Source organism: Candidatus Saccharimonadia bacterium, assembly GCA_035544015.1.
Taxonomy (GTDB): Bacteria; Patescibacteriota; Saccharimonadia; order UBA4664; family UBA4664; genus UBA5169.
The window spans coordinates 1-53,635 of the sequence record DATKIP010000076.1 but is presented as its reverse complement, the minus strand read 5'-3'; the positions used below and the strand labels follow the sequence as shown (position 1 = coordinate 53,635).

Sequence of the window (53,635 nt, the reverse complement as noted above, 5' to 3'; positions counted from 1 at the left end):
AAATCCTCACACCAAGCAAGAAACCGGCCGCCTCAACGCCAAGAAAATGTACGACCTCATCACCCGCCTGGCTTACCAGTACGGCGACCCGGGGATGATCATGATCGACCGCATCAACAATTCGCGTGCCAACCCGACGCCGCAGCTGGGGATGATTGAGGCCACCAATCCGTGTGGCGAGCAGCCCCTGCTCCCCTACGACGCCTGCACCCTGGGCCAAATCAACCTGGCAAAATTCGTGAACGAGGCCGGCGATGATTTTGACTGGGAGCGCCTGCGGGCCGTGGTGCACAATGGCACGCGCTTCCTCGATGACGTGCTCGACATGAATGAGTACCCGATCGAGGCGGTGCGCATCACCACGCGCGCCATCCGCCGGATTGGCCTGGGCATCATGGGTTACGCCGACGCGCTGCTCCAGATGAACATTGGCTACAACACGCCCGAAGGCAACGCAGCCGCCGAGCGCGTGATGAAATTTGTGCAGGCTGAATCTGACAATGCTTCAATCGACCTGGCGCGGGTGCGCGGCGTATTCCCGGCCTTTAAGGGCTCCATCTACGACAAGGCTGGCGAGATTCGCCCCCGCAACGGCGCCCGCACCACCATCGCGCCCACGGGCACCACAGCCATGCTGGCCGACTGCTCGAGCGGGTGTGAGCCGTTGTTTGCGCTCACCTACTCCAAGAACACCATTGAGGGCAAGCGCATGTTCCAGAGCAGCCCGTATTTTGTGCGCGCACTGGAAGAGCGCGGGTTGTATTCGGAGGAGTTGCTCGAGAAGATTCAGGCCAACGGCGGATCGATCCAGAATATGGACGAGCTGCCGGAAGACCTGCGGCGCACCTTCGTGGTGGCCGGCGACATTACGCCGGAGTGGCACCTGAAGGCTCAAGCGGCCTTCCAGAAATACACCGACAACGCCATTTCCAAGACGATTAACTTCAACAACGAAGCCACGGTGCAAGACGTGCGCGATGCTTACTGGATGGCGTACGAGTCGGGCTGCAAGGGCATCACGATTTACCGCGACGGGAGCCGCCAAAAGCAAATCTTGGAGGTGAAGAAGGATGGTTCGTACTACGACCAGCTGGCCGGCAAGAAGCTGGCGGCCGGCGAAGCGGCACTGGTGGGCGTGCCGGTAGAAATGAAACCGCGGCCAGGAGTATTGGCGGGGCACACCTACAAAGTGGCCACGCCGATCGGTACGGCTTTCATCTCGATCAACGAGGACGATGAAGGCAACATTTTCGAGGTATTCGTGAACTTGGGCCGGGCGGGATCAGACATCATGGCCGACGCCGAGGCGATGGGCCGCCTCATTTCGCTGGCCTTCAGAATCCCCAGCGTGTACTCGAGTGATCGCATTGCGCAAAATGTGGTGGAGCAGCTCAACGGTATCGGCGGCTCGGGGGCGGCCGGATTTGGCCCGCAGCGGGTGCGCTCGCTGGCTGACGCGGTGGCCAAGGTGCTGCGCGAGCACGAGTCAACGAAGGCCGGCGAGCAGGCCGCGGTGGTCGCAGGAGCGGGAGTAGCCGACAGCACGGCGGCTAGCAGCGCCAACGTAGCCGACGCGCCGATGGGACCGGCTGCGGTAGCGGCGCCGGCCAGCACGGCCGTGGCGGCGAGCGTCAACCTGGGCGCCAAGGCCCAGACCGATCTGTGCCCGGAGTGCGGCAATGCGAGCCTGCGGTTCATTGAGGGCTGCCAGAAGTGTGAGATTTGCGGGTTTAGTAAGTGCTAAGATCCTTCCGCTGAGTTTTTAGCTGCGGGGAAACTCCCCTCGGGCGAACGAACGCTATCCGTCTCTTCGCGAGATCCGATATCAGAACCGACACTCGCCTGTCGGAGAGTTTTCCCTCCGCTCTACGCGCTAGCTGCTCTTTCACTCTCTAAAAAGCTAAACGCGACCTAGTGATCTAGATCGCGCTGAGCCTGACTGTCCGGTGCAACCAGGCTCCGTCTTTGGGGCCGGCTAGCGGCGGTCGGCTACTTCGAGCTTGAGGACGCCGTTGGCATCCTTGCGAATAATGTAGGAGTGCGGCTGGCCACCTTGGCAGATGTCCCCACGTTGGGCGTCGGACCAGTGCTTCGCCCCAGGGCCAACGTCAGGAACCAGGTGGAATCTGCACGTGCCTTGATCCGGCGTGCTCCACCAGCCATCGATCGAGCCCTCTTGGACGATTGAGGTACGGCTGCCCACGATCGCTAAGGCTCCTACTCCTGCTAGACACGCCAGCAGGGCCGCTACCGCTAACCTCTCATTGCGCTTGATGCGGTTCATTTGCCGGCTGGTGACATAACGAGGGGCACTGTTTGAAGGCACATCAACCCGCTTTCGCTCGATGGTTGGGCGAGGTGGTTACAAACGAGGTTTTTATATCATATTTTAGATTAATAATCAATTAAGGAGCGTGATGGAAAACCAAGAACTGCGCGAAGCGGATCACGGCTTGGTGATTGTGTACACCGGCGACGGCAAGGGCAAGACGACGGCCGCGATGGGGCTGGCGCTGCGGGCGGCGGGGTATGGCAAGCGGGTGCTCGTGATCCAGTTTGTGAAGACGTGGTTTACGGGCGAAAAGGGTGGGTTTGACGCGCTGCCGAATGTGGAGTTTTTGCAGGCGGGCAAGGGGTTTTATCAGATTCTGGGCGATAATCTGCCGCCGGATGAGCATGTGGAGGCGGCCCAGGAGGCGCTGGCTCTGGCGAGCGTCAAAGTGGCCTCCGGCGAGTACGACGTGGTGGTGCTCGATGAAATCATCGGCTCGGTGGTCGGCGGGCTGCTTGAGCTCGCGCCGGTGCTGGAGCTGGTAGATAGCAAACCGCGCGATCTGGATCTGGTGCTCACCGGCCACCGCGGCAAAGAGCTGCCGGAATTGCTCGAGCGGGCGGACCTCATTACGGAAATGGTTAAGATTAAACACCCCTATGATTCGGGAATCATTGCTAAAAAGTCGATAGATTACTAAAATGGGGAAACTTGTAAAGGGGTGGCTATGAAGAGATTTTCGGCAACTTGGTTGGTGGCGGCGGGGCTTATTGCGACGGCAGTGGTGTGGCGGCTGGTGAATTGGCAGTATTCGATCGCGCCGAATTTGGAGATTGTGACGGCTTCGGCGCTGGTGGCAGCGGCGTTTTTGGGGCGCCGAACGGCGGTCGTGGTGCCGCTGGCGATCATGGCGGTCAGCGATATTTTGATTGGTAATTCGAATATTTTGCTGTTTACGTGGTCGGCGTTTGCGCTGATCGGGCTGGCCGGGCTCGTACTGCGACGGTTCACGGGCCGACCGGCGCGGCTGCTGGCGGCGTCGGTCGGCATGGCGGTCGGTGGATCGGTGTTTTTCTTCGTTTGGACCAACTTTGGAGTGTGGCTGCTGGGTGACGGGACGCTTTACGCTAAGACGTGGGCGGGGCTCACGGAGTGCTACGTGGCCGGTTTGCCATTTTACCGCACCATGCTCGTGGGCAACCTCGTGCTGGTACCAGCATACATGGGGACGGCTCTGATGATCGCGCGACTACGAGCGGCTCAACTCGAAACGGGGTGGAGCGCAAAACGTTCGTAGTGGAGACGAGCGGGCGCTAGGCCGGCGGCGATGAGGCCTTTGGCGAGACCGGCCATCATGGGCGGCGGGCCGCACAGGTAGACCTCGCGGTCGCGGAAATCGGGCACCAGCCGCTCGATGCGGGCGGTGTCGATGCGGCCGGTTTCGCCGGCGTAGGTGGGAGCTTCGGAGTATACGTGGTGAATTCGAAGCTTTATACGGGTGGCTAGCTGAGCGAGCTCATCTGCAAATATGGTGTCGGCCGGAGTTTTGTTGCCGTAGATGAGCACGCTCTCCTGCTCCGGCGTCTGCGCCTCGAGCAGGGTACGCAGCGGCGTGATGCCGACACCTCCAGCGAGATAGAGCCGGCGGGGGCGGGCAGTGGGCGCGGGGGTAAATTGGCCGTACGGACCGGCAATTACGACCGGTGCGCCGGATTTGAGCAATTTTGGCAGCCGAGAGGTGTAATCACCGACGGCTTTGACGGTGAGACGCAGGCGGCCGTCATGCGGCAGACCGGAGAGCGAAAAAGGATGTTCTTCTAGCCATAATTTGGCTTGGGGTAGCCAAATTATGACAAACTGCCCCGGCCGAGCCCGAAATCGTTCGAGGCCACGGCCGTGGATGTAAATTGAAACTGTATCGGCGGTTTCAGGCACGATTTCATCGATGGCAAAGCGAAAACGCCAGTAGTTGTAGGCGGGCAGGAACAACCGGCCGGTGAACACGTTGAGCGCCACGAAGCCGTAGAGCGCGTACCAGTAGACGATGTAGGCCGGCTGGCTGAGGAAGCTGCCGCCCACTTTGGTTTGGTGGAAAAACGCCAGAACGATGGCCAGATACACCATGAGATGCACCCAATACCAGCGCTCGTAGGGCAGCCGGCGCCGGACGATGTAGATGGAACTGCCAACTATGGTGAGGAATAGTAGCTCGGCGATAAAGGCGTAGATAACGTCGTTGAATTTGGTAAGGAAGGTGGTGAATTGGGGAATGAGGCCGCTGCCGGTGAGCGCTGCGTAGCCGAGCGTGACGAGCGTGGTGTGGGTGAGGATGAGGCTGATGGTGGCATAGCCGTTGAGGCGATGGAGCTTGGCGATGCGTTCGAGGCCAAAGGCTCGCTCGATCCACGGCGAGCGGCCCATGAGCATGAATTGCAGCAGCGCGCAGGCGGCCGCGAGCAGGCCGGCGAGCTGTGCCAGGGAAAGCAGCGTGCTGCCGGCGCCGGCGCGAAACAGCTCGAGCGAGGTGGTGAGCCAAATGGTGAGGACCACGGCAAAATGAGCGGCCAGCAGGCTATAGGCGATCCAGCGCCAAACAATCTTCATGATTCTACTGTATCAGACGGGCCACCGACTGGCAGGCACCGCTTCCCAGTGGTGCATGAGATGCTCGAGAATATAGAGCGCATTGGTGCGGGTTTGGTCGAAAATGTCGGTGGTCGGCAGCGCGCGCACGTCGGCGGCGGTGAAGCGGTGGATGGCCTGGGATTCGCGCGGGTCGATGGGATGCGCCGGCTCCCCGGCGGCCAACATGGCGTGGCTGAGGTCGGAGTGGTAGTGAAGGTGATCGGGGTTTTCGGCGTGATGGGTGTTGAAATAAAACGGCAGGGGGTGGTTGGCAGTGCCGGAAAAACGCTCACGAAACGAGCCCGGCGGCTGCAGCACCGTCAATTGCGCGATGTCGTAGCCGGATTCTTCCTGGAGTTCGCGCACGAGCGCTTGCCAGGGGTTTTCGTCTAATTCAACGTGGCCACCAAATTGGAATAATTTGGGCCGTTTGCGGTGGACGTGCAACACCACCGTAGGTTCGGGGCCGTCGGTGCGGATGATGAAGGCCGAGGTGGTGAGGTCGTGATGTCCGGGCTGGGTGTGGATGTGCGGCATTGCCTCATGATACACCGGTCGCCGAGATTCGGCAGAACCTCGTAGCGGGAGTACTATGGGAACATGAAAGCGGCTGTTGAATTTGACCATGTGACGGTGAAATTGGAACACGATGTGGTATTGCGCGACGTTTCGGTGGCGATACCGGAAGCGAAGGTCACTGGTCTGCTGGGGCCATCGGGGGCGGGCAAGACCACGCTGATGCGCGTGCTCGTGGGCTTGCAGCGGCCGGGCAGCGGGGCGTCGCGAGTGCTCGGCCTATCGGCGGGGGCGGCCCAGCTGCGGCCGCTCGTGGGCTACGTGACGCAAGCGCCGGCGGTGTATCCGGATCTGACCGTGCACGAAAACCTGCGCTACTTTGGCGCCATGGTGGGCGCAGGTGGGGCGCGAGTGCGCGAGGTGACGACCCGGGTGCGGCTGGAGGCACAGTCTACTCAACTGGTGGGGCGATTGAGTGGCGGGCAGCGCGCGCGGGTGTCGCTGGCGGTGGCATTGCTGGGCTCTCCCAAGGTGTTGGTGCTCGACGAGCCCACTGTGGGACTCGACCCCGTGCTGCGCCAGGAGCTGTGGGAGCAATTTCATGAGCTGGCGCGCGCCGGCGTGACGCTGTTGGTATCGAGCCATGTCATGGACGAAGCCAGGCGATGCGATAACCTCGTACTCCTGCGTGAAGGTGCTGTGCTGGCTACGGGTACGCCGGCCCAGTTGATGGGCCAAACCGACACGCACGACATGGAAGCGGCGTTTTTGCGGCTCGTGGGAGCGGCGTCGTGAGCCCCCGCCGCACGTTTGCCACTGCTGCGCGGGTGCTGCGGCAGTTGCGCCATGATCACCGCACCATTGCCCTGATGCTGCTCGTGCCCACGATGCTGATGCTCGTGATGCGGTATGTGTTTAATGACGCTACCACCACGTTCTCGCATCTGGCGCCGATGGTGCTGGGAGTGTTCCCGTTTACCGTGATGTTTGTGGTGACATCGGTGGCCACCTTGCGCGAACGCACGGCCGGCACGCTGGAGCGGCTGCTGACGCTGCCGATTGCCAAGCTGGATTTGCTGCTGGGTTATGCGCTGGCGTTCGCGGGACTTACCATTGTGCAAGGCGTGCTCGTGAGCTCGGTAACGCTGGGATGGCTGGACGTAACGGTGCAGGGCGGGGCCGGCCGGCTGTTGCTCGTGGCGGTGCTGGCGGGGGTATTGGGTATGTCGCTGGGACTGTTTTTGAGCGCGTTTGCACGAAGTGAATTCCAGGCGGTGCAATTTTTGCCCGCGTTTGTGCTGCCACAGCTGCTCACCTGTGGCCTGTTTGTGGCGCGTGATGCCATGGGTGAGCCGCTCCAGTGGTTTGCCAACGTGATGCCGCTGACGTATTTGGTGGACGCCATGAAGCAGATTACGAATTATAGCGGTTGGACCGACGACCTGGTGCGCGACCTGGTAGTGATTGCGGCGTTTATCGTGGGGGCGTTGCTGCTGGGAGCGGCCACGTTGCGTCGCAGCCGCTAAGGCTTCTTGCGCGGGACTTTGGCGCCTTTTTGGCGCGCTTTGCTGAGGCCCACGGCGACAGCCTGCTTGTCGCTGGAAAATTTGCCTTCATGTTTGTGCTCGTGCATCGTTTTCTCGATCTCTCTTGAGGCTGCAGGGCTATATTTGGCCATGAGTTTATCTCCTTTATTGGCTAGAGCTATTATGCCAAATCGAGGACGAGTGGCCTTGGGCAGAATTACAAAAAGGCGAGGGTGGCGAGCAGGCCGGCGGCGAGGCAATAGATGCCAAATGGCCGCAGACTGCCCGAGTGGAAGTAGCGCGTGAGGAATTTAACCGTCGCGTAGGCCGAGAGTGCGGCGCAGAGGCCACCCACGAGTGCCGGGCCGAGCAGGGCATGGTTTTCGGGCCGCGCCAGGGCGGGCAATTTGAGGACGCCCGCCGCCAAAATGATGGGCGTGGCGAGCAAAAAAGCGAAGCGGGCGGCGTCTTCGTGCGACAAGCCCGCGAGCAAACCGCCGCCCATGGTGGCGCCGGAGCGCGACAGACCCGGGATGAGCGCCAACGCCTGCGAAGCCCCCACCGCGAGCGCCTGTCCCCCGCCGACGCGGGCGATGCGCTCGTCGGCGGGGCGGCGGCTGTCGCTGGAGTGGGCGCGGCGGCGGAGGTATTCGGCGCCGAGCAACAGGAGGCCATTGAGCATCAGAAACAGCGCCGCTGATCGAGCGCTCACGAAAGTGTCGCGGATTTGGCGCTCAAACAGCAAGCCGAGCAGGCCAGCCGGCAGCGTGCCCACGATGAGCAGCCAGCCCAGCTTGGCCTCGGCGTCGTCGGCGCGGATTGCGCGCTGGCGCACCGACCGCAGCAGGCCCCGCACCACGCCCAGCCAGGTCCGCCAGTAGAATCCGATGAGCACGAGCGCGGTGGCCACATGGGTGGCTACCAGAAATACGATAAAGGCGTTGTCACTCGGGCGAATGTTCCAGCCGAGCAGCTGCGGCAGCACTACACTGTGGCCGAGGCTCGAGACGGGGAAGAGTTCGGAGGCACCTTGGAGCAGGCCGAGGACGATGGCTTGAAAGATGGTGATCATTGCTTCTAGGTTACAGGATTTGGGCCGGCGTGAGTATCGACGGGTGTTGCAGTTTTTGTTGTATATGCAGTTTTTTTGCATAAACGCGAGGGACCACGTACATTGGGCGCTTGGGGGTCGGCGTAATGCCGGGCCTCAAGCTTAACCCCCTACATCGACACCTCTGGAGGTGATGGCCGTGCTCGTGGCCGTGGTCGGTTTTATGCTCCTGGGAACCGGTGAGATCCTGGTTTCGGGCGTACAGTCCCACGGCAGTCTCGTGGCAGCCGACGGCATACACAATCTCATGGACGCACTCGTGCTGTGCGTGGCCTACCTTATAGAGGAGGCCCTGGCTACTTCGAGGCATCCGTTCGTGCGCGGTGGAGGTCAAAAAATTACCCGCCTTCTGCTGGGTGTATCCGCACCCGCAGCGTATGCCGGCGGGCTGGTCACGCAGAGTGATCTCACCATCGGGATGATTGAGCCGGGAGGCCGGGAGACCAGTCTGCTCTTTCTCCTGGGTTTTGGGAGCCTGGTGGTCAACGTTGCGTGTTATCGCCTCACCCACTGCCATGGCCATGTCGGACTTTCGGCACATTTGCTGGCCGATACAGTGGGAGCTGTCGCCATCATGGTGGCGGCGCTCGCCGTGCCCTACTTTGCTCGGGCGGCGGGATATATCGGCGTGGCCGCGCTCTGCGTGATGGTGCAGGTGACCCTGAGAGAGCTCGGTCCGACCGGCCGGGCACTCTGGAGCGAAGTAGCTACCTCGATTGGGGGCCACGAGTCGGGAGGTTAGGGACGGGGCCTCGGTAACGAGGCCCCGCTTCCGCAGCCGTGATGGCCCGAATTTAATCGATGTTTGCCCTATGATAGAGCCACAAACATACACCTATGGCGGTGAAAGCCAGCAGCCCCAGAAATGGAATGGTGATGAAGCCGAAATAGTTGATGTACTTGGTAGTACACGGCACTGTCGCAATACAACGAGCGAGAGTCTCGGGCACAATCCCCCATTGGAGCAACGAATGGTAGAGCTCGAGCAGCCAGCCGGCACCCACGAGCGGGACGGCATAGGCGACCCAATGCCGCTCACGCCGCAGGATGCCCACGCCAATGATGACAACCAGCGGGTACATGAGGATGCGCGCGTACCAGCACAAATTGCAGGGCACAAACCCGCGAATATCGGAAAAATATAAACTCATAGCCACCGAAAGCGCCACAATGGTCCAGGCCAGATAGTGGGCGTTGCGGGCGAGGCGGTTCATGAGGGTACCGTAACGGTTTTTGCTGATAGCGAGCTGTGATGCGGTGATTAGGCGCGCGGCTCCTTAATGATGACGTAATTTTGGTGCAGGTATTCGAGATCTTGGGTCAGCTTATCGAGCATGACACGCGAGGAGAGTTGCTCATGGGGCAGCTTTTGGGCAATGGCCTCGAGGGTGGTGGCGAGAGTGACAAAGTAGTACCCGGAGCGCACTTGGGCGTCGATCTCCAACTGACTGGTGTCGATGTCGCCGTCTTGGAGTAATTCGGCTTGATAGCCGGCGTGGAAGATGAGGCCGCCGGCGAGTGGTAATTGATAGACTGCTGTACTCATTGTGAGAGTTGGTCCTCCGTGATTCTTATGTATTGGGCGCCGGCGATGATGAGGTGGTCGAGCACATCGATGCCGAGCAGCCGGCCGGCCTCCTGTAGCTGGCGGGTGACTTGGCGATCGGCGGCGGTGGGCTCGAGGCTGCCGGACGGGTGATTGTGCGCGATGATGATCGCGACTGCGCCATGCTCGATGGCCGGCTGGAAGACTTCGCGGGGGTGGACGATGTTGGCCGTGAGACTGCCGACAGAGATGACCTCGTCATGAACGACCTGGTAGCGGCTGTTGAGGTAGAGGCCGCGGAGGCGCTCTTTTTTGCTGTCGCCGATGTCGTGGAGATACTCGTAGGCTTGCCGGGCATTGCGGACGTAGATCTGGCGGCCGGCCTGATGCGCAAAGAACCGGCGGCCAAGCTCGAATCCGGCGATGATCTGGCAGGCCTTGTGCAGCGGGATGCCGAGGGCGCTGGCCATTTTTTCGGGGTTGGTTTCGGTGGCGATGGATTTTTCGCCGTACTCGCGGGTGATGCGGCGGGCCATGGCGAGGACCTCTTCCTTTTTGGTGCCGACGCCCCAAAGCACCGCGACGAGCTCGGCCACATTGAGGGTTTCGGGGCCCATGCGTTGGAGTTTTTCGCGGGGTTTTTGCTCGCTGGGGAGGTCTTTGACTTTGAGGATGTAGTGGTCGACACGCTCGCCAATGACGACGTCGTGGTCGTGGAGGGCATACGCAGTGGGCGGTTTGAGGGTGGGGGTGGATATGGGCATGATGGGTTGATTATATCTCGAACCGATGAAGATTAACCAGCTTAATTAAGGGCGGTTAATCTTCATCGACGGGTCCGCCCTAGGCCCGGCGGGCGCGCAGCCGGGTGGTCCAGGTGAGGGCAGCGATGAAGCCAAGGGTTATGCCCAGCATCACGGCGGCCGTCACGGCAATACCCGCGTAGCCTTGATTTTGCGCCTGGGGATCAAGAAACGGGTACGGGTACCAGCCAACAACGGGACCGCGCACCAAGCTATACACCAAATACGCGGCGGGGAAAATCAGCCATACCAATCCCTGCTTAAAGCTCAGCCGCAGGCGCGGCAAATCGAGGAACCAGTCGGCCAACACCACCACCGGCATCAGATAATGCAGCACGAAGTTGATCCAGGGGATAGGCGTCTGCAGCGATTCCTCGAGACCTGAAAGGAGCGTGACGTACACAATGCCGGTGATCGTCATGTACAGCACGGCGGCTCCGCGCAGCTGCACCCAAGCCGTGGTTGGTTTGGGTAATTTTACCGCTAGTAGGCCGGCGATGAGGAAGATGAGAATAGCGAGGAGATTGCTTTCGATGGTGAAAAAACTAAAAAAGTTGGCGGGGATAAAATCAATTCCTTGCCCCTGCATTCCATACCGATATTGCACGCCGATAGCGTAGAGGCACAGCAGGGCAAATGCGACCCGGTAAATCATAATGAGATAACGCTTGTTCACGATAGGCTGGCGCTCCTTTGTAATGCTTATGGTCATAATACACTGTCGAGATTGAGGATTGACAGCAATGGGTTTGTTCCATAAACTTAACTCGTAGGTTAACTTTATGTACGACTCAAATATCCCCATCCAGCTTGACCAGATTTTTGGCGCGCTGGCGCACCAAAAGCGCCGCGACATGCTGCACGATCTGTCGTTTCGTCCGGCGACCATCGCGGGACTAGCGCGCGAGCATGATCTGTCACTGCCGGCCATTCATAAGCACATTCGTGCGCTTGAGGCCGCCGGACTGATCATTCGCAAAAAAGCCGGCCGCACCAATTTCATCGCGCTCAATAAGCAAACGTTGCGCACCACCCAGGATTGGATGATGCAATACCGGACGGAGTGGGGCAACGACGAGGAAACGTTGGAAAACTACATTGCCGGCCTACAGCAACCATAATTTTTATCGCCCCCGCGTGGGGCAGAGAGGAGTACATAGATGAAGAATTATGTATTCGTGTATTACAATGAGCCGATTTCGGGCGACATGCCCATGAAAGAGGTGGCGAAGGTTTGGAAAGCTTGGTTTGGTGAGCTCGGTGCGAGCCTCGTAGACGCCGGCAATCCGTTTGCGGATGGTGGTCAGGCCGTAGAGAAGAGCGGTGTGAGCACGATCGAAAACCATCCGGCCACCGGCTACACCATCGTAAAGGCTGCCAGCATGGACGACGCCGTGGCGCTGGCTCAAGGCTGCCCGGTGCTGGATGTGCCCGGCGGTGCGGTGCGGGTATACGAAACGCTGCCGATGTAATCCGGCTGGAGTTCGGATACGTTAAAAAGCAATCCTGTCTGGGATTGCTTTTTAACATTGACGCTCCACAGTTGATCCCGTAATCTATCTAAGATAATTAACTTATTTCGTAATAATAAAAATCAAGGAATCTGGTTCGTTATGTCCCCCGAAGCTACTCCCCTCTCGGCCCGCGAGCATTCGCAAAATCTATCCGTGAAGCATCGCAAAATTGCTATGTTTGTGGTGGCGCTGGCGTTCATTATGGATCTGCTGGACTCTACGATTGTGAACATCGCGATTCCGTCGATCCAGGCTAATTTGGGCGCGAGCTACACGACGATTCAATGGTTGATCGCGGGGTATGCACTGAGCTTTGCGCTCCTGCTGATTACCGGCGGGCGGATGGGCGATGTTTTTGGCTACCGTAAGGTGTTTATGTGGGGCGTGGCCGGGTTTACGGTGGCGTCGCTGCTCAGCGGCGTGGCCTGGACGCCGGTGGTGCTGGTCGTAGCGCGCTTGCTGCAGGGCGCGATGGCGGCGCTGATGGTGCCCCAGGTGATGAGCATGATGCAAGTGATGTACCCGCCGGAGGAGCGGGGGCAGGTCAACGGACTGTTTGGCGGCATGGCGGGCATCGCGGCCTCGCTGGGGCCGGTGGTGGGTGGTTTGCTCATCAAAGCCAATATTTTTGGCCTCGACTGGCGGCCGATCTTTCTCATTAATATTCCGGTGGGCGTGTTTGCCTTTTGGGCCGCACGCAAGTACCTGCCGGCCGGCAAGAGCGCGCATCCGCTGAAGCTGGATTTGGTGGGAACCGGCATTGTGATGGTGGCGCTGACGCTGATCGTGTTCCCGCTCATCGAGGGGCGTGAATTGGGGTGGCCGGCTTGGACGTTTTGGTCGATGGCGGCCTCGCTGCCGGCGTTTGCGCTGTTTGCTTGGTGGCAGATGCGCAAGCAGCGGGTCGACGGCTCGCCACTGGTGCTGCCGGCGCTGTTTGCTAAGCGGTCGTTTAGCTTGGGCCTGCTCACCAATGTAGTGTTCGAGGGCGTAATGATCGGCTACTTCTTGATTTCGACGCTGATGCTGCAAGTGGGGCTGGGGTATAGCGTGGTGAAGGCCGCGTTGACGGGTATTCCGACCTCGATCGGAATTGCGGTCACGTTTGCGGTGTTGGCGCCGGTGGTGATTCCGAAACTGGGGCGGTATTCGATGACGCTCGGGACATTCGTGATGAGCTCAGGCCTGATTTACCTGGCGTGGGTGATGAACCACTTTGGCCTGGCCACGAGCCCTTGGGTGATCGCGCCTGGCCTGGTGCCGATCGGCGTGGGCATGGGCCTCATCATGATGCCGGTGTTTGCGGTGGTGCTCAACGACGTGGACCACAACCACGCCGGCTCCGCCTCGGGCGTGCTCAACGCCGTGCAGCAGCTGGGCGGTGCCATTGGCGTGGCGGCCATTGGCGTGGTGTTCTTTGGTCAGCTCACGGCACACGCGGCGGCGAGTGTCGACCAGGTGACGCCGCAGCTCCAGGCCAAGCTCACCGAGCAGCACGTGCCGGCCGAGGCGCAGACGGCGATTGTCGCGGGCTTTAAGGCCTGCTACGAAGACCGCGTGAACGAGACCGACGCCAATGTGACGCCCGACAGCTGCAAGCAGTCTGAGGCCGGTCCGGTCAATCAAGTGCTCACGACGGCATTCACCGACGCGGCCAAGCAGGTGAACAACGCGAACTTCACCCATGCGTTCAAGGTGGGTGTCGAGTATGCGCTGGGATTGTTGGTGATTGTGTTTGGACTGAGCTTTTTGCTCCCGCGCCATATTCGGCCCGAGGCGTTTCAGGAGAGCTAGGACGCCCGTCCGATGTTTCGCCCATTTGGCCAGATTCGGCCGACCCCTTCTCGGGCTACGAGGACCGCAACGGTCGCAACGATAACCGCTCCAGCGATATCGAGCGGGGAGTGAACCCCGGCCGCTACGCGGGCAGCGCCGACCACGAGGGCGGCGGCGACCAGCACTATGCCCCAGCGTTTCGACACCTGCAGGACCAAGAGGGCTACCAACATCGCGAGCACCGTGTGGTTCGACGGGAAGCCATTATTGGCGGCATGGTAAATGAGCGGCACGACGTGATCGGCGACAAAGGGTCGCGGGTTGTAGTAAAGCGCGCCCGCCACCTTGGTTAAGGCAAAACCAATGACTGCGGCAAGGAGCGCGGTGAGGGCTAGTTTTCGCTTATCTTCGCGGGGTAGGGTCAGCCACACCACCGCAGCCACTGCGAGGATGGCGAGGTGGAGGTATTGGGCGGTGAAGATGATCAGTGGGGTCATGAGTTTAATTCTTCCGGGAAATGCGCGCTACTCGTACCGCAAGGAATCGATGGGGCTCTGGCGGGCGGCGCGGAAGGCCGGGAGGGTGCCGGCGAGGAAGGCGATGGCCATGACGATACCGACAATACCGGCGACCTGGGCCGGCGGGAAGGTGAGCAGCTGGAGGCCGACGAGGTCCTTGAGGAAGCCCTTGGCGACGATGGCGTTGGCGATGTGGCCCACCACGATGGCGACGCCGCCGCCGATCAGGCTGCCCCACAGGCCCAGCATGACGGCCTCGGTGCTAAACAGCAGGAAGATGCGGGGGCCGCTCATGCCCATGGCTTTCATCAGGCCGATTTCTTTGGTGCGCTCTTGGACCGACATGAGGAGGGTGTTGATGATGCCGAAACTGGCCGCGAGCAGAGCAATGATGGCGAAGGCGTCGAGCACGAGGATGATGCCGCGAATCACTTGCTTGAAGGTGCCGATTTGGTCTTGGAAGGTGGTGCCTTTGTAGTCGTGTTTTTTGAGATCGTCTTTGAGGGTGGTGATTTGGGCGTCGGTGTAGCCTGAGTCGAATTTGGCGATGAGCGCCTGGTAGCTGTTGGTGACGGCGGCCGGCAGGCCAATGGTTTGGGCTTTGAAGAGGGCATTGGTGAGGGCGGTATTGGTATTCATGCCGCCCGAGTTGGTGAGGCCCTTTTGCTGCACGCCCCTGATGGTGGCGGTAATTTGGTGCTGCGTGCCGGTGCCATCAGAGATGCCAAGCGTAATGGATTGGCCAACGGCGGCTTGATTGCTCGCGTAGCCCAACACCGACACGTACTCGACCGGCAGGAGGGCGTCGTACTCGGTGGCGGCGTTGCTGAGCTGCGAGCCGGCGGCGAGGTCGATATTGGTGCCGGTGATGTAGGGATTGGCCGACACTTGGTATTTCTTGCTATTGGTGCCCACGATGTAATCGGGCGTCACGACCAAGTTTGGCTCGACGCTCTTGATGCCGGGAACCTGCTTAACCTTGGCAATGTCGGCGTTGGTAAGAACCGTGGTAGCGGTACCGAAAGCGGTCGCGGAAATCTTTTTGGCGGGATTGTAGGGCTTGGGGCCGCTATCGCCGCCGCCGGGGCCATCGTCCGAGGTGTCGGCGGCCTGGATGAGCATAACGTCTTTGGCGCCGAGATTGTTGACCTGCTTGTCGATATAGCTGGAAATGCCGGTGCCGAGCCCGCTGGTGAGGGTCAGCGTGAAGGAGCCGATGAAAATGGCGAGAATGGTGAGCGAGGTGCGTAATTTGCTCCGAAACATGTTGCCGCTGGCAGTGGTGAAGATGTCGATGAGTCTCATAGCCGGACCAATTCCTTTTCCTTGGCCCCGACAACCAGGCCGTCTTTAATGTGAATTTGGCGGTCGCACCGGGCGGCCAGGTCTTCGTCGTGGGTCACGAGAATAAGCGTGATGCCGTGCTGTTTGTTGAGCGAGAACAGCAAATCTTCGATTTTGCGTCCAGTGGTGCTGTCGAGGTTGCCGGTGGGTTCGTCAGCAAAGATGATCTGGGGCTGGTTGATGAGCGCGCGAGCAATCACGGCACGCTGCTTCTGGCCGCCCGAGAGGTCCTTGGCCTTGTTGCGGGCCTTGTCGTCGAGCTCGACTTGCCGGAGCGCCTCTAGTCCGAGCTGTTTGCGTTTGCGGCTCCTTACGCCGGCGATCTTGAGGGGCAATATGGTGTTTTCGAGGACGTTGGCGTTGGCGTTGAGGAAAAATTGCTGAAAGACGAAGCCAAAGGTCTTGTTGCGCAGGGCGTTGAGTTTGCGCGCAGCGATTTTGCTCGCGTCTTGGCCGTCGATGCTGACCGTGCCGGCGGTGGGCTTGTCGAGCAGGGCCATGAGGTGCATGAGCGTAGACTTGCCCGAACCGCTCTTGCCCAAAATGGCCAGACTTTCGCCTTTTTCTACAGCTATCGAAACGTCATGCAAAGCCGTAAAAGCGTTGGCGCCTTTGCCGTAGGATTTGGTAAGACCTTGGACTTCGAGAATACTACTCACCTGTGCTCCTTGATTCTTTAATGGCTGTGGATAGATCGGCAAAATGCTTGAGCATGTGTTCGGCCTGCTCGGTCGTGATCAAAAACAAGCCCTTGCCGTTCGGGTGCCCCATCACCAGCAGCTTACTGCCGGCGGTGAGCCCCATGGCGTTGCGAGCGTCGGCCGGGATGACGGCTTGGCCTTTTTCATTGAGGGTAGTGGTGCCATAGATTTTGGGTAGCATGGTGAGTTCGCTTGTAATACTTTTCATACTATTATTACTCCGGGTAATTGTCAATTATGGACCCGGCCCGACTGCGGGCTAGGTTCCAGGATTGCCAGTCGGAGGGCTCAGAACGCGTGGCGAGGGAGTCGATCAGCTGCTGCTTGGTATCGCCCGTGGTGACATCGATGGCGGTTTTAACCTCCGGAAGGGCATCCTCGGAGAGCCCGCCAAAATAGACACCATCGAGCTTGCCGGTTTGATGGAAGCGATCGAGGTTTTGGCGCGCAATGAAGGCATCGGGGTTGAGCACATTCAGGGCGGCGAGAAACACAATGGCGGTAATGAAGGCCGGAAAGGCAAAGTGGTTTTCGGCCTGATTTCTTAAGATCTTGACCAGCAATAGGACAAATATGACCGCTAGAAAAATTACAAAACCGTGGCTGTAGAGGCGCAACGTGGTGAACCCGTAAGCCTGCTCGTAGAGGTATAGCCGTTTGAAAGCGGAAACCATAATGAGGATCACCTGGGTAATCAGCGCACTGCTCAGAAGGCGAAAGGCGAGGCTATGGCCGGCGGTAGTTTTGGCGACCGTTTTGTCTGCCGCCCAGAGCATTCCGAAGGCTACCATGGCCACGGCCAAGAGCTCAAAGAAACCTTTGCGGGCGTATTCGGCGTAGGTGAAGCCTTGGCCCGAAATGTTGCTGAGACCGCCAAACAGGTAGGCCAACTGGACCAGGATAAAAAGAAAGAAGAGAACATTGACGGCGCCGAGTAGAATAGCGATCTCGATCTTACCAAGGCGCAGCCGGGCCGTCGCGGGTGCGGCGTCGGGCGACTCATCCTCTGGTTGTCGAAAGATATACGAGTAGGCTCCCGTAAATGCAAGCGTGACGAAAGTGACCAGAAGTGTCTGCGCCACGGCCGTGGAGTTTAATTTTAGGTTGAAGGCATCGATGGCGTATTTTTGAAAAACCAGATCGGCCGAGGCAAAAAGGGTCACGAAGACGATCAGGACCGGGATGGCCAGCAGGACGCCCCTGGTGATCTGGACGGCCAAAGGATGATTCTTTACCGCCGATCGGAGTGCGAAAAACTCGGCGACCGTGCGAGTTAGCGGCCTGAGGAACTTCAGCGGCAGGAATGGAATTTTGGCATAGTCAGCGAGGTTGAATCTTCGGAGATCGTCACGGAAGGTGAGGCGTGCCACGAGCAGCAACAGGGCCAGGCTGGCGAGAATATTGAGCAATGCGAGCAGATGACTGGCCCTGACGGCGACCATGGCAGCGAAGAATCCGAGCGGCAAGAGCAACCAGAGGGCCGGCGCCGGCAGGCGACGGCCCAGGTAGGCGGCGAGCGCAAAGAGGCCGCCCATGATGGCAACGACATAGATTACAACCGAGATGCCGGGAATCTTGCCGTAAAAGAGCCAGTCAAATAGCAGACCCAAGGCGAGCGAGACGCCGGCCAGGGCGGTGGTTTGGGCGGTCGGGCTGGTTGATACGTTTGGCTTCATCGAGTTGCCACTAGGCTTTCATCGTCATGTCTGTACTCTAAAATATCTCCAGGCTGACATTCTAGCGCCTTGCAAACCGCCTCCAGCGTCGATAGCCGCACCGCCTTGGCCTTGCCATTTTTCAGGATAGAAAGATTAGCCATCGTTATCCCGACTCGGTCTGAAAGTTCGGTGACGCTCATTTTTCGCTTCGCCAGCATCACATCTAGGTTAATTACGATTGCCATAGTATGCCTCAGACCGTTAGGTCATTCTCCGTTTTTATGGCTATGGCGTCGCCTAGAATTTTTTGGAGTACGGCCGCAAAGGTCGCAATCGCAATTGAGGCAAAAATAACGACCAATCCGAGCGCTACGACATCTGGGGCGTCGTCTTTTTCTGCCACGAAGTAGAGGTAGGGCAGACCGGCCGCAAACAATGCACTGATGGTGACTGCGCAATACTTTATGTGCTTGAGGGCACCGACGGAAAGCTGGGAGAAAGCTTGACCGTTATCGATATAGCTCAGGAGTTTCAGGGTGTGATAGAGAGCCACGAAAAACGGTATGGCCGTTATGTACATACCGAAGAAAATGGGGCGGTAGTCTTCGGTGCCCGGGGTTCTGATCTCGGCGGGCAGGGCAAAGATGCACAAGCCAAGGACGACTAGCCCGATGGCCAAAACTACCCCGCGGAGGAAAATTGTTGAGCTTCGTTTCATTGAAGGCATTCTCTTAACGCATTGATGGTTTGTTTTTACCATAGTTTTTATCGTTTTGCAATATATTATTATCGATTTGCTTGGGGAGGCGATTTGGAAGAAGAACCAAAGGAGATGGATGTTTGGGTGTATATATTGGCTGTGTATTTAATGAGGTTTCTATGCTTAAAGAATTATTTGTCTACCGCGCCAAACTCGGCTTGACTAGCCTCGTGATGGGTATGGCTGTTTTGATGCCGGGTGGAGCGGTACTTGCCGAGACCACGCCATCCCCTACCCCGGGGGCGGCTCAGTTCGCGGCACCTGATATCCCGTGGCTGATAGCTTCGCAACAAGTGGCGGCGATTTACCATGCCGATACCGCGGGAGTGCCCGGCAATTGGCATTCTTACGTGACCGTGGCGGATTCAACCGGTGCGCTCAAACCGGCGGTGGACGATCAAGCCGACACCCCAATGTGGGCGTACAGCGTAAATAAGCTGGCAGTGGCGATGACGGTGATGGACAAGGTGGACAAGGGCGAGGTCAAACTGGACCAAAAGCTGACACTCACGCCTGATATTATTGCGTCTGGTAGCGGGATTTATTTTCTGCAAACAGTGTATGGCGACAATTTGACGGTCGCCAACCTCATGACCGCAATGCTGCTGGTGTCGGATAATACGGCGGTTCGAATGCTCAGCCAGGTGGCGTCGGGCACCGAGATAAATCAAACATTGGCGGCCAAGGGCTTTACGGCTACCCACGTGGACCCGGTGGCGGGTTCGAGTCGGTTCTTCTTGGGTCAGACCACGCCGCGGGAGATGAATACCTTGCTGGCAGGATTGGCGAACCACTCGCTGGTGTCGGAAAAATCGTCAACTTTTGTGCTTAATATTATGCGCTGGGTCAACGGCTACAATGATGGCGTGCGCCGCAATATGAGCTCAACGGAGCGTGCCCAGGTAGCTACCAAATACGGTGCGTTTGAGGATTCGCGGCACGAGGTAGGCATTATGTTCGACGCTGCGGGCAAGCCGGCGCTGATCTACGCGTTTATGAACGACGGGGTAGGCGATATCGACAATTACGGTTCGACCAATCCTGCCGTGGAGGCTGAAGATGTCATGGGCCGTCAGATGTTTGACATCATGGATGGCAAATGGGGCGGTCGACCGCTGGGCTCTCTGGTGCCCCGATCTTGAGCGGCGGTGTTCAGAGGCGAGAAGGAGCCGAATAGTGGACTATGGAGTGAATAGATCGAGGTAGCGCCGGTACAATCACCTGCTGCGACCCGGCCCTGGTAAACCCAGTCCATGCCCTAATCATGGCACTTGAAACTACGGGCCGGGAGTAGAGTTTATTCAAAACTTTCATGCTAGTCTCAGATTCACGCTTTGCTAAAAATTTGAATCTAGATTTTTGTTTGAGTTGCATAATCTTTAACTATATGTATACTTGTATGTATAAGTGATTAGCATGATGCCAAACAAGACTATTTACGTCTCAAATGAAGACCAGGCTGTTTATGAGCAGGCTCAGCAATTAGCCGGGGACAACCTTTCGGCGGTGCTGTTGCGGGCGCTCAAGGAGTTTATTACTCGGAGCGAAGCCCAGACCAAGGGCCTTAAAGAGATCGTGGTGCAAACGGGCACCAAGGGCCTGCAGCAGGAGAAGCGATTTAACGGCCGTTTGCTCATTAAGTGGCAGGGGGCGGGCGATCATAATGACTGGTTTACGGCTCGGGTGTTTAAAACAGCCAAGAACCAGTGGGCGGTGGAGATCACCAAGCAGCCCAATCTTGATGTTTTTCGCCAGCGCGACTTTTGGCGGACGGCGGATTACTTTGAATACACACCCGACACTCAGCTCGTTGTATTTGCATCATTGGAAGAGGCCGAGGGTAAGCTACCGAGTGCGCTGCTCAAGCTCATGCACCAGGCGCAAAGCCGCGATGAAGCGCCGGTGGAATATTTAGATATCTAATTTTTAAGGAGTAATCATGTCAAACGAACAACACCCTACCAACCCTTTTAAAGACTACGAATCCGGCGGGATCGCGCTGGCCGGCTGTTTCATGGTCGGACTGGGCGCCGGGCTGTTCGTCAAACCACTGTGGCTGGGCTTGACTGCGGGCGCCGTGATTGGCCTGGGCGTGGGTCTGCTTGCCATGGCCTGGATGAGCCGCGACCGGTAGGGGGTCTGGTCGGAGCGAGATCCATAATGTTGAGCGAGGGACGACCTTAATAGCTTTCCATTTGATCGACGGACCTCAGGAGAGGCTCGGCGCCGTATGGGCATTCATTCTGATATACGTAGGCTATGCGGCCGTCTTTTAGCTTTTTCGTGCTTTTTAAAGTTAGCTTGTCGGTATTATCTTGGGGATTGGGAGTATTAAAGCTCACTACTACCTGCCGGCTACACAGCTGCAACGCATCGACTTCTTTAAACATGTCTGAGAGCGATTCAGCGGTCCGGACCTTGGTGACGGCCTGCGATTGATTATTCGCGTCGGTTAGCCATAGGGTGGGCTCGTTGCCGGGGTCGCGGTAATAAAGGTGGCTGTCGATCCTGGCAGGAAAAACCACGCGAGCGGAAGGGATAAATCGGCGTCCGGTTTGGGGGTCAATCGCAGGCTCAGTGTTTAGGCTGCGAACGGCATCGATTAGGGTGGCTTTTAGTTCTTGGGTCTTTAGCTGGTCGGTACGAGCGTAGAGCTGCATTATCAACATGGCCTGTGCGAGGAGCGCTAAAACCGCGAATCCGCCAAGGATAGAGAAAATAAGTCGAGAATTGATTCTGCGGCGAGACTGTTTCGGCATTGAAGCCCTTCATTACTGCTTATGCTTAATTAAAGCATGTGCTGGCCTGGCTCGCAAAAAAATAGCCTGCCAAAATTTATGTCTGCCGTTCTGGTTGGCAAGTAGCTGCTCTAGCTTGTTCCAATTCTGTTTAGCATTTTCCTTTATCAAACAAGGCATATCCCAGGGGCTTAGCCCGGCATGCAATGGAGCCGCCGCATCTTGCCCCTCTTGTTCTAATGCTAATTTAGGGTCGAAGATGGGGAAACAAAAAAATAAGAGGCATTTAAATGCCTCTTATTTTACGGACTGGATGGAAGACGTCGCGGTGATGCAGCTTACTAACTAACAAAGCATCGAACTCGGACGGCGGACATTGAACAAAACATTCTTAACTCGACAGGCTACATCTAGGAGCTTCTTTATATCCTCCCATGTCTTCCGAGTTTGATAATATCAGATGATAAATTTGGTCGTCAAGACAATTGCAATGGGGCGAGCTAGGGTTCAAGTTTCGAACAGAGTGCTACGCCGCAGTTTGCGCGATGGTGAATGATATTAAGTTCAGATCGGTGCTGGCTGCTTAAATTCAGGCGCTATCCCAGATGAGCTGTTATATTATAAGGACTTATTCCGAGGAAATATGAGAGGCATATCCGAAGCCGAACTCACATCACTGGTGCAAGAAGCTATCCAATCCAACGGAGAGACCAATTTAGTCGAGTTCAAAGATACACGGGGTGGCTTACCGGATATTATCTGGCGTAGCATAACCGCATTTAGTAACAAGGCCGCTGATGGAGGCTTAATTGTATACGGTGTAGTCGAAGACCCTGTTACGCGCACGTTTGCGCCGGTTGGCGTTACAAATGTCCATGAAATGACCGAACGAACGACAAACTTCTTTAGCGATCGGATCATCAACGCTGAGAGGCCAGAATATCGAGCGATTACAATCGATGGGAAGACTCTACTTGCCGTGGTTATTGATGCAGTACCGGACGAGAGGAAGCCCTGCTATGACCGAAAGCTCGGCATGGATCGTGGTGCTTATATCCGTGTCGGGAATAGTAATCGGCCCATTACCGATGATGAGCTGAGGCAGTTCATTCGTAATTCATCGGGTTTCAAATATGATTTGACCCAAATTCGCTCGATACATGAAGCCGATCTCAGCCAAGATAAGATTCAACACCTCATTCATGAACTCGGCGAGAGAACCGGGCGAGAGAATGCCATTCATGATGACACCCTCCTAAACATGAAGATTCTTGCCATCTGTGAGTCCGAAAGGGTGGCTACCTTGGCTGGGGCAATGATCTTTAGTAGCAACCCGCCTCAGCGGAATCCTGAGCTAGACCGGTACGTTATTCGCTGTGTCCGATACGCAGGCCCGACTACGGCAAGCGAAATAATCGACAAGCAAGACCTTCATGGGACTCTTGAAGAACAAATTGATACCATGAACTCGTTTGTACTGAGAAATATTGCCAGAAGCGCCACTATCGAGGGTACTCGTCGGGTGGAAACATACGCTTACCCCGAAAAGGCTATTCGTGAAATCGCCGCAAATGCTGTTATTCATCGAGACTACAGCATCATCGAATCTTATATTCAGGTACGAGTTTTCCCCGATCGAATCGAGATTTCCAACCCCGGCACTCTTCCTCCGCGAATTACCGTCGATAACATTCGAGAGGCGCAGTTTAGCAGAAATTCAGTTATTGCTGCCCTGATGAAAGATTTGGGTTATCTTGAGGAGTATGGCCGCGGTATTGACCTTGTTTATGACTATATGCGCCAAGTAAATCTTTCTCGGCCTATCTTTAGAAATGTCGCCAATATGTTCACCGTGACACTACTTGGGCCGACATATTCAGAGTTAACAGAGCGCCAGCTCGCTATTTGGCAGATTATTCTTAACAAGTCTTCTGCAACGTCGCGAGACATAGTTCAGACCATTGGCTCGATTACCCGCCCTACGGTCATCGCCGACATCAATAAGCTTATAGAATTAGACCTGGTGGCTCAGCGCGGCCAAGGCCCTAGCACCACATACGAAATCGGCAATCATTAGGTTGTTTTTGTTTACCAATAGTGATTTCTTATCTGTAGATGCCAGCTTAAGCATTTTACGATATTTAACGATTCGCTGCGCTTAACCTCAAAAATAGAGCGCCTTTTTTACGATATTTAACGATATAGCTGACCTCCATTGGTGGCTAAATACTGGCCGAAGCAATCTCAAATGTCACGCCGACTGGGGTTTTGCCTGCGCTGATTTTTATTTCGAGTGGCCCTTTGTAAGTTCAAGTTTCGAACAGAATGTTGTGGTGCGGTTTGCGCGATGGTTAATGATATTAAGTTCAGGTCGCTAATGCCTTCTGGAGCAGCTCAAAGGCTCTAGCAAAATTCTTTGTGAATGCGTCGGGTTTTTGCGAGTAGAACTCCGCTGCTTCCGCTATATCAAACCAGCGAATCTCGGCAATTTCACTCTCGTCAAGTTTGACCGGGCCGTCTCCTCTGGCGATGAATACGGCCTGAAACCTTCTGACGAAGCCGCCCGGAGCTTCGCGCTCGATATAGAATTTCCCGATTTCTTCAAATTTTTCTACTGCAATTCCCAGCTCTTCCTGCGTCTCTCGACGGGCAGCCGTGATGTAGTCTTCGCCTTCATCCACATGACCACCGACTGACTGATCCCATTTTCCAGGATTATCCTTGAGCTTTTCTGACCGTCGATGGAGCAACACTTTACCTTCTGAATTCACCAAAAAGACCCGCACAATACGATGCCGAAGTCCCTGGGCGCGCGCAATGCTCCTGTCTTCGGAGCCGATGACGCTATCGGCTTCGTTCACAATGGTGATTCGATCAGTTGGCATGATCGGATTATAGCTCAGAAGTGGTTTCGAGGTGATATTATTGAGCGCATGATAAAAGCAGTTATTTTCGACATGGACGGCCTGATGATTGATAGCGAGCATCTTCAATCGAAGTCGTTTGAAGCGGTGCTACAGGAGTACGGGGTTACTCCCGTTCTTCATGGTGGCCTCGTGCAAGAAGTGGGGGTTGGGGCAAGGGATAATTGGGAACGTCTTAAACAAGTGCATCAGCTCTCCGAGAGCGTTGATGTTTTGTACGACAAAAAGCAACAGGTCTATGAGGAGCTATTAGCAAAGGGGATGCAGCCGATGCCAGGACTTATGACCTTGCTCGACCACTTATCGGAGCAAGGCATTAAGAAGGCAATTGCCTCATCCTCGGCGCGTCACCATATAATTATCGTTATCGAGCAGCTTCAAGCGGGTCATCATTTCGATGCAATTATTTCCGGGGATCAGGTGAAGCGTGGCAAACCAGAGCCAGACATTTTCTTACGAGCAGCAGAAGAAATTGGCGTTAAGCCTGATGAGTGCGTAGTTTTGGAAGATGCTCCGACTGGGGTAGCGGCGGCGAAACGAGCGGGCATGAAAGTGGTTGCGGTGCCGAACCGACACATTGACCGGAAATTGTTCTCGGAAGCTGACCTGGTGGTTGATTCGCTTGAAGAGCTGAGCTTAAATACTTTGGCAGAGCTTTAAGTGCCAAATGTTCGAAACAACTTTTTGGTTTTGTTCAGTAATAACAAAATAACGACTCTGTAGAGCCGTTATAAGCATAAGCGCAAATGGGGCGAGCGATGGGACTTGAACCCACGACCTACTGGACCACAACCAGTCGCTCTAACCAACTGAGCTACGCCCGCCATGACGGTATTTGGTTTTTGACCTTGGTACTTTACCTTATTTTGGGGGATAAATCCAGAGTTGGGGAGCCGGCCCTGATGGGCCGGCTCGCGGGGCGGATGGTTGTTGCTCAGCCGGTTGCGACCGGTGCGCTGGGGTCGGTTGGCGTAGGGCTGGCACTGGTCGGATCGGAGGTTGGGGTCGCCGGGGGTGTCGTGGGCTCGGCCGTGGGGCTGGCCGCGATAGGCGGCGAGCTGGCCCGCGGAGCGAGCGGGGGTGTCGCCGGCGAGCGCGGACTGGGGGTGCCGGCCGGCGCGGCGGTCGCGGAAGGCTCGGGAGTCGGTGCGGCCGTGGACGGGGCGGCGGTCCGCGGTCGGATCGGGAAGGGGCGGTAGGTGCTGGTGGTTGTCGCCGGCTTGGGCGGCTCCGGAACCATCATCACCTGGGTGACCGTTTCGGTCGGCCCGGGATGGGGAGCCGACGTGACGATACCCGGACCGGGAGCCGTGTTGCGGGTGTTCGCGAACCCGGCACCACTCGCGACGCCGAGGACGGCGGCGGCGAGGAGCGCGAGGATTGCGATAGTCGCGGGGTTGGCTTTGTGACCACGCGGGCGACGGTGGCGGCCGTGCGAGCCGAGCATTGATTCCTCCGGGAACCGGCTGGTTTGTGGATGAGCAACTAAGGTTTTATACCATAATTTTTGAAATATTGCAATACTTTAGGCGGGCGATTACGGTTTGACCAATTAGGTTGCGCTCGCCTATAATTGTCAAGTTATCGGGGTGTGGCGCAGCTGGTAGCGCGCGTGCTTTGGGAGCATGAGGTCGAAGGTTCGAGTCCTTTCACCCCGACCAGGAATTATTGTAGCGACCGCGGTAAGAAGATTTCGGCCACCATACACCGGGCGCTTCCGCCGCCGACGGCTTGGATGGTGGGCAGGGCTACGGGCAGCAGGGTTTTGTCGCGGCTGAGGATTTTGAGCTGCCGGGGCGTGAAGGCGGCCTGCGCGGAGGTAGACAGTACCAGATAGCGGCGGCCCTGCCGGTTTTGAACTTCGAGGATGTTGCCGCAATATTGCGCGAGTTGATCGGGTGTGATGTCGACCACTTCGTGACCGGTGGTGCGGAGCGATTGGAGTACGCGCTCGCGTTCGGCCGGAGCGGTGATGGCCGCACTGCAGATGACGGCGGTGGTGCTTTGGATGCCCAGCATGAGATTGGTGTGATAGAGCGGCAGATCGTTCACGAAACCCCGAAACGCTACCGGCGTGTAGCCGATTTCGGCGGCGTGGCGCACGAATAGGTCTTCGTGGCAGCGCGGAGAGATGCAGGCATAGGCGATTTTGTGCGCGTGATCGAAGATGATCACGCCGGTGCTCTCGAGGAATTCTTCGCGGGCTTCGGCTTCGGAGAGATCATGGATGGCGGCGACGTGGTGCGTCTCGGCCAGGCGGGCCAAGATCGCCGGGTCGCGCTCGATGCGCCGGCTGGGGGTGGCCATGGGGTAGAGATATACCCGGCCGTCGGCAGTGGTGGTGAGCCAATTGTTGGGGAACACGCCGTTGGGCTTGGGCGGATGCGGCTGGTCGTCGATGATGATCGTGTCGATATCGTGGGCGCGCAGGATTTCGATGTAGGCCTGGAATTCGGCCGCGGCGAGCTGTTGGACGGCCTCGGCCTCGGCGGTGGGCAGGTTTTGAAACGCGTTCGTGAGAGCGGTTTGGGTGTCGTAGCCAAAACTGGTGGGTCGGACCATAAGTACAGTTTGAGCGGATTGTGGGGTTGCCATCTTGTGACTATTGTATAATGAGATGGATTTGCTGCCTAGATATGTGCGCGGGTGTAGCATAACGGTTAATGTTCCTGCCTTCCAAGCAGGCTATAGGGGTTCGATTCCCCTCACCCGCTCCAGGAATTATTCTGCAAGAAAGCCGCCTACCGGGGCGGCTTTCTTGCTCCGGTAGTGCGGCTAAGGGGTTGGCACCGGCTTGGTCGGCCGGCAGACCCAGACGGAGTTGCCGCCGGGCGGCGGTGTGGTGGACAGCTGAACGGCACGGGTGCGCCCGGGGTGCTGGTGGTCGCAGGCCGACTGCATGTCGGCAGCGGTGAACGGCACCTCGGTGCCGCCCGGCAGTTGGCAGAACCAGCCGGTGGAGCCTTGCCCGTCTCGGCCGCGGGCGTTGGAGTCCTGCCCGTGGAGCCGGATGCATTCATCCTGAACGCTGATCGTGTAGCCGGACTGAGCGTCGGTGTCGGACGGGGTAGATGGCGTGCCGGCGTTTGACCCACAGGCGGCGGCCATAAGGCCGGCGGCGGCGAGTGAAACTCGTAGCCCTCTTCGCATTGCCTACCCTGCTTTCTTCGAGAGAATGGCCGTAATTATGAAATGATATTTGCGGGCTTCGGGCATTGGTGGTTTTTACATAAGATAGGGTGTGGTACAGTGGGGCTGATATGGCGATGGAAATTACGACCAAAAAGCGATTGCAAATTCTGTCCGGATCGCATAATGGCAAGCTGGCCCAGGCGGTGGCGAAACATATTGATGTGCCGCTGTCAGATATGAAGCTGGACCGATTTGCGAATGGTGAAATTTCGGTGAAGCTGGGTGAGTCGGCACGGGGGGCAGATGTGTTTGTGTTTTCGACCCACGACCAGCCAGTCAACGACGCCATTATGGAGCAATTGATTATTATCGACGCGGCCAAGCGGGCTTCGGCCAAGCGGATCACGGCGGTATGCCCGTATTTTGGGTACGCGCGGCAGGACCGCAAATCGAGCGGCCGGGAGCCGATTACGGCCAAGCTGCTCGTGGATATGCTGACGGCGGCGGGGGCCGACCGGATTGTGAGCGTGGATTTGCACACCGGCCAGATTCAGGGCTTTTTTGACGGACCGTTTGACCACCTCACGGCGCTGCCGGTGCTATCGGATTATATTCGCGATCAGCTGGGTGGTGACGTAGTGATCGTGTCGCCGGACGCTGGGCGCGTGAAGACCTCGGAGCGGTATGTGCGCCGGCTGGGGGCGGATTTTGCGATTATTCACAAGACGCGCTCGAAGACGCAGGCCAACACCGTAGAGGCCAAAAATGTGATCGGCGAGGTGGCGGGCCGGCGATGCGTGCTGATCGATGACATGATCGACACGGCCGGCACGATTTGTGCGGCGGCGCAGCTGCTCAAAGAATCGGGCGCGGCGGAAATTTATGCGATGGCGACGCACGGGATTTTGTCCGACCCGGCGCTGGAGCGGTTGGCGGCGTCGCCGATTGATCGGATCGTTGTGACTGATACTTTGCCCCTTCCGGAAGGCAAAAATCTCGACAAGGTCGAAGTGGTGTCGGTGGTTCCTTTGGTGGCGGCGGCGATTAAGGCGATTTATTTGGACGAGTCGGTGTCCAAAATTTTTGGTGGCGAAAACCACATCTGATACAATGATCGGGCTCTGGACCTGCCCCGGTAGCTCAGTTGGATAGAGCAGTGGACTTCTAAGCCAAGGGTCGTAGGTTCGAGTCCTACCCGGGGCACCAGGCATGATCTAAAAAAGACCCCGGTTGGGGTCTTTTTTGCTAACGAATGGTTTCTTTGAGACGCTTGCCGGCACGGAAACGCGGCATGGCCATTTCGGGTATCTGGATCTCGTCGCCGGTTTGGGGATTTACCCCGCGGCGGGCGGCGCGCTTACCGAGATCAAACGTTCCGAAGCCGGTGATCGAGACCTTTTCGCCATTCGCCACCGTGCGCTCTACTATCGCGACGAGGGTTGCAAGCATTTTTTCGGTCTGGCGTTTGGTAGTATTGGTCTCGGCGGCCAGCGTTTCTATGAGGTGCTGTTTGGTCATCTATTCTGTACTCCCAGAGTTTACCTAACCTATATTACCCGGGCGGCTTCGCCAAGGTAAAGTCGGCATTTATCCAAAGATTATTATCTGTTTTGCCGCTTGGACGTGTGATTTGCCCATAGGGAGGTCGATGAGCAAAGAACAGAACTGCATTTGGCCCCCGATTTCGAGCTCATTACGGCTAAGCTGGCCAGTTTTCCAACGGTTCACGATGATACTCGTTTTGATGCCGAGGCTGGAATCACGGCTGCCGACCATGCCCACATCGGTGATGTGAGCGGTGCCCCCAGGTAGGATTCGTGCGTCTGCAGTGGGAATATGCCAGTGGTCGCCCACTACCGCCGTGACGCGTCCGTCGAGGTATTGGCCGATTACTATTTTTTCGGAGGAGAAGTCACCGTGAAAATTCACAACTGAGGCGATTATTTTTTGGGATTTTGTCTCCTCGAGGATGCGATCGACGACCTCAAGAGGGTTATCAACGACCGGCGCGCGGTAGCCAACGGTCTGACCGAGCAGGCTGATGACGAGAATTTTGCCAAACGGGGTGTCGGCCAGCTTGTAGCCGCGGCCGGGTGTACCGGCGGGATAGTTGGCGGGGCGAATGAGCGGACGGGCAGGGTCGTCGAGCCAGGGATGGATCTCTTCGCGGTGCAGCGTCCAATCGCCGCCGGTGAAGAAGTTGATGCCGGCAGCCATCATGTCTTCGACGGCTTTGATCTGCAGCCCTTTACCGCTGGAGAGGTTTTCGCCTTGGGCAATCACAAAATCAATCCCTTCTTCGCGAATGAGATTGGGTAGTACTTTTTTGACCATTTGGCGGCCGGGCTTGCCCATAATGTCGCCGATGTAGAGAATTTTCATAGCTTTAGAGGTTTAATTGCTTCTTGACTGCGCTGACGAGTTCCGGGAACGTATTATCCTGGAAGTGACCGCGGCTGGCAAGCTCGAAATATTTGGTGCGTGCGTGTTTTTGGATGTAACGAGCCTCGGCGATGGGAATAAAGGGGTCGGTGGGCGAGGCGTATTGGAGAATCCACTGTTGATTGGTGCGGATGGCGTCCCAATCCCAGGGCGCTCCGTAATAGCCGCTGACGCGCTCGCTGGCCTCGCCGAGATCGGTGTGGCAGGCGCCCACGAGCACGCTGCCGAGCAGCCGGTGGGTCTCGGCATAGCGCAGAGCGGCCACGGCACCGGAGCTGTGGCCGATGAGGACCGTGTGGGCATCGGCGCCGAGCTCGTCGATGAACGGGAGCCAGTAGGCGGCCCGGGCTTTGACGGCGTCGGGGAAGCTGCGGTTGACCACCTCGAGCCCGGCACGCGCGAGTTCATGCTCTACGTAGGGTAGCCAGCAATCGGCCGAGGTGCTGCCGCCATTGCCGTGGATGAGGATGATTTTGGGCTTCACGATGAGACTTTCGGTTGATGCGAGGGGCGGAAGCGAGGAAATTGGACGAGCGTGAACAGCACGAGGCAGAATATCAGTATGTAGACGGGGAAGCTATAGGTAGCAAAATTCCAGGTATGGATGGTGAGCAGCGTGAGGCCACTGCTAAAAATGCCGGCGAAGTAGGCGCTAGAGCTTTCGGTGTGGGGCTCGCGGTAGGATTTGACGAGCGTGGGGATGCCGGCCAGGAAGTCGGCGGCAAGGCTCAGCAGGATGGCGATGAGGCCGGTTTGGGTGATGAGCCACAGGATGATGGCCAGGACCGAGAGTAGGCCGCAGACAATGTCGAATTGGGTGATTTTCCAGTAGGCCTTGCGATCGAGAAACGATGCGATCAACACGGCGCCCGGCCCGACGGCGACCACGAGCGTGAAGAGCGCTGACCAGCCAACATGCTCGCTGAGCTGGGCCGCGAAGGTAATGAACGGGATGACAGTCCATAGCAGCCAGGACACGCGGTTGGGCTGCGTGCGGCCGCGGAGGGTGTCGAGGGCATAGGCGGCGGTGCCGAAGAGGTCGATGATGGAGGCTAGGATGACGAAGCGGGGATCGAGCACGCAGCCGGGGCCTTTCGATTATTTGGCAAACTCGACGGCGCGGGTTTCGCGGATCACATTGACCTTGATGACGCCGGGGTATTTGAGCGTGGCTTCGACTTTGGTGGCGATGTCGCGGGCCATTTGGATGGCCTGGAGGTCATCGACCCGCTCGGGCTGGACGATGATGCGAATCTCGCGGCCGGCGGAGATGGCGTAGCACTTGGTGACGCCGGGGAAGGCATTGGCGAGGTTTTCGAGCTCGGTCATGCGTTTGGCGTAGTTTTCGAGGGTGTCGCCACGGGCGCCGGGGCGGCCGGCGGAGAGGGCGTCGCACACGCGTACCACGAGGGCTTCGGGGGTGGTGGCCTCGACATCGTCGTGGTGCGCTTCGATGGCGTGCACGATGGCGTCTTCCATGCCGTATTTTTGGGCCAGCTCGGCGCCGATGTGGTGGTGACCGCCTTCGATTTCGTGCGTGACGGCTTTGCCGATGTCGTGGAGCAGGGTGGCGGTTTTGGCAATGCGGACGTCGGCGCCGATGTCACTGGCGATCATGCCGGCCAGGTTGGCCATTTCGACGGAGTGCTTGAGGACGTTTTGCGAGAAGCTGGTGCGGTACTTGAGCTGGCCGAGCAGTTTGACCATTTCCGTGGGCACGCCGACGACGCCGGTTTCTTTGAGCGCCTTCTCCCCCGCCTCTTTGACCGTGCGGTCGATTTCGGACTTGGCTTTCTCTACCACCTCCTCGATGCGCGCGGGGTGGATGCGGCCGTCGGCCAGCAGCTTTTCGAGCGCGACGCGGGCAATCTGGCGGCGCATGGGGTCGAAACTGGAGAGCACGATGGCGCCGGGAGTCTCGTCGATAATGACGTCGACACCGGTGGCGCGCTCGAGGGCTTGGATGTTGCGGCCCTCTTTGCCGATCACGCGGCCTTTGAGTTCGTCGGACGGCAGTGGCACGGTGGTGATGGTGCGCTCGGTGGTTTGGTCAGAAGCCATGCGCTCCATGGCGGAGACAATGATCATCTTGGCGTTGTCTTCGGCCTCTTCTTTGGCTTCGTTTTGGAGTTTTTGAACGAGCTTCACGAGATCGCCCTTGATGTCGCGCTCGGTCATCTTGATGAGTTTGTCTTTGGCCTCATCTTTGCTCAGGCCGGCGATTTTCTCGAGGTTTGTCTGCTGTTTTCCGCGGATTTCACGCAGCTCCTCTTTGAGGTTATCGAGGTCAACTTCGTGTTTGCGGAGCTTGTCGCTGCGGCGGTCGAGGTCCTCGAGCTTTTGATCGAGGTTGGATTGACGCTGCAGGAGCTGCTGCTCGGTTTGGGTGATCTGCTGGCGACGCTCTTTTTCGTCGCGTTTGGCGGCTTCGGCTACGCGCAAGGCTTCGGTTTTGGCCTCGAGGGTGAGCTCCTTGGCCGCGACACGGGCCTCTTCGACAATTTTGCCGGCCTGATCAACAGCCGACTTGCCTCTGCGTTTGGTGGAATATTGGGTGTAACCGACGACCGCGCCGCCTCCAATGAGAAACGCCGCGAACATAGAGAAAACAGTGTAGAACATTTGTTTGGCCTTTTCAGCTCGCCGAGCCGGAGAAAACGGAGATAGCAATAGATGGATTCGGAGTAAGCGGCGAAGCGGGTATCAACAGTAGTAGGGAACAATCCCATTAAACGTGAGATTTGATTCCTGGTCAAGTTTTGGGCTTGGTGATATTGGCTTCGGCCCCGTAATGGGGCAGCGCCGGACGGCCCGGCGGAGTATCTGCGAGGCTTTTTATGGCTGCCTGGGGCCAATCTTCGCCCATAGCGCCGACGACGGGGAGTCCGAGGCTATCGGCCAGAGCGTTGGCGACGGTGTGACCGATGCGCAGCGATGTGAACGACCCGGGGCCACTAAAGACGATGATGCCACTCAGTGCCGCTTCGCCGCCATGGGGCTCGGTGAACCTGGCAATGCGAGCGAGCAGCTGATCGGCCAGGGCGCGTCCGCTGGTCCAGGCGTCCTCAGCGAGGGGCGCGCCGCCTTTGGCCGGATAGAGCTGGAGGCAAGCGGCGTCGTCCGAGGTTTTGATGGCGAGAATCATACTGGTGGTTCCGGACTGAGTTGATGAACGATTTTGTCTGAGAGCGGGCCGCTGCCGGAGAATATCAGCTTGCGGCCGGTGTCGCTGGTGACTTCGAACCTAATGGTGAGATGGTCGGCCGGAAGCCGAGTCTCGGCGACACCGGCCCATTCGATGACCGTGATTATGGTCGGCTCGCCGATGTCTTCGCCGAGCTCGGCGCCCACTACGCCGGCTTCGCCTAGGCGGTAGAGATCGTAGTGATGTATTTCGCGTCCGTCCGGCAACGCGTAGATGTTGCTTAGCGTAAAGGTCGGACTGGTGACGGCGCCGGTGTAGCCCAGGGCCCGGGCGAGGCCTTGCACGAAGGTAGTTTTACCCCCGCCCAGATCGCTTGCCAACTCCACCACCTCCCCGCCCGACAAGAGCCGGGACAGGCGCCGGGCGACCGATTGGGTACCCTCGGAGTTTGTGGTAGTAGTTTCGTAGGTCATAGCGGAATTCATACATGATATAGGCAATCGTGAGCCCGGCCAAGACAAATAGCAACCAGCGGCCGGCCGGCGTGCTGGCGGCATTGGTGAGCGGGGTCGTGACCGATTTGGTGGCTTTGGGTTTGGCGGCGGCTTTGGGCTTGGCGGCCGCGGCGGCTTTGGGCTTGGTAGCTTTGGCGGCCGCGGTTTTGGCGGCGGCTGCGGCGGTACCGGGTGCGGCGAGGAGGTTGGCGGCGCCGGGCGTGGGCTGGCCGGTCCAATGCCAGCCGTCGTCGAAGCGGGCCCAGGCGTCGCCGGTGGTGGTCTTGGGGTACGTCGCTGTGGCGCCCAGCTGGGCGCCGTCGGGGGTGTAGAGTGCCACGGAGCTGCCGGTATTGGCGAGTGAGAGCTTGGTGTCGGCAGATTTGAGGGCTATGTAGCCTCCGGGGCCGACCGTGACGTCTTTTATGACATATTTGCTCGTAAGATCGTGGCCGGTCTTGAGAACGTATCCGGTAAGATCGACCTCAGTATCACCGGGGTTGTAAATCTCAATGAATTCGTCGGAGGCATCGGTGAGGGGCGCTACGGGGTCGGGTAGAAGCTCATTGAGCTCCACGACGGCGTAATCGGCCGAGCCTTCGGCGCCGGCGGTGCCGGGTACGGGCGTGTACTCGTTGGCGGCGCCGGGCGTGGGCGTGAGCGTCCAGCGCCACGCGTCGTCCACAAAGGCCCAGCTGGCGCCAGGCACGGCGGTTTCCCAGGTGGCGGCGGTATCGATGACGGTCCCGGAGGGGTCAATGAGGTTGGCCACGCCCCCGGAATTTGAAAGTGAGATGGTGGAGCCGCCGGAGGTGACGACGTAGTAGCCGTCGGCTTCGAGGGTGCCAGCCGGTAGCGGGTAATTGTGGGTGCCGGTCCGGATGACGTAGCCGCCCAGCTCGATCGGCACGTCGCCGCCATTGTGAAGCTCGATGAATTCGTCACGGCTGTCGGTGCTCGGTGCGACCGGGTCGACGAGCAGTTCGCTGAGCTCGAGCGCGGCTGGGCCGGACGACCCGGCGGCGGGTGGTGTAGCGACAGGCGGCGCCGCGGCTGCCGACAAAGCGCGAGGCGACGGCTGGGTCTGCACAAAGAAATCGAGTGCGTTGTCACCATGGGCGCCCTCGGTGCCGGCGTGGCGCTCGAGGCTGGAGCCGGCCGGTGGCACGGCGGCGGGTTGCCCGGTACCGCAGCTAGCGGCGCCCCACGCCACTGCGTCGTCGGTGACCTGCGCGTCATTTACGATCCGCACCGTGCCAACGGACGCCAAACCGGAGGCAAAGCCGGCGTCGGCAGCGAGATAGCCGCTAGAAGCAAGCAGGAAGTGTGCGCCGGCCGGAATGATCCCATCGGTGATAGTGGTTTTGGTGGCCCAGCCTTTGGTGCAGTCGGTGCCATTGGCGCTGGAAGCGGCGCGGTATTGGAGCTTCCAGCCAGACAGCGAGACGGTGCTGCCGGAAGTATTGAGGAGCTCGACGTATTCATCGGTGGCCTTGGCGCTGCCGGCCTGCTGCAGCCCGGAAATAACAATGCCGCTGCTCGAGGCTGCGGCGACCGAGGATATGAGCCCCGTTTGAGCGAATAAATAACCAACCAAGACACTAACGCAAACCGCAATCCGAAACCGCATAGTGAGCACTCCCCTTAGTTATGTTGTGCACCCTCCTGAGAACCTCCTGAAGAATAAGCGAACAAAAGCCGTAGAGCAAGCACGGGCTTTTTACGAGCCTTGCGTTATTACGGTTATGCTAAAATAGGGGTATATTATGCGCATATCTGACGGTGAGCTCAAAAAGTTGTTGCTCGACTCTGGTTTAGTGAAGCCGGAGGTGATTGAAGATGCGATGCCCAAGAGCGAAGGGAGTGAATCGCTGCAGACGGCGGTGCTCAAAAAGAAGCTCATCAGCGATAAAGACCTGGTGAAGCTGTACGCCAAGAGTATCGATGTGCCGTTTGTGGAACTATCGGAGATCAAGATTCCGCGAGAGCAGCTGCTGAAGATTCCGGAGCGGATTGCGCGCAAGTACCAGGTGGTGCTGTTTGGCGCCGAAGAGGATGCGCTGCAGCTGGCGATGGCCGACCCGGAAGACTTTCAGGCGGCAGACTTCATCACGAAGCAGGTGGGTGGCAAGCTCAAGACCTACATCGCGACGGCCGCGGATATTTTGGCAGCGATCGATCAGTACAAAGGCAACATTTCGAACGAGATTACCAAGGCTATCAAGGATTCTTCGGCGGACGCGAGCGCTTCGGAGGAAAAAATTTCGGCCAAGGACCTGGCTGAGGACGCGCCGATCGCCAAGACGGTGAACGTGATTTTGGAGTACGCCATTAAGAGCCGCGCCTCGGATATTCATCTGGAGCCGCGCGAGAACATTGTGCAGGTGCGCTACCGGGTGGATGGGGTGCTGCGCGAGACGATGACGCTACCGAAGCCGATTTTGGCCGCGGTGGTGAGCCGCATTAAGATTTTGGCGAATTTGAAAATAGATGAGCACCGGGTGCCGCAAGACGGGCGGTTTAAGTTTGCGATGGGCAGCAAGCAGGTGGCGTTGCGGGTGAGCACGCTGCCGATCATGGACGGCGAAAAGGTGGTGATGCGTATCTTGGACGAGAGCGCGCGGGCGCTGACGCTCGAGGAGCTGGGCTTTACCGGCCACGCGCTGGAGGCGATCGTACGCAATCTGCACAAACCGCACGGCATGACGCTCGTGACGGGGCCGACGGGATCGGGTAAATCGACCACGCTGTATTCCATACTGAGCCTGCTCAATACGCCGGGGGTGAATATTTCCACGGTGGAAGACCCGGTGGAGTACCGGGTGCAGGGGGTAAACCAGACGCAGGTGAATCCGAAGACGGGCATGACGTTTGCGGCGGGACTGCGCGCGTTGCTGCGGCAGGACCCGAACATCATCATGGTGGGTGAGATTCGCGACGGCGAGACGGCCGACCTGGCGGTGCAGGCGGCGCTGACGGGGCATGTGGTGCTCTCGACACTGCACACGAATAATGCGGCTACCACGCTCCCCCGCTTGCTCGACATGGGGCTGGAGGCGTTTTTGATCGCGAGCACGGTCAACACGGTGATCGGGCAGCGGCTGGTGCGGCGGCTGTGCCAGGTGTGCCGTATCGGGTACATTCCCGAGGGCGTGGAGCTGACGAACGTCAAGCGCGATTTTGCGCTTGACGCAGCGCTGAAGCGCTTCAACGACCTGAAGGGCGCGCCCGAGAAGCCGTTGGTAGCCGCGGCTGCCCCCGATGCGGCGCCGCTGGCGCCTGTGCCGCAGGTGATGGTGCCGACAGAGCATAAAAAGGGCCGGGTGATCAACCCCGAGCACGACATCGACACGGCCAAAAGCATTTTGGATAAAATCGCCGCCGATCCAAACATCATCAACCGCAGCGCCGCCGATGCGGGCAAGCCCAAGCCGGCGGCGCTGCCGGTAGCGGTGGCGACGACGGCCGCAACGGAACCGGCCAAGCCCGCCCAGCCTGCCGCTAGCCCCAAAGATTTGAAGGCCGGGCAGTTTATGTTGTTTAAGCCTGGCCCCGGCTGCGAGGCATGCGGCGGCGCAGCGTATCAGGGGCGCATGGGCATCTATGAGGTGCTCGAGGTAGACGATACGGTGTCGAAGATGATCGTGGGCCGCGCTACTTCGGACGACATCCAGATGGCGGCGGTGCGCGCCGGCATGCTCACGATGCAGCAAGACGGCTTTGTAAAGGCGCTGCAGGGCAAAACGACGATCGAAGAAATCCTGCGGGTAACGCGCGAATAATGGGGCAATTTAGCTACAGCGCGCGGGATAAAAGCGGCGCCATCACGAAGGGCTCGGTCTTTGCGGCGGACCGCCCAGCAGCTACGGCCAGCCTGGTGGAAAAGGGCCTGACGCCGATTCTTGTCAAAGAAGCTGCGGGCGAAAAAGGGCCCGGGCTCAAAGGCCTCCTGACCGGCGGATTATCGCTTGGCAAAGGGGTGCGCCTCCAAGACAAAGTGGTCTTCAGCCGCCAGTTTGCCACCATGATTAACGCCGGCGTGCCGATCGTGCAATCGCTGAACATTTTGCGCGAACAAACGGAGAGCCAAAAACTTAAAAAAACGGTGGCGGAGGTGTCGAAACAGGTGGAAGGGGGCTCGACGCTGGCCAGCGCACTGGCGGTACACCCGGAGGTGTTCAATCCGATCTACGTGAACATGGTGAAGGCCGGGGAGACCGGCGGTATTTTGGATCAGGTGCTCGACCGGCTGGCGACGCAGCAAGAAAAAGACGCCGAGGTGGTGAGCAAGGTGCGCAGCGCCATGATTTATCCGGCGGTCATTACGACGGCCACGGTGAGCGCGTTTTTCTTTTTGATGACGGTGATCGTGCCGAAGCTTTCGAGCATTTTTGAAGACGCGGGGGCACAGCTGCCGATTTACACCAAAATCATGCTGGCGATTTCGCATTTTTTGGTAAACGACTGGTATTTTGTGATTGGCGGGTTTGTGGCGGCAGTGGTGCTGTTTATTCGCTGGCGCAAGACGCCGGGGGGCAAGCGCACGATTGACCGATTGATTTTGAAGGCGCCGATTTTTGGGCCGATCATCGTGAAGGTCAACATTGCGCGGTTTTCGCGCACCTTTGGCTCGCTGATGGCCTCGGGGATTTCGGTGCTCGACGCGATTAATGCGACCAAGACGGCGCTGGGCAATAGTGTGTACCAAGACGAGCTGGCGGAAGTGGCACAAAAGGTGAAAAACGGCCGGCCGATGAGCGAGCACATCCGGGCTTCGAAAAACTTCCCGGCGATCGTAGGCCAGATGCTGAGCGTGGGCGAGGAGACGGGGCAGCTGGATTCGATTTTGCTGAAGCTGGCGGAATTCTATGAAAAAGAGGTGGATACGGTGGTGTCGGGCATTACCTCGATCATTGAGCCGATTTTGATCATTGTGCTGGGGGGTATGGTGGGATTCATTGTGATTAGTGTATTTGGACCGATTTCGAGCATTGGGAATTCGATCTAAGCCCCGTTTGCCTTGTACAAGGAAATATATTGTGGTATAAAGACCTACCTGTTGGTCTCCTGGGCTCCTGACCCTTAGCCCTACCAACAGGCACACCACGGTGCCTGTTGGCACCGAGACGGGGGAATACCATGCAAGGATTACGGCAAGGACGGTTTGTCCGGCTGCTCGTCGCCGCGACGCTAGCGGCGGCGGGTATCGTTCCGGCGGTGCTGGCAGCCACAGCGGTTCCGGCTGCCGCCACGGCGGCCACGGCGGCCACGGCGGCCACGGCGGCGGCGTATCTGCCGGCCGTGCTCGGCACCGACGCCGACAACCTCGGCTCGCTCGACGCCACCCTGAGTGCCATGGGTGTGGCACGTCTCGACTGGAACACCAGCTACATGAGTCAGAGCCAGGACCTCGACACGGCTCTGCTCAACGGCGAGGCGGCGCGGTGGATCAACCACCACATCGTCACGATCGAGACGTGGGACACGCTGGCCCACATCGGCGCCGGCGCCCAAGACGCGAACATGAGTCGGATCGCCGGCCAGATGAAGACATGGGTAGCAGCCCACCCCGGCCACGAGATCATCGTGCGGCCGCTGCACGAGGCCAACGGGACCTTCTACCCCTGGACATTCGGGGGCGATAATCCGAACCACAACACGCCCGCGCAATTCGGGCCGGCGTGGCAGCGCATTCGCAACACCATGCGCACGGCGTTCCCGGGGCTGTCCTTCTACTGGTGCCCGAATATTCTTCGGGACGGCAAAACCTCGTTCGCCAACTTCTATCCCGGCAACGACAATACGGAGTACGTCGGCGACGACGGCTACAACCGGTCGACGTCGGACGGCGCGAGCGACCCGTACTCCTGGCGCACGCCCACCAACGTGCGGCAGGCCACGATCACGGCGATTCGGGCGCTAGCTCCGCTCGACAAGCCGTACATCGTCGGGGAGACCGGCAGCAGCGAGCCGGCCTCGGGTGCGGCCCAGAACGGCCACAGCAAGGCCCAGTGGGACCAGCAGCTGGGCGAGTGGATGCGCACCGTGGCCCCGGCGTACAACGTGATCCTCGTGAACTACTTCGACCATCCGGCCACCGCCGACAACCCGAACGACTGGCGCATCTACCCGGTCCCACTCTCGACCGCAACCGCTTCGCGGGCTGCCTTCCGGCAGTACGTGTCCGTCTTCGCCTCCTAGGAGGCCTGTCCCGCTCCGGCGCACTTGCCGGGGCGGGACTTTGGCCTTGCGGGTGTCATTGACATTAAACCTTAAGCGCTTTATGATTTGGGCTAAATAGAGCTAGACTTTATTCGTCCACAAATTTTAAGGAGGTGAGCACTCGTGTCCATTGCATCATTAAAGAAACAGGGCGGATTTACCCTCCTCGAGCTTTTGATCGTGATTGTGATCATTGGCATCTTGGCGTTGTTGATCATCCCGAATATTACGTCCGCGCCCAAGAAGGCCCGCGACACGAAGCGCAAGACCGACATTACGACTTTGCGCAAAGGTCTGGAAGAATATTTTGTTAATAATAATGTGTACCCCGCTAGTAGTGGAGCCGTAGGCTCGGGCACTGTTCTTTCGGAATTGAGCAGTGGTACCGCACCCATCGTTAAGACGTTGCCCACCGACCCGAAGAATACTGGTGTGTATGTCTACACCTACACCCCGGCCAACTCGGACTCGACCTACACGCTTAAGGCTTGCTTGGAGAATGACCAGGACAGTGGTGCCAGCGTATCGACCGATAGCAGTTGCGGATCGGCGAGTGCGAAGAAGTTCGAAGTCGTCAACGGCAACTAGTCCCCTGCCGCAAATTTCTGAGACCGACCCTACGGGGTCGGTTTTGGTATTGCCCGAGCGAAGGCCGCGGTGCTTTCTTCAGCATAAGCGTTATAATGGGGACATGAAGCGCGCAAACGAAGGTGGGTTTACGCTGGTCGAAGTAGTGTTTGGGGCTGTGATTATGGCGCTGATGGTGGCGGCTATTGGCGAGCTGTATATCTCGAATATCAACACGGTTGTGCTTGGTAAGTCGCGAGCTATCGGGGTGGCGCTGGCCAATGAGAAAATGGAGACGCTGCGTGACCTACCGTACGATTCATTGGCGACGCAGAGCGGGACGATTTATCCGCCGGGCAATATCCTCGACAACGAAACGGTGACGCGGGGCAATTTTAAATTCAGCGTCCACACCGACCTCAATTTTGTGGACGATCCGTATGACGGGTTTATTTCGTGCCCGTGCGGGAGCGGGCCGGCGGCGGGCAAACCCAAGGATTTGTATCCGTATGATTATAAAAAGGCGCAAATAACGGTGAAGCTGGTGTCGAGCGGCAAGGTGGTTTCGACGCTGTCGACGGATATTGCGGGCAAAGCGGCCGAGACGTCGTCGAACACGGGTATTTTGAGCATCACGGTGCTCGATGCGAACGGCCAGCCGGTGCCGAACGCGAACGTGACGATCGTGAATACGGTGCCCAACCCGGATGTGAATATTGCTACCACGACCGATAATTTGGGCGTAGTGGTGATTCCGAAACTGCCGCCGGACTCGAACAACAATTATCAAATTACGGCCAGCCTGCCGGGTTACTCGACGGACGGTACGATTCCGGAGCCGCCGGGCGCGCAGACGGCGGTGAAGCTCAATATGAATGTTTTGGCACAACAAATTAATCCGATTACGCTGACGATCGATCGGCTCTCGACCTTTTACGTGCATGTGACGGATACGAGCGGCAATCCGATGAATGCTCTGAGCGTCACGACTTCGGGCACCAAACCGATTAAGCAGAGCCCCACAGTGTACAAATATTCGCAGGCTACGGCCACCAACGCGACCGGCGATATCACGCTCAGCGGGATGGAATTTGATCTGACGGGTTATAATTTTGCGGTTCCGACGGGGTATTACGTGGTCACGGTGTCGCCCTATGCGCCCCTGGCGCTGGGAGCGAATTCGTCGTCGACGGCCAATCTGGTGGTGAGCACCTCCAGCTCGTATCCGCGCATCAGCCAAGCGACGCCGCTGACGCAACAGACCGGCACGAGCACCTTTTCGCTCAAAATTACTGGGGCCAACGTTCCGACCGGCACGAGCGTAAAGCTCAAGAAGGCCGGTCAATCGGACATTGCGGCTACCGGCTGCGCTTCGAGCGTGGGCAACACGATCATCACTTGCAATGTGAGTCTCACGGGAGCGGCAACCGGTGCATGGGACCTTGCGGTGACGAACAGCGGGAATACGGCGACACAGACAGGAGGCTTGAATGTTACTCCGTAAACGGCTCGATCAGGGGGGGTACAGCCTCATTGAATTGCTCGTGGTGATGACGCTGACGGCGATGATCGCGGTGCCGCTCGTGATGTTTAGCTACAAGGGGCTGACGTCGTATGCGTTTTTGCAGGCTCAATCGGACACCTCGACCGAGCTCTCGACGCTGTCGGCGCGGATCGGCAAGGTGCTCCGGGGGACGACCGGGGTGCTCAGTGCTCAGCCCAATACGGTTACGGTTTACGGCTATTTCTCGCCGGCCGACACGGTGATCAAGAAGATTCGCTACTACATCAGCGGCAACAACCTGGTGATCGGCGTCACCGACCCGGATAGCGCGGCGATCCCGGCCACCTACAACAACAATCCCGAGAAGCCGACGATTACGCGCGTGGATTTGGCGATGGGGTCCAATACCATGTTTACGTATTACGATGATGCCGGCAACGTGCTTTCCCCGGGCTTTGCGACGAGCCAGGTGCGGGCGATCGGGATTTATGTGGCGGCCAACCCCAAAGCCAAGCAGCTGAGTGTACCGGTGTCGCTAACGACGCGTGTAACATTGCGTAATTTTAAGACGAATCTATGAATCAGCGCACCACTCAATCTGGGTTCATCATGCTCACGGTTTTGATTATGGCCTTTTTGCTGTCGTTTTTGGGGATGGTGGGCGCGCAACTGTTGATCAGCAACGCGCGGTTTAATCAGTACGAGGGCCGTAGCGCCGAGGCAATGAACGTGGCGGAGGCGGGGGTTAATTACTACTTGTGGCATTTGGCGCACAACCCGACGGATTACAAGGATGGCGGCACCACGCCGAGTACGGCGCCGTATGGGCCGTACGTGCACAACTCCTACGACACCGATGGCAACCTGCTCGGCAGCTACACGCTCTACATCACGCCGCCGAGCGGGGGTTCGACGATTACGACCGTGAAGTCGATCGGGCAGGTGCCGCACTTTTCGGGGACGCGCACGATTTTGGCTCAGCTGGGGCAGCCGTCGTTTGCTAATTATGGCTTGCTGTCGCAATCGGAGGTGTGGTTTGGCTCCTCGGAAGCGTCAAATGGGCCGGTGATGTCGAATGTGGGCGTGCACATGGATGGGGTCAATAACGGGACTGTCTCGGCCGGCCAAAAAACCTACAAACCGACCTCGCAATTCGGCGGCAATGGGACCACCTTCCACTGCGGGGTGTGGGGCTCCGGCGGCCCGAGCAGCCAATGGAAGCCGGTGGAGGTAGCGCCCTTTAACGCTACGCCGCCGAATTGCACGGACCCGGTGAGTGTGGTGAACTTTGCCCAAGTGTCGGCCAACCTCACCACCATGAAGGCGAGCGCTCAGAGCGGCGGCACGTACACGGCCGGCAGTGGTTCGAAGGGTTATTCGATTACGCTCAAAAGCAACGGCAAATACGACCGCTGCAAAGTCACCAACGAGACCTTTAGCGGGTCGCGCGCCACGGGTATCACCACGTCGAACTGCTTCAGCGACCTCGCGGCGCCGGCCAACGGCGTGTTGTTCGTGGATGATAACGTGTGGGTGAGCGGCACGAGTTTTCCGGGCCGCATCACGATTGTGGCAGCCACGCTGGGTGGGACTGCGCGCAGCGTCAACATCACGAGCAATCTGACGTATGCGGCCAAAGACGGCTCGGCGGCAATTGGATTGATCGCCCAAGCCGACGTGATCGTGTCGGATTATGCTCCGAACGCGGTGGAGATCGACGCGGCTTTGCTGGCTCAAAACGGGCATGTCTATTCTACCGGGAACGCCGCGGCTAAAACGGGTACGTTGACGTTTTATGGTGCGATTGCGACGTTCTTGTTTTGGACGTGGGGGTATGTGAATGGGTCGGGGACGCTGGTTTCGGGCTGGGGCACCACAGCGACAAATTTCGACTCGAACCTTATTTATGCTCCTCCGCCGCAATATCCAACCACGGGGAATTATTCGATTTTAAATTGGCGCGAGCAGCTGTATAACCCATGACAAGGGCAAAGTGATACAATACGCATAATGGCTATGGTTATATCAGTATGATGCGGGTGCCCTTGGTGTACCGGGAACGGCCGATTTTCGGGTTTGATCTGGGAACGCGCACGGCCAAGATGATTCAGCTGCGGCCCAGCGGCAAAACGATGGAGGTGATGGGCTACGGCTACGCGCAATTCCCCGATGACGCGATCGTGGAAGGCATTGTGGTGGACCCCCAGGAGATCGTGAAAGCGATCAAGCCGTTGCTCAAGAAAACCACCTACGGCCAAATCACGGCCACGCGGGTGGCGGCTAGCTTGCCGGTGGCCAAAGTGTTTACACGCGTGCTAGAGCTGCCGCCGATGAACCCGGCGGATTTGGGGCAGGCGGTGCGGTTGGAGGCGGAGCAGTACATTCCGGTGCCGCTGCCCGACCTCTACATCGACTACGAAACGATCGAAGCGGGCGCCGAGCGCAATGAGGTGCTGATGGTAGCGGCGCCGCGGGCGATCGTGGATAGCTACATCAAATTGTTTGATCTGCTGGGGCTGGAGGTGGCGCTGGTAGATTCGAGTATGGCAGCCACGACGCGCGCGATCGTGGCCTCGACGCAGCTGGGCAAGCCGACGCTGGTGGCCGACATCGGCTCGACCTCGATCGACCTGACGGTGCACGACAAGGTGATCCGGCTGACCGATACGGTGCCACTGGGGGGCGACAGCCTCACCCAGCAGCTCGTGAAGGACCTGGGAGTGGGCCGCGAGCAGGCCAATGAAATTAAATATAAATTTGGGCTGGGGCCGTCGGGACTGCAGCCCAAAGTGATGGCCAGTCTGGGCGTGCCGCTGAAGAAGATGTGCGACGAGATGCGGCGGGTGATGAAGTTTTACCAGGACCGGGGTGCTCAGAAGCGCAAGATTGAGGCGATCATCGTGGGCGGCGGCAGCGCCAGCATGCCGGGATTTTTGGAGTATATGGCGGCGGAAATTAACGTGCCGGTGGTGCTGGCCGATCCGTGGATGGGCCTCGATATGAAGCATGTGGAGCCGGTATCGAAGTATGACGCGCCCATGTACACCTCGGCGATCGGGCTGGCGCGGCTGGAGGGCAAGCTGTGATCAACCTCTTGCCGCCCGATCAAAAAGAGCAGATTCGCTACGCCAAGCTCAACCGGATTGCAATTGTGTATGTGCGGACATCGGTGGCGGTGGCGGTGGTGCTCGGGGTAATCTTTGCGGGCAGCCTCTACCTGCTCCACCAGCAAACTACCGCCGTGGCGAATGATGTGGCCGAAAAGCAGGCCACGATTGCGGCTCTCAACAAGACCTTCACGCCCAAGGCCAAGGACGCGAGCGACCGGCTGGCGGCGATCAAGTACGTGCAGGTGAGCCAGACGCGGTTTTCGTCGGTGGTGGCGGATATCGCCAAGGTGGTGCCGCAGGGGGTGTCGATCGACAGCATGACGCTCACGGGCGACGACAAGACGGCGGTGCGGATCACGGTGACGGCGGCCAGCTACGCCGGCGCGCTGGCGTTTCGCAACGCGCTCATCACCTCGCCGCGGATCGCCAACGCCGACCTGGAAACGATCAGCTCCAACACCAGCGGCAGTTATCAGACCAGTGTGGTGGTGGCGTTTAAGCCGGGGCAAGCCAAATGAAACCGAAGCAGTTTTTCTTGGTATTGCTCGGGGTTTTTGGCGGGACGGTGCTGCTGGCCGGGGTGGGCTACTACTTTGCTTTGCAGCAAGTGACGGCTAGCTCGCAGCAACTTTCGGTGGGATTGGCGGCGCAGGCCGACGCCGATCGGCAGATCGAGACGCTCAGCCGGCTTAAACGCCAATACGACCGCGACATTGTGCCGATTTTGTCGCTGCTTGACGAAGCCTTGCCGCGCGACAAGAAGCAAACCGAGATTTTGGCTCAGCTGCAAAACATCGCGGCCCAGCAGGGGCTGGCGATTGCGAGTGTGAATATGCCCAGCCCCGTGGGTCTGCCCACCGGGACTTCGCAGACGGTGAAGAGCGGGACGGTGCTGGCGCTGCCGATTAGTTTTCAGCTGTCGGGGTCGTACGATCAATTGCAGAATTTTACGGCCAAGGTTGAGAAACTCAACCGTTTCACCAACATCACCAACCTCGCCATTAGCCGGCCTGATAAATCAAAACCGATCGTGTACGCGATTGCACTTAATGCCTATATAAAGCCATGAACATGAACCTTAAGCTCGATTTGGATTTTAAGAAGTGGCTGCCGATCGTGCGGCGGCTGCAGCCGTACATCTTTGGGCTGGCGCTGGTGGGGGTGTTTGCGTATACCGCATACGTGCTGAATGCGGCCCTCAATGTTGGCCCCGACCCTACTCCGGTGGCTACGGCCAATCCGGCGACGAAGGTGGTGTTCGACAAGGCGACGATTGACGCGGTGAAGAGCCTGGATGTGGTGGAGGGTGGCGTGCCGGTGGGCGATCTGGGCAAGAGCGACCCGTTTAAGTAGGCGGTACCGGGGTTTGGGACAGGTTTTGGGCCGCCCACTCGACGGGATGGTGGCGCCAGCCGCCAGGTTTGCCGGGCACTGATTTGCCAGTCGCGCGGGATTCGAGCTCGCGCAACAGCTCTGTCATCTCGCGCTTGATGGCTTCGGCATGGGCGAGGTTTTGGGTAAGGGTGGGTTTGCTCATACTTATTTGGAATACTCTGCCAGTTCGAGCAAAATACCTTCCGGTCCGTAAAAATAGCACAGTTTTTTGGTGACGTTATAGACCTGGATATCACTTAGGAATGTCACGTTTTTCGACTTAAGCTTCGCTACTATGCCCTCGATGCCCTTTACTTCGAAGGCCAGGTGCCTGAGTCCGATTTGATTGGCTTGGCCGATGAGAGGATCGCCGGTCCCGGCCGGGGCGTCGTAGCGGATAAGCTCAAGCTTGGTTTCGGCGCCGGGGATTGCCATGGCGATAAACTCGGCTTTGACGCCCCGCAAGTCGACTATTTGATCGATCCACTGTCCCTCGAGCTGGTCTCGTTTGATGACCTCAAAGCCAATATCCGCGAAGAAATCTGCTGCGGTATCGAGGTCTCGGACAACGATGTTGATGTGGTCGATCTTCATTGGAGCTCCTGGCTGAAGGATACAGGTGAAGCGAGATTTTGGCGAATGTTTGGGGTGCGCGGTGAGGGTCGGGCGTGAGAGTTGGGGGTTAGCGAGGTCCGAGCCGGTAGCTATGGTAACTTACCCATAATATCCATAATTGGCAGACGAGCCCCCATCCAACTTCACTCATTAAGACAAACGAAGTACTTTGCAGCGTCGCGAACGTCGCGAGCAAGAGGCAGCCCAACGCTATAAGTGCGAATGACACCGTACTAAATACTCGATCTTTACTACGTTTTGCCATTAGATACATGCCGGCCAGGAATGTGGTTGCGAATATGAGAAATGCGAAATTATGTAGACCCATTAAGAGTCGGCTATCAGGATTGAACGGCAACAGAGCTACGGCGGCAAAACCGAGCATGGACACCGTGAATAATCTAACGGGCGTCTGCAAATATTTATTGAGATGGTATTTGGTAAAAACCCAGAAGCTTAGGGCAGCAACGCAGTAACAGAGACTAAAGATGAATCTTGTCTGCGGTAATGAGGCGAAGTAGCTGATGGGGTGCGCACCGTTGAAAGCCGACGGTTGGCTGAGATAGAAAGACAGCAAGGCCGACCATTCAAATACTACGGCGATGATGCCGCCGTATTTTGCGATTGACTCGACGTTTTTGAGCTTCACGGTGCGGCCGGCGGGGTGAGGCCGAGGTGCGTGTAAGCTTTGGGGGTGACACGGCGGCCGCGCGAGGTGCGCTCAAGCATGCCGATTTGCATGAGGTAGGGTTCGTAGACGTCCTCGATGGTGGTGGCTTCCTCGGAGCAGATGGCGGCTAGCGTGGTGAGGCCGACCGGGCCGCCGGCGTAGTGGGTGATGATGGCCTGGAGGAGCTGGCGGTCGGCGTTGTCGAGGCCGAGGTCATCAATTTCGAGGAGGTGGAGGGCGGCGCGGGCCTCTTTGCGCGTGATAGTGTCGACCTGGTTGACCTGCGCGTAGTCGCGCACGCGCTTGAGGAGGCGATTGGCGATACGCGGGGTGAGGCGGGCGCGGGTGGAGATTTCTTCGGAGGCGTCGCGAGCCAGCTTGACGCCTAGGATGCCGGCGGCGCGCTCGATGACCTCGATCATTTCGGGTGGCGAGTAGTACTCGAGCCGGTGGACATGGCCGAAACGGTCGCGCAGGGGGGCGCTGAGGGCGCCGGCGCGGGTGGTGGCGCCGATGATGGTGAAGCGCGGGAGGTCGAGGCGAATGGATTTGGCGGACGGGCCCTTGCCGAGCATGACGTCGAGGCCGAAGTCTTCCATGGCGGGGTACATCACTTCTTCGACGGTTTTGGGGAGGCGGTGGATCTCGTCGATGAACAGCACATCGCCGTCGGCCAGGTTGGTGAGGAGGCTGGCGAGGTCGCCGGCGCGCTCGATGGCGGGGCCGCTCGTGACGCGCAGATTGGCGCCCAGCTCGGTGGCGATGACGCCGGCCATGGTGGTTTTGCCGAGGCCGGGCGGGCCGTAGAGCAGGATGTGGTCGACCGGCTCGCCCCGGTGCTTGGCGGCGTCGATGGCGAGTTTGAGGTTTTGCTTGAGCAGGTTTTGGCCCACGTAGGCGGCGAAGGACTTGGGGCGCAACGTCTCGAGCGTCCGCTCTTCGGCCTCGGCCGCGGGCGATTCGGGGACTTCGGGATTGACGATGCGCTCGATCATACCAGTATTGTATCAGGCGCGAGCGATCTGGGGGCCGGGGTCGCCGCAGGAGATTGGTGATTTTGTTGGTTTTACGGCCCGGCCCCCACTCGAGGGGCCGGGCCGCATGGGCTAGGCCGTGGCCGAAAGCGGCGGAACGTGCCGCCACCAGTCATTGGTCAGCCCGCGGCTTACGCGACCGCAGAGCGCCTCGCCGGCCGACTGCGACGGCCAGGGAGCTGGTTCGATCGGTCGCCGAGGCGGCGCCGGCTCGTCCGGGCTGGGACAGAAGAAGCACGATGATGCTCCATCGCGCGGCCAGAGGTGATGCGGCGCCTCCTCCTTGAAGGTCAGCCGGTAGGCCAGCCGGAAGAGCCCGTCGGTGTTGAGGTCGGGGTCGCCGGAGCCACTGGGTTGGTGGCCGATGCCGACGCGGCTGACCTGTCGAGCCCACGCGCCGTGGTTGTCGCGCTCCACTAGCTCGTGCCAGATGTGGTCGATCACCTCCGAGGTCATGCCGAAGGGGAACGAGAACACGGTGCCCAGGGCGAAGTAGCGCATGAGCTCGCGCCAGTGGAGCTGGGCGGCCGCCTCGGTGAGGCCGTACTGCTGGCGATGGGCCGCGATGACCGCCCGCGGGGCTGGCGCCTCCTTGAACCGGTCGAGCGTGGCTCGGGACTTGTAGTGGAAGGTGATTCCCGGGCGAGCCGGGAGCCACAGGGCGACGAACTGATCGCCGACGAACAGCTCCTCGGAGCGCCGGCGCAGAAAGTCCTCGAGCCGGGCGGCGCGATCGGTGAGCCATTCCGCCCAGGTCTCGGGACGCGGGAGGGCGTCCGGACCCGGGCGTTCGAGCAGACCTACTGACATGCGTCCTCCTACAGGACTCGGATGACTACGCAAAATTACCTTACCAAAAACCGGGTTACTATCGATAGTGGGATGCGTTGAAGATTCCTGGCGTGGCGCGGGGCTAGCTGCGCGCCTGCTCCAGTCGGGCGATGCGGGCTTCGTGCTGGTCGAGGCGGCTCAGGGTGTCGCGTTCGAGCAAGCCCATACTAGTGGTGATCCGAGACTCCATGCGATCGAGCTCTATCCTCAAATCGGCTTTGGTAGCCAGCTTTGCAGTGACTGCCTTGAGCTCTTCTCGCGTTGCCAGCCCCTTGGTGGCATCGTTGATGATGGTTTGGATTTGGCCTAGGTCTTCGCGTGTGAGAGACATATTTCTACCCCTTCTGAATGTCAGTATATCTTATGGACTGAGTCCATTATACCGAACAAAAAGCGAATATGCAACGGGTGGGTGGGGCCGGATTATTTATCCCAAACGCGAATGCTCAAAACTTTCTTGTGGGTTTCGGACTGAACGCTGCGAAACCAGGCGATGTGGCCGTCGGAGGTTTTGAAACAATATTGGTCGTTGGCGCTCACATAATACGCACCAAGTGAACGGTATTTGTCGTTGGTAATGAGATATACACAGCGGGCATAGGCCTCGCTTTCGGATGTGTTGGTCGCGCTGTAAAAGTCGGCGTGGTCGGCGTTGGCGGCGAGGCCGTTGGTGTCATTGAGGAATAGGTCATTTGAGCCGGTGGCGAGGGATTGATTGGGCGTGATCCGTCCGCCGGCTTCGAGGTCGATGGCGTCTCCGCTAGTGAGCGTGATGGCGCCGCTGAAGAGGGGTTTGGGCGTGGGACTGGGGGAAGAACTGGGAGCGACCGACGGCGTGGGGCTCGCTGGGGGGCCGAAAATGGGCTGAGACGGCGTGCCGAGAACGAGGCGGTCGATGGAGACGGCCAGCGTGGAACTGCCCGCGAGCATCATGAGGATGACGAAGGCGGCTTGGCGACCGAGCGGCTTGCCCCAGCGCCCGATCAGCAGGTATGCGCCGGTCGCAAGCGCCAGGGAGGCGGCGATAATGATAATGATATGCGACTTGTTCTGAAACACGCCGACGACAGCCGAAACATTGGCGACGATACTGAGGGCGTCGAGGAGGCGGCGGGCGCTAGGGTTGGGGGCTGATGGCTTGGGTGACATGGGTGTGTTTAGCGTACCGTACGGGGGTAGCTGGCGTCTATTCTGATATAAGCTGATCGATCACGGCGTCTTCCGGGGGCATGAGGTCGTAATGGTGACGCTGGGCGGGATCGATCCATTGATGATCGTCGTGTTCGTCGCTGAGGGTAATGTCTGTAACCTCGGTGCGGCAGAGCATAAATATACCAACAATCTGCAGGGTTTGGCCATGGACATGCGGCCGCCACTCGCCGACATGCAGCGGCCGGATGACCTCGACGGTGAGGCCGGTCTCCTCTTTGATCTCGCGCGCCAAGCCGTCGGCGAAGGCCTCGCCGGGTTCGAGCTTGCCGCCGGGTAGTTGGTAGCGGCCGACATTAGTGTTGCCGTCGCCGGCCGGGCCTTCGCGCAGGATGAGCACTTGGCCGGCGGGGTCTAGGATGACGGCTTTGGCGGCGACTTTGAGGATTGGTACCGGCATTTATTTGACCTGCTTGAGGGCGGCTTTGAGGCGGGATTGGTCACCTGAGATGTCGGCGGGAATCTGCGCGACGGCGGCGGTGGCCTGCGCGGGCGTGTAACCGAGCGCCACGAGGCCCTGGTAGGTGGGGTCGGCCACCGGCGCGAGGCCGGCGCTCCCCTCCTCTACTTTACCGCGCAGCTCCATGATGACGCGGTGGGCGGTTTTGGGACCGACGCCGGTGATGCCCTTGAGCAGTGCGGGGTCGTTGGAGTTAATGGCTTGGCGAAGGCGCGATTCGCCGGCGGCCGAGAGAATTTGCAGCGCCACTTTGGGGCCGACGCCGTTGACGGCGATGAGTTGGGCGAAGAGTTGCTTGGAGGCGCGGGCGCTAAAGGCGTAGAGATTGTGCGCATCTTCGCGAATTTGCTCGGAGATGTAATACGTGGCCACGGCACCAAGCTCGGCACTCCCCCATTCGTCGACCGTGACGAATAATTCGTAGCCGACGCCGCCCGCTTCGAGTACGAGGCTGGTTTCGAGCTTTTCGGTGACGACGCCACGCAGAGTTGCAATCATGGGGCTATTGTAGCAGGGATTTAACGTGTCGAGCGGCGCCTCCCCGGGTGTGGGGAGGCGCCGCTAGGGCGGACAGGATGGGTTGTTCAGTCGGCTCCGCCGTCATCGAGCTTGAGGGTGAGGACCCAGGCTGCGATGGCCAGGGCGTTCTGGTAGGCCGTGGCCCAGCCCATGGCGGTCTGGGTGTTCTGGTACTCGTTGGCGCGGAGGTCCTCCTCCAGCCGGTGGACGAGCGCCTCCTCGTAGGCGGCCTCGCTCTGCCGAACCGGCTCGGAGGCCGGGAGCGCCTCCTCGAGCTCCCGCACGATTCCCCGGGCGTGCCCGAGCGCCTGCTCCCAGGTGGTGTACAGGAACACGACCGTGGTGGGGTCGCCCGGCTCGGGGGTCGGCGGTTCGGCGGCCGTGATTTTCTGCAGCCGGGACCGGGCCTCGTTCAGCTCGGTGAGCTGCTGCCGATAGTCCTCGAGCTGCCGCTGGTGGCGCGCGTCGACGCGGGCGGTGAGCTCCTCCGGGGTGAGGGCCCGGGCGGCGGCCAGACCCTGCTGCAGTGGGCCGAGGTCACGGCCCAGCTCGCCGCCGACCACCTTGGCCACGAACTCGCCAATCGTGGCCGGCAGGTCCGCCGGCTGGAAGCCGAAGTCGAGCAGCTTCTGGAAGACCGCGTGGCCCGGCTGCTCGACGCCGTTGGCGGCGCGGAGCAGGTCGCCCCACACTCGCAGTGCGGCCGGCGATAAGGGGGTGCGCGTACTCGTGGTCATGTGCCACTCCATCTCGATGTAGGGACGTACGTTTTGTTATAATAATATAATTTCTGCAATTGTCAAAATCCCTCGTCTGACCCACCCTCACTTGCTCACCCTCCCGTAATCACCTGACAGGCTGGTTGCAACATTTCCCTCTCCAGAGCCTCAAAGAATTGCCGAAACCACGACAGAGTCTTCTTGGTATGTCGTGTTTTGTCTGGTTTTCGGGTCCACCAACCGACCAGAAATGACAAAATCACGCTCAAACTTGTAAACCACAATACCACTTTGAGACTGAGCGGCCGGTTGAGCTTGGATTGGTCGAGGTCGAGGATGTGCTTGAGATCCTTAAATGTCTCTTCAATCTCAAACCGGCGGTAGTAGATTCGGACGATTTTCTGCCGCCGGCTGCCCATATCTGAAGTCAAAATGTACCAGGGTTCACCCGTTTCGGGGTCGTCGCTGCGGACAATCCGCAACTTCATACCATCCAGCTGAACCTGCTCGTCTAAGCTGGTCAGTTCGCTCACTCGCACGTGCTCTACTCCGAAATCTACGAATCGTCGAGCCTTGAGCCGGATGTAGAATATGGCTTTATGTCGCATTAAAGTATGCACGAAGTGCTTGCCTCCAAACCCACGGTCGAACACCAGCCGCGGCCAAAATCCGAGCTTGTCCGCAAAGTCCTCAAGAGCCATTTCGGCTTGGTCGTACAGATTGTAGCCCTGCTGGCGATACGCCTGACGCAGTTTTCGCTTGCGTATCGGTATATCATCGCCGCGCGCCGGCAAACGCGGCGAGTACGTTGTTTCGACCAGGCAGGGAATGGCTCGGCCGCGATGGGTTTGGACGGCACCGACGAAGGCCATGAGGCCGTTGAAGTCGGAGTGGTCGCAGGCCACTATGCTAGACGGACGAATAAATCCGAGGCTCATTGTAGCTGTCGAAAGGGCTTCTGCTAAGCCTGAATTTCTCGCGAGACGATCCATTTTGGTGCTGGCCGTATCTGGATTGCTCACCGTTTGGCGGGCATTTGAGGCCAGGCTGGCAAACGGTTTCAAGGTGAGAGCCTGGATTCCGAAACGCATTTGGCCTCGCCACTTAGAAGAAATTTGGGGCATGATGTGGTGTTGAATAATACGGGCACAGGACGGTATGATTTTTGGTGACGGCATTTTTGTTTCCTTCCCGAAACGTTTTGCCGTCATTTTTGTGCCTAAACGATGGTTATGTCAAAAGTGAGGGTGGGTCAG

General features: G+C 58.6%; 66 protein-coding genes and 4 tRNA genes (1 of these 70 cut by a window edge). 29 read left to right on the top strand and 41 right to left on the bottom strand.

Annotated elements, in window-relative coordinates; genetic code table 11:
* Positions 1 to 1,744: the 3' portion of an adenosylcobalamin-dependent ribonucleoside-diphosphate reductase gene (locus tag VMT30_03965; protein ID HVQ44093.1), read on the top strand. It extends 938 nt beyond the left edge of the window; the window shows 1,744 of its 2,682 coding nt (coding positions 939-2,682); its start codon lies beyond the left edge, outside the window; the stop codon is at positions 1,742 to 1,744.
* Between the two features lie 231 nt (positions 1,745 to 1,975).
* Here the strand turns inward: VMT30_03965 and VMT30_03960 are convergent, their stop codons facing one another.
* Positions 1,976 to 2,203 (bottom strand): hypothetical protein, encoded by a 228-nt coding sequence (locus VMT30_03960; GenBank protein HVQ44092.1) that lies wholly within the window; start codon positions 2,201 to 2,203, stop codon positions 1,976 to 1,978.
* 214 nt (positions 2,204 to 2,417) lie between these two features.
* On the opposite strand from VMT30_03960, the gene VMT30_03955 reads away from it, so the two are divergent.
* Both VMT30_03955 and VMT30_03950 read left to right on the top strand, forming a co-directional pair.
* The gene (locus VMT30_03955; GenBank protein HVQ44091.1) at positions 2,418 to 2,972 is read left to right on the top strand and encodes a cob(I)yrinic acid a,c-diamide adenosyltransferase; all 555 of its coding nucleotides are present in this window, start codon (positions 2,418 to 2,420) and stop codon (positions 2,970 to 2,972) included.
* 27 nt (positions 2,973 to 2,999) lie between these two features.
* Positions 3,000 to 3,569 (top strand): DUF6580 family putative transport protein, encoded by a 570-nt coding sequence (locus tag VMT30_03950; protein ID HVQ44090.1) that lies wholly within the window; start codon positions 3,000 to 3,002, stop codon positions 3,567 to 3,569.
* On the opposite strand, the gene VMT30_03945 is transcribed toward VMT30_03950, so the two are convergent.
* Both VMT30_03945 and VMT30_03940 read right to left on the bottom strand, forming a co-directional pair.
* Positions 3,533 to 4,876, bottom strand: a complete 1,344-nt coding sequence (locus tag VMT30_03945; GenBank protein HVQ44089.1) for a ferredoxin reductase family protein — start codon at positions 4,874 to 4,876, stop codon at positions 3,533 to 3,535. The two genes, VMT30_03950 and VMT30_03945, sit on opposite strands and share 37 nt — an antisense overlap.
* Before the next feature lie 12 nt (positions 4,877 to 4,888).
* On the bottom strand, positions 4,889 to 5,434 hold the full coding sequence (locus VMT30_03940) for an NUDIX domain-containing protein (GenBank protein ID HVQ44088.1): 546 nt from the start codon (positions 5,432 to 5,434) through the stop codon (positions 4,889 to 4,891).
* A gap of 63 nt (positions 5,435 to 5,497) precedes the next feature.
* Between VMT30_03940 and VMT30_03935 the strand changes: the two genes are divergently transcribed.
* Positions 5,498 to 6,208 carry an ABC transporter ATP-binding protein gene (locus tag VMT30_03935; protein HVQ44087.1) on the top strand — a complete coding sequence of 237 codons (711 nt, stop codon included), beginning with the start codon at positions 5,498 to 5,500 and terminating at the stop codon, positions 6,206 to 6,208.
* Positions 6,205 to 6,939 (top strand): ABC transporter permease, encoded by a 735-nt coding sequence (locus tag VMT30_03930; protein ID HVQ44086.1) that lies wholly within the window; start codon positions 6,205 to 6,207, stop codon positions 6,937 to 6,939. The genes VMT30_03935 and VMT30_03930 overlap by 4 nt, the downstream gene beginning before the upstream one ends.
* Here the strand turns inward: VMT30_03930 and VMT30_03925 are convergent.
* Together VMT30_03925 and VMT30_03920 are read right to left on the bottom strand one after the other, a co-directional pair.
* Positions 6,936 to 7,091, bottom strand: coding sequence for a DUF6496 domain-containing protein (locus tag VMT30_03925; protein HVQ44085.1), 156 nt, complete (start codon positions 7,089 to 7,091; stop codon positions 6,936 to 6,938). The two genes, VMT30_03930 and VMT30_03925, sit on opposite strands and share 4 nt — an antisense overlap.
* A gap of 65 nt (positions 7,092 to 7,156) precedes the next feature.
* On the bottom strand, positions 7,157 to 8,011 hold the full coding sequence (locus VMT30_03920; GenBank protein ID HVQ44084.1) for an undecaprenyl-diphosphate phosphatase: 855 nt from the start codon (positions 8,009 to 8,011) through the stop codon (positions 7,157 to 7,159).
* 172 nt (positions 8,012 to 8,183) lie between these two features.
* Between VMT30_03920 and VMT30_03915 the strand changes: the two genes are divergently transcribed.
* Complete coding sequence (locus VMT30_03915; GenBank protein HVQ44083.1) at positions 8,184 to 8,792, top strand: hypothetical protein; 609 nt, start codon at positions 8,184 to 8,186, stop codon at positions 8,790 to 8,792.
* A gap of 52 nt (positions 8,793 to 8,844) precedes the next feature.
* On the opposite strand, the gene VMT30_03910 is transcribed toward VMT30_03915, so the two are convergent.
* From VMT30_03910 to VMT30_03895, 4 genes are all read right to left on the bottom strand, one after another.
* The gene (locus VMT30_03910; GenBank protein ID HVQ44082.1) at positions 8,845 to 9,264 is read right to left on the bottom strand and encodes a disulfide oxidoreductase; all 420 of its coding nucleotides are present in this window, start codon (positions 9,262 to 9,264) and stop codon (positions 8,845 to 8,847) included.
* Positions 9,265 to 9,311: 47 nt separating this feature from the next.
* Complete coding sequence (locus VMT30_03905) at positions 9,312 to 9,596, bottom strand: hypothetical protein (protein HVQ44081.1); 285 nt, start codon at positions 9,594 to 9,596, stop codon at positions 9,312 to 9,314.
* The gene (gene radC / locus VMT30_03900) at positions 9,593 to 10,360 is read right to left on the bottom strand and encodes a DNA repair protein RadC (protein HVQ44080.1); all 768 of its coding nucleotides are present in this window, start codon (positions 10,358 to 10,360) and stop codon (positions 9,593 to 9,595) included. Before radC ends, VMT30_03905 begins: the two co-directional genes overlap by 4 nt.
* Positions 10,361 to 10,439: 79 nt before the next feature.
* Complete coding sequence (locus VMT30_03895) at positions 10,440 to 11,075, bottom strand: Pr6Pr family membrane protein (protein ID HVQ44079.1); 636 nt, start codon at positions 11,073 to 11,075, stop codon at positions 10,440 to 10,442.
* A gap of 106 nt (positions 11,076 to 11,181) precedes the next feature.
* On the opposite strand from VMT30_03895, the gene VMT30_03890 reads away from it, so the two are divergent.
* The 3 genes from VMT30_03890 to VMT30_03880 all read left to right on the top strand — a co-directional run bounded on the left by VMT30_03890 (position 11,182) and on the right by VMT30_03880 (position 13,707).
* Complete coding sequence (locus VMT30_03890; protein ID HVQ44078.1) at positions 11,182 to 11,520, top strand: winged helix-turn-helix domain-containing protein; 339 nt, start codon at positions 11,182 to 11,184, stop codon at positions 11,518 to 11,520.
* A 39-nt stretch (positions 11,521 to 11,559) separates the two neighbouring features.
* Positions 11,560 to 11,871 (top strand): hypothetical protein, encoded by a 312-nt coding sequence (locus tag VMT30_03885; GenBank protein HVQ44077.1) that lies wholly within the window; start codon positions 11,560 to 11,562, stop codon positions 11,869 to 11,871.
* A 195-nt stretch (positions 11,872 to 12,066) separates the two neighbouring features.
* Positions 12,067 to 13,707, top strand: a complete 1,641-nt coding sequence (locus VMT30_03880) for an MFS transporter (protein HVQ44076.1) — start codon at positions 12,067 to 12,069, stop codon at positions 13,705 to 13,707.
* Here the strand turns inward: VMT30_03880 and VMT30_03875 are convergent.
* The 7 genes from VMT30_03875 to VMT30_03845 are packed head-to-tail and all read right to left on the bottom strand — an operon-like array spanning position 13,704 to position 18,628.
* Positions 13,704 to 14,186 (bottom strand): phosphatase PAP2 family protein, encoded by a 483-nt coding sequence (locus VMT30_03875; GenBank protein ID HVQ44075.1) that lies wholly within the window; start codon positions 14,184 to 14,186, stop codon positions 13,704 to 13,706. The two genes, VMT30_03880 and VMT30_03875, sit on opposite strands and share 4 nt — an antisense overlap.
* Positions 14,187 to 14,213: 27 nt before the next feature.
* Positions 14,214 to 15,512: an ABC transporter permease gene (locus VMT30_03870; GenBank protein ID HVQ44074.1), complete on the bottom strand. Its 1,299-nt coding sequence runs from the start codon at positions 15,510 to 15,512 to the stop codon at positions 14,214 to 14,216.
* Positions 15,509 to 16,210, bottom strand: a complete 702-nt coding sequence (locus VMT30_03865; GenBank protein HVQ44073.1) for an ABC transporter ATP-binding protein — start codon at positions 16,208 to 16,210, stop codon at positions 15,509 to 15,511. Before VMT30_03865 ends, VMT30_03870 begins: the two co-directional genes overlap by 4 nt.
* Complete coding sequence (locus VMT30_03860) at positions 16,203 to 16,460, bottom strand: AbrB/MazE/SpoVT family DNA-binding domain-containing protein (GenBank protein HVQ44072.1); 258 nt, start codon at positions 16,458 to 16,460, stop codon at positions 16,203 to 16,205. Before VMT30_03860 ends, VMT30_03865 begins: the two co-directional genes overlap by 8 nt.
* A gap of 7 nt (positions 16,461 to 16,467) precedes the next feature.
* Complete coding sequence (locus VMT30_03855; protein HVQ44071.1) at positions 16,468 to 17,928, bottom strand: DUF4173 domain-containing protein; 1,461 nt, start codon at positions 17,926 to 17,928, stop codon at positions 16,468 to 16,470.
* A complete protein-coding gene (locus VMT30_03850) occupies positions 17,925 to 18,155 on the bottom strand; it encodes a helix-turn-helix transcriptional regulator (GenBank protein ID HVQ44070.1) in 231 nt (76 codons plus the stop codon). Before VMT30_03850 ends, VMT30_03855 begins: the two co-directional genes overlap by 4 nt.
* 8 nt (positions 18,156 to 18,163) lie before the next feature.
* A complete protein-coding gene (locus VMT30_03845) occupies positions 18,164 to 18,628 on the bottom strand; it encodes a DUF2975 domain-containing protein (GenBank protein ID HVQ44069.1) in 465 nt (154 codons plus the stop codon).
* A 161-nt stretch (positions 18,629 to 18,789) separates the two neighbouring features.
* Here VMT30_03845 and VMT30_03840 point away from each other — a divergent pair, with 161 nt between their 5' ends.
* From VMT30_03840 to VMT30_03830, 3 genes are all read left to right on the top strand, one after another.
* Positions 18,790 to 19,812: a serine hydrolase gene (locus tag VMT30_03840; GenBank protein ID HVQ44068.1), complete on the top strand. Its 1,023-nt coding sequence runs from the start codon at positions 18,790 to 18,792 to the stop codon at positions 19,810 to 19,812.
* Positions 19,813 to 20,086: 274 nt separating this feature from the next.
* Entirely contained in the window at positions 20,087 to 20,593 is a 507-nt protein-coding gene (locus VMT30_03835; GenBank protein ID HVQ44067.1) for an EXLDI protein, read from the top strand.
* A 16-nt stretch (positions 20,594 to 20,609) separates the two neighbouring features.
* Positions 20,610 to 20,804 carry a hypothetical protein gene (locus tag VMT30_03830; GenBank protein HVQ44066.1) on the top strand — a complete coding sequence of 65 codons (195 nt, stop codon included), beginning with the start codon at positions 20,610 to 20,612 and terminating at the stop codon, positions 20,802 to 20,804.
* Positions 20,805 to 20,850: 46 nt separating this feature from the next.
* Here VMT30_03830 and VMT30_03825 read toward each other — a convergent pair whose 3' ends face one another.
* On the bottom strand, positions 20,851 to 21,330 hold the full coding sequence (locus VMT30_03825) for a hypothetical protein (protein ID HVQ44065.1): 480 nt from the start codon (positions 21,328 to 21,330) through the stop codon (positions 20,851 to 20,853).
* Between the two features lie 721 nt (positions 21,331 to 22,051).
* On the opposite strand from VMT30_03825, the gene VMT30_03820 reads away from it, so the two are divergent.
* Complete coding sequence (locus VMT30_03820; protein ID HVQ44064.1) at positions 22,052 to 23,485, top strand: ATP-binding protein; 1,434 nt, start codon at positions 22,052 to 22,054, stop codon at positions 23,483 to 23,485.
* Positions 23,486 to 23,774: 289 nt separating this feature from the next.
* Here VMT30_03820 and VMT30_03815 read toward each other — a convergent pair whose 3' ends face one another.
* Complete coding sequence (locus VMT30_03815; protein HVQ44063.1) at positions 23,775 to 24,293, bottom strand: NUDIX domain-containing protein; 519 nt, start codon at positions 24,291 to 24,293, stop codon at positions 23,775 to 23,777.
* Between the two features lie 48 nt (positions 24,294 to 24,341).
* Here VMT30_03815 and VMT30_03810 point away from each other — a divergent pair, with 48 nt between their 5' ends.
* Complete coding sequence (locus VMT30_03810) at positions 24,342 to 24,992, top strand: HAD family phosphatase (protein ID HVQ44062.1); 651 nt, start codon at positions 24,342 to 24,344, stop codon at positions 24,990 to 24,992.
* 87 nt (positions 24,993 to 25,079) lie between these two features.
* Here VMT30_03810 and VMT30_03805 read toward each other — a convergent pair.
* Positions 25,080 to 25,156, bottom strand: a tRNA-His gene (locus VMT30_03805).
* Between the two features lie 110 nt (positions 25,157 to 25,266).
* A complete protein-coding gene (locus tag VMT30_03800; GenBank protein HVQ44061.1) occupies positions 25,267 to 25,779 on the bottom strand; it encodes a hypothetical protein in 513 nt (170 codons plus the stop codon).
* Between the two features lie 138 nt (positions 25,780 to 25,917).
* Between VMT30_03800 and VMT30_03795 the strand changes: the two genes are divergently transcribed.
* Positions 25,918 to 25,993 (top strand) — tRNA-Pro (locus VMT30_03795).
* 4 nt (positions 25,994 to 25,997) lie between these two features.
* On the opposite strand, the gene VMT30_03790 is transcribed toward VMT30_03795, so the two are convergent.
* Positions 25,998 to 26,894: an arginine deiminase-related protein gene (locus VMT30_03790; GenBank protein HVQ44060.1), complete on the bottom strand. Its 897-nt coding sequence runs from the start codon at positions 26,892 to 26,894 to the stop codon at positions 25,998 to 26,000.
* An 80-nt stretch (positions 26,895 to 26,974) separates the two neighbouring features.
* Between VMT30_03790 and VMT30_03785 the strand changes: the two genes are divergently transcribed.
* Positions 26,975 to 27,049, top strand: a tRNA-Gly gene (locus tag VMT30_03785).
* 58 nt (positions 27,050 to 27,107) lie between these two features.
* Here the strand turns inward: VMT30_03785 and VMT30_03780 are convergent.
* Positions 27,108 to 27,482, bottom strand: coding sequence for a hypothetical protein (locus VMT30_03780; protein HVQ44059.1), 375 nt, complete (start codon positions 27,480 to 27,482; stop codon positions 27,108 to 27,110).
* 116 nt (positions 27,483 to 27,598) lie between these two features.
* Between VMT30_03780 and VMT30_03775 the strand changes: the two genes are divergently transcribed.
* Positions 27,599 to 28,570: a ribose-phosphate diphosphokinase gene (locus VMT30_03775; protein ID HVQ44058.1), complete on the top strand. Its 972-nt coding sequence runs from the start codon at positions 27,599 to 27,601 to the stop codon at positions 28,568 to 28,570.
* 23 nt (positions 28,571 to 28,593) lie between these two features.
* Positions 28,594 to 28,670: transfer RNA gene (locus VMT30_03770), tRNA-Arg, on the top strand.
* Positions 28,671 to 28,709: 39 nt separating this feature from the next.
* Here the strand turns inward: VMT30_03770 and VMT30_03765 are convergent.
* From VMT30_03765 to VMT30_03730, 8 genes are all read right to left on the bottom strand, one after another.
* Complete coding sequence (locus VMT30_03765) at positions 28,710 to 28,982, bottom strand: HU family DNA-binding protein (GenBank protein ID HVQ44057.1); 273 nt, start codon at positions 28,980 to 28,982, stop codon at positions 28,710 to 28,712.
* A gap of 69 nt (positions 28,983 to 29,051) precedes the next feature.
* A complete protein-coding gene (locus tag VMT30_03760; protein HVQ44056.1) occupies positions 29,052 to 29,846 on the bottom strand; it encodes a TIGR00282 family metallophosphoesterase in 795 nt (264 codons plus the stop codon).
* Positions 29,847 to 29,850: 4 nt separating this feature from the next.
* Positions 29,851 to 30,390, bottom strand: coding sequence for an alpha/beta hydrolase (locus VMT30_03755; protein ID HVQ44055.1), 540 nt, complete (start codon positions 30,388 to 30,390; stop codon positions 29,851 to 29,853).
* The gene (locus VMT30_03750) at positions 30,387 to 30,986 is read right to left on the bottom strand and encodes a hypothetical protein (GenBank protein ID HVQ44054.1); all 600 of its coding nucleotides are present in this window, start codon (positions 30,984 to 30,986) and stop codon (positions 30,387 to 30,389) included. The genes VMT30_03755 and VMT30_03750 overlap by 4 nt, the downstream gene beginning before the upstream one ends.
* An 18-nt stretch (positions 30,987 to 31,004) precedes the next feature.
* On the bottom strand, positions 31,005 to 32,507 hold the full coding sequence (gene rny / locus VMT30_03745; protein ID HVQ44053.1) for a ribonuclease Y: 1,503 nt from the start codon (positions 32,505 to 32,507) through the stop codon (positions 31,005 to 31,007).
* Between the two features lie 151 nt (positions 32,508 to 32,658).
* Entirely contained in the window at positions 32,659 to 33,051 is a 393-nt protein-coding gene (locus VMT30_03740) for a hypothetical protein (GenBank protein HVQ44052.1), read from the bottom strand.
* Positions 33,048 to 33,524: a tRNA (adenosine(37)-N6)-threonylcarbamoyltransferase complex ATPase subunit type 1 TsaE gene (tsaE, locus tag VMT30_03735; protein HVQ44051.1), complete on the bottom strand. Its 477-nt coding sequence runs from the start codon at positions 33,522 to 33,524 to the stop codon at positions 33,048 to 33,050. Before tsaE ends, VMT30_03740 begins: the two co-directional genes overlap by 4 nt.
* Complete coding sequence (locus tag VMT30_03730; GenBank protein HVQ44050.1) at positions 33,406 to 35,142, bottom strand: lamin tail domain-containing protein; 1,737 nt, start codon at positions 35,140 to 35,142, stop codon at positions 33,406 to 33,408. Before VMT30_03730 ends, tsaE begins: the two co-directional genes overlap by 119 nt.
* Positions 35,143 to 35,311: 169 nt before the next feature.
* Between VMT30_03730 and VMT30_03725 the strand changes: the two genes are divergently transcribed.
* The 11 genes from VMT30_03725 to VMT30_03675 all read left to right on the top strand — a co-directional run bounded on the left by VMT30_03725 (position 35,312) and on the right by VMT30_03675 (position 46,301).
* Positions 35,312 to 37,327 (top strand): GspE/PulE family protein, encoded by a 2,016-nt coding sequence (locus VMT30_03725; GenBank protein ID HVQ44049.1) that lies wholly within the window; start codon positions 35,312 to 35,314, stop codon positions 37,325 to 37,327.
* Positions 37,327 to 38,553, top strand: a complete 1,227-nt coding sequence (locus tag VMT30_03720) for a type II secretion system F family protein (GenBank protein ID HVQ44048.1) — start codon at positions 37,327 to 37,329, stop codon at positions 38,551 to 38,553. The genes VMT30_03725 and VMT30_03720 overlap by 1 nt, the downstream gene beginning before the upstream one ends.
* 131 nt (positions 38,554 to 38,684) lie before the next feature.
* Entirely contained in the window at positions 38,685 to 39,746 is a 1,062-nt protein-coding gene (locus VMT30_03715) for a glycosyl hydrolase (protein HVQ44047.1), read from the top strand.
* A 144-nt stretch (positions 39,747 to 39,890) separates the two neighbouring features.
* Positions 39,891 to 40,355: a prepilin-type N-terminal cleavage/methylation domain-containing protein gene (locus VMT30_03710; protein HVQ44046.1), complete on the top strand. Its 465-nt coding sequence runs from the start codon at positions 39,891 to 39,893 to the stop codon at positions 40,353 to 40,355.
* A 103-nt stretch (positions 40,356 to 40,458) separates the two neighbouring features.
* Positions 40,459 to 41,838 carry a carboxypeptidase regulatory-like domain-containing protein gene (locus VMT30_03705; protein HVQ44045.1) on the top strand — a complete coding sequence of 460 codons (1,380 nt, stop codon included), beginning with the start codon at positions 40,459 to 40,461 and terminating at the stop codon, positions 41,836 to 41,838.
* Complete coding sequence (locus VMT30_03700) at positions 41,825 to 42,418, top strand: prepilin-type N-terminal cleavage/methylation domain-containing protein (protein ID HVQ44044.1); 594 nt, start codon at positions 41,825 to 41,827, stop codon at positions 42,416 to 42,418. Before VMT30_03705 ends, VMT30_03700 begins: the two co-directional genes overlap by 14 nt.
* Positions 42,415 to 43,821: a hypothetical protein gene (locus VMT30_03695; GenBank protein HVQ44043.1), complete on the top strand. Its 1,407-nt coding sequence runs from the start codon at positions 42,415 to 42,417 to the stop codon at positions 43,819 to 43,821. Before VMT30_03700 ends, VMT30_03695 begins: the two co-directional genes overlap by 4 nt.
* A 47-nt stretch (positions 43,822 to 43,868) precedes the next feature.
* Positions 43,869 to 44,924: a type IV pilus assembly protein PilM gene (gene pilM / locus VMT30_03690; protein ID HVQ44042.1), complete on the top strand. Its 1,056-nt coding sequence runs from the start codon at positions 43,869 to 43,871 to the stop codon at positions 44,922 to 44,924.
* The gene (locus VMT30_03685; GenBank protein HVQ44041.1) at positions 44,921 to 45,466 is read left to right on the top strand and encodes a PilN domain-containing protein; all 546 of its coding nucleotides are present in this window, start codon (positions 44,921 to 44,923) and stop codon (positions 45,464 to 45,466) included. The genes pilM and VMT30_03685 overlap by 4 nt, the downstream gene beginning before the upstream one ends.
* Positions 45,463 to 46,017, top strand: a complete 555-nt coding sequence (gene pilO, locus VMT30_03680) for a type 4a pilus biogenesis protein PilO (protein HVQ44040.1) — start codon at positions 45,463 to 45,465, stop codon at positions 46,015 to 46,017. Before VMT30_03685 ends, pilO begins: the two co-directional genes overlap by 4 nt.
* A gap of 2 nt (positions 46,018 to 46,019) precedes the next feature.
* Positions 46,020 to 46,301, top strand: coding sequence for a hypothetical protein (locus VMT30_03675; GenBank protein HVQ44039.1), 282 nt, complete (start codon positions 46,020 to 46,022; stop codon positions 46,299 to 46,301).
* Here VMT30_03675 and VMT30_03670 read toward each other — a convergent pair.
* The 11 genes from VMT30_03670 to VMT30_03620 all read right to left on the bottom strand — a co-directional run bounded on the left by VMT30_03670 (position 46,294) and on the right by VMT30_03620 (position 53,470).
* Positions 46,294 to 46,485, bottom strand: coding sequence for a hypothetical protein (locus VMT30_03670; protein HVQ44038.1), 192 nt, complete (start codon positions 46,483 to 46,485; stop codon positions 46,294 to 46,296). The two genes, VMT30_03675 and VMT30_03670, sit on opposite strands and share 8 nt — an antisense overlap.
* A 2-nt stretch (positions 46,486 to 46,487) precedes the next feature.
* Positions 46,488 to 46,916: a VOC family protein gene (locus VMT30_03665; protein HVQ44037.1), complete on the bottom strand. Its 429-nt coding sequence runs from the start codon at positions 46,914 to 46,916 to the stop codon at positions 46,488 to 46,490.
* An 88-nt stretch (positions 46,917 to 47,004) separates the two neighbouring features.
* Entirely contained in the window at positions 47,005 to 47,586 is a 582-nt protein-coding gene (locus tag VMT30_03660; protein ID HVQ44036.1) for a hypothetical protein, read from the bottom strand.
* The gene (gene ruvB / locus VMT30_03655) at positions 47,583 to 48,602 is read right to left on the bottom strand and encodes a Holliday junction branch migration DNA helicase RuvB (GenBank protein ID HVQ44035.1); all 1,020 of its coding nucleotides are present in this window, start codon (positions 48,600 to 48,602) and stop codon (positions 47,583 to 47,585) included. The genes VMT30_03660 and ruvB overlap by 4 nt, the downstream gene beginning before the upstream one ends.
* Before the next feature lie 111 nt (positions 48,603 to 48,713).
* Entirely contained in the window at positions 48,714 to 49,451 is a 738-nt protein-coding gene (locus tag VMT30_03650; GenBank protein HVQ44034.1) for a hypothetical protein, read from the bottom strand.
* A 103-nt stretch (positions 49,452 to 49,554) separates the two neighbouring features.
* A complete protein-coding gene (locus VMT30_03645; GenBank protein HVQ44033.1) occupies positions 49,555 to 49,803 on the bottom strand; it encodes a hypothetical protein in 249 nt (82 codons plus the stop codon).
* Between the two features lie 92 nt (positions 49,804 to 49,895).
* The gene (locus tag VMT30_03640; GenBank protein ID HVQ44032.1) at positions 49,896 to 50,621 is read right to left on the bottom strand and encodes a hypothetical protein; all 726 of its coding nucleotides are present in this window, start codon (positions 50,619 to 50,621) and stop codon (positions 49,896 to 49,898) included.
* 37 nt (positions 50,622 to 50,658) lie between these two features.
* Complete coding sequence (locus VMT30_03635; GenBank protein HVQ44031.1) at positions 50,659 to 51,081, bottom strand: NUDIX domain-containing protein; 423 nt, start codon at positions 51,079 to 51,081, stop codon at positions 50,659 to 50,661.
* Positions 51,082 to 51,639 carry a Holliday junction branch migration protein RuvA gene (gene ruvA, locus VMT30_03630; protein HVQ44030.1) on the bottom strand — a complete coding sequence of 186 codons (558 nt, stop codon included), beginning with the start codon at positions 51,637 to 51,639 and terminating at the stop codon, positions 51,082 to 51,084. It lies immediately after the preceding gene.
* 86 nt (positions 51,640 to 51,725) lie between these two features.
* A complete protein-coding gene (locus VMT30_03625) occupies positions 51,726 to 52,397 on the bottom strand; it encodes a hypothetical protein (protein ID HVQ44029.1) in 672 nt (223 codons plus the stop codon).
* A gap of 95 nt (positions 52,398 to 52,492) precedes the next feature.
* The gene (locus tag VMT30_03620; GenBank protein HVQ44028.1) at positions 52,493 to 53,470 is read right to left on the bottom strand and encodes a transposase; all 978 of its coding nucleotides are present in this window, start codon (positions 53,468 to 53,470) and stop codon (positions 52,493 to 52,495) included.
* Positions 53,471 to 53,635: the final 165 nt, after the last annotated feature.

Bases quoted from the DNA above. Each gene is read 5' to 3' on its own strand.
- VMT30_03625 (HVQ44029.1), bottom strand. From the start codon at position 52,397: ATGACCACGAGTACGCGCACCCCCTTATCGCCGGCCGCACTGCGAGTG.
- VMT30_03830 (HVQ44066.1), top strand. From the start codon at position 20,610: ATGTCAAACGAACAACACCCTACCAACCCTTTTAAAGACTACGAATCC.
- VMT30_03820 (HVQ44064.1), top strand. From the start codon at position 22,052: ATGAGAGGCATATCCGAAGCCGAACTCACATCACTGGTGCAAGAAGCT.
- VMT30_03955 (HVQ44091.1), top strand. From the start codon at position 2,418: ATGGAAAACCAAGAACTGCGCGAAGCGGATCACGGCTTGGTGATTGTG.
- VMT30_03850 (HVQ44070.1), bottom strand. From the start codon at position 18,155: ATGGCAATCGTAATTAACCTAGATGTGATGCTGGCGAAGCGAAAAATG.
- VMT30_03645 (HVQ44033.1), bottom strand. From the start codon at position 49,803: ATGTCTCTCACACGCGAAGACCTAGGCCAAATCCAAACCATCATCAAC.
- VMT30_03885 (HVQ44077.1), top strand. From the start codon at position 11,560: ATGAAGAATTATGTATTCGTGTATTACAATGAGCCGATTTCGGGCGAC.
- rny (HVQ44053.1), bottom strand. From the start codon at position 32,507: ATGTTCGCGGCGTTTCTCATTGGAGGCGGCGCGGTCGTCGGTTACACC.
- VMT30_03815 (HVQ44063.1), bottom strand. From the start codon at position 24,293: ATGCCAACTGATCGAATCACCATTGTGAACGAAGCCGATAGCGTCATC.
- ruvA (HVQ44030.1), bottom strand. From the start codon at position 51,639: ATGATTGCAACTCTGCGTGGCGTCGTCACCGAAAAGCTCGAAACCAGC.
- VMT30_03640 (HVQ44032.1), bottom strand. From the start codon at position 50,621: ATGTCACCCAAGCCATCAGCCCCCAACCCTAGCGCCCGCCGCCTCCTC.
- VMT30_03890 (HVQ44078.1), top strand. From the start codon at position 11,182: ATGTACGACTCAAATATCCCCATCCAGCTTGACCAGATTTTTGGCGCG.
- VMT30_03635 (HVQ44031.1), bottom strand. From the start codon at position 51,081: ATGCCGGTACCAATCCTCAAAGTCGCCGCCAAAGCCGTCATCCTAGAC.
- VMT30_03790 (HVQ44060.1), bottom strand. From the start codon at position 26,894: ATGGTCCGACCCACCAGTTTTGGCTACGACACCCAAACCGCTCTCACG.
- VMT30_03940 (HVQ44088.1), bottom strand. From the start codon at position 5,434: ATGCCGCACATCCACACCCAGCCCGGACATCACGACCTCACCACCTCG.
- ruvB (HVQ44035.1), bottom strand. From the start codon at position 48,602: ATGATCGAGCGCATCGTCAATCCCGAAGTCCCCGAATCGCCCGCGGCC.
- VMT30_03925 (HVQ44085.1), bottom strand. From the start codon at position 7,091: ATGGCCAAATATAGCCCTGCAGCCTCAAGAGAGATCGAGAAAACGATG.
- VMT30_03675 (HVQ44039.1), top strand. From the start codon at position 46,020: ATGAACCTTAAGCTCGATTTGGATTTTAAGAAGTGGCTGCCGATCGTG.
- VMT30_03950 (HVQ44090.1), top strand. From the start codon at position 3,000: ATGAAGAGATTTTCGGCAACTTGGTTGGTGGCGGCGGGGCTTATTGCG.
- VMT30_03825 (HVQ44065.1), bottom strand. From the start codon at position 21,330: ATGCAGCTCTACGCTCGTACCGACCAGCTAAAGACCCAAGAACTAAAA.
- VMT30_03905 (HVQ44081.1), bottom strand. From the start codon at position 9,596: ATGAGTACAGCAGTCTATCAATTACCACTCGCCGGCGGCCTCATCTTC.
- VMT30_03835 (HVQ44067.1), top strand. From the start codon at position 20,087: ATGATGCCAAACAAGACTATTTACGTCTCAAATGAAGACCAGGCTGTT.
- VMT30_03800 (HVQ44061.1), bottom strand. From the start codon at position 25,779: ATGCTCGGCTCGCACGGCCGCCACCGTCGCCCGCGTGGTCACAAAGCC.
- VMT30_03910 (HVQ44082.1), bottom strand. From the start codon at position 9,264: ATGAACCGCCTCGCCCGCAACGCCCACTATCTGGCCTGGACCATTGTG.
- VMT30_03620 (HVQ44028.1), bottom strand. From the start codon at position 53,470: ATGCGTTTCGGAATCCAGGCTCTCACCTTGAAACCGTTTGCCAGCCTG.
- VMT30_03740 (HVQ44052.1), bottom strand. From the start codon at position 33,051: ATGATTCTCGCCATCAAAACCTCGGACGACGCCGCTTGCCTCCAGCTC.
- VMT30_03765 (HVQ44057.1), bottom strand. From the start codon at position 28,982: ATGACCAAACAGCACCTCATAGAAACGCTGGCCGCCGAGACCAATACT.
- VMT30_03700 (HVQ44044.1), top strand. From the start codon at position 41,825: ATGTTACTCCGTAAACGGCTCGATCAGGGGGGGTACAGCCTCATTGAA.
- VMT30_03945 (HVQ44089.1), bottom strand. From the start codon at position 4,876: ATGAAGATTGTTTGGCGCTGGATCGCCTATAGCCTGCTGGCCGCTCAT.
- radC (HVQ44080.1), bottom strand. From the start codon at position 10,360: ATGCCCATATCCACCCCCACCCTCAAACCGCCCACTGCGTATGCCCTC.
- pilM (HVQ44042.1), top strand. From the start codon at position 43,869: ATGATGCGGGTGCCCTTGGTGTACCGGGAACGGCCGATTTTCGGGTTT.
- VMT30_03725 (HVQ44049.1), top strand. From the start codon at position 35,312: ATGCGCATATCTGACGGTGAGCTCAAAAAGTTGTTGCTCGACTCTGGT.
- VMT30_03915 (HVQ44083.1), top strand. From the start codon at position 8,184: ATGGCCGTGCTCGTGGCCGTGGTCGGTTTTATGCTCCTGGGAACCGGT.
- VMT30_03670 (HVQ44038.1), bottom strand. From the start codon at position 46,485: ATGAGCAAACCCACCCTTACCCAAAACCTCGCCCATGCCGAAGCCATC.
- pilO (HVQ44040.1), top strand. From the start codon at position 45,463: ATGAAACCGAAGCAGTTTTTCTTGGTATTGCTCGGGGTTTTTGGCGGG.
- tsaE (HVQ44051.1), bottom strand. From the start codon at position 33,524: ATGACCTACGAAACTACTACCACAAACTCCGAGGGTACCCAATCGGTC.
- VMT30_03875 (HVQ44075.1), bottom strand. From the start codon at position 14,186: ATGACCCCACTGATCATCTTCACCGCCCAATACCTCCACCTCGCCATC.
- VMT30_03855 (HVQ44071.1), bottom strand. From the start codon at position 17,928: ATGAAGCCAAACGTATCAACCAGCCCGACCGCCCAAACCACCGCCCTG.
- VMT30_03695 (HVQ44043.1), top strand. From the start codon at position 42,415: ATGAATCAGCGCACCACTCAATCTGGGTTCATCATGCTCACGGTTTTG.
- VMT30_03705 (HVQ44045.1), top strand. From the start codon at position 40,459: ATGAAGCGCGCAAACGAAGGTGGGTTTACGCTGGTCGAAGTAGTGTTT.
- VMT30_03920 (HVQ44084.1), bottom strand. From the start codon at position 8,011: ATGATCACCATCTTTCAAGCCATCGTCCTCGGCCTGCTCCAAGGTGCC.
- VMT30_03715 (HVQ44047.1), top strand. From the start codon at position 38,685: ATGCAAGGATTACGGCAAGGACGGTTTGTCCGGCTGCTCGTCGCCGCG.
- VMT30_03840 (HVQ44068.1), top strand. From the start codon at position 18,790: ATGCTTAAAGAATTATTTGTCTACCGCGCCAAACTCGGCTTGACTAGC.
- VMT30_03720 (HVQ44048.1), top strand. From the start codon at position 37,327: ATGGGGCAATTTAGCTACAGCGCGCGGGATAAAAGCGGCGCCATCACG.
- VMT30_03845 (HVQ44069.1), bottom strand. From the start codon at position 18,628: ATGAAACGAAGCTCAACAATTTTCCTCCGCGGGGTAGTTTTGGCCATC.
- VMT30_03870 (HVQ44074.1), bottom strand. From the start codon at position 15,512: ATGAGACTCATCGACATCTTCACCACTGCCAGCGGCAACATGTTTCGG.
- VMT30_03810 (HVQ44062.1), top strand. From the start codon at position 24,342: ATGATAAAAGCAGTTATTTTCGACATGGACGGCCTGATGATTGATAGC.
- VMT30_03665 (HVQ44037.1), bottom strand. From the start codon at position 46,916: ATGAAGATCGACCACATCAACATCGTTGTCCGAGACCTCGATACCGCA.
- VMT30_03775 (HVQ44058.1), top strand. From the start codon at position 27,599: ATGGAAATTACGACCAAAAAGCGATTGCAAATTCTGTCCGGATCGCAT.
- VMT30_03650 (HVQ44034.1), bottom strand. From the start codon at position 49,451: ATGTCAGTAGGTCTGCTCGAACGCCCGGGTCCGGACGCCCTCCCGCGT.
- VMT30_03780 (HVQ44059.1), bottom strand. From the start codon at position 27,482: ATGCGAAGAGGGCTACGAGTTTCACTCGCCGCCGCCGGCCTTATGGCC.
- VMT30_03860 (HVQ44072.1), bottom strand. From the start codon at position 16,460: ATGAAAAGTATTACAAGCGAACTCACCATGCTACCCAAAATCTATGGC.
- VMT30_03760 (HVQ44056.1), bottom strand. From the start codon at position 29,846: ATGAAAATTCTCTACATCGGCGACATTATGGGCAAGCCCGGCCGCCAA.
- VMT30_03935 (HVQ44087.1), top strand. From the start codon at position 5,498: ATGAAAGCGGCTGTTGAATTTGACCATGTGACGGTGAAATTGGAACAC.